Genomic DNA, 57,671 nt, shown 5'->3' with positions numbered 1-57,671 from the left:
TCTGGATTTTGTTGTGCGTTTGGCTCCTAGTCCGTTTGAAGGGAATCCTCCCCTTTTTGAGAGATGGCCTAATGGAAACTCGGAGCTTGCCCAGCCTTTGCGTGCGTCCAACTCGCCAGTGGAGCATGTAATTGCACATGTTTTCAAAGTCGAAGTCGATCCTTACATGGGCAAAATAGCCTGTCTGCGCATTCTCCAAGGGACGATTACACCGGAGAGCCTGCTGTATGTCGGAGATGGACGAAAGCCTTTTAAGGTGACTCATCTATATCGGGTGCAGGGCAAGCAACTGCTTGCTATAGAAGAGGCAGGGCCGGGAGAAATCTGTGCCATTACCAAACTGGATGAGTTGTTCTTCGGTACGGTTTTGCATGATGCGCCTGAAGACGCATTAATTCACTTCAAGCCCTTACCTTTACCTCATGCTGTGTATGGACTTGCTGTGCGTGTGAAACGGCGAGGGGAAGAACAAAAACTGGCGGAGGTTCTGCATCGTCTTGCTGTTGAGGATCCCGGCTTGCAGGTCGAGAGTGATCCTACAACACATGAAGTTGTTATTCGCGGACTAGGCGAATTGCATCTTGGGAGGATGCTTGAACGTATGAATTCGCAATACAAGCTTGAGGTGGAGTCTCATCCCCCTACTATTCCGTATCGAGAAACGATTACCCGTATAGCCGAGGGACATCATCGGCACAAAAAACAAAGTGGCGGTGCCGGTCAGTTTGGTGAGGTATTCCTTCGAGTTCTGCCGCTAGGTCGTGGTGAAGGATTTCGTTTTAAAGACGAGGTTAAGGGGGGCGCGATTCCTGGGGCTTTCATTCCAGCCGTAGAGAAGGGGGTGCGTGCCGTCTTGGAGTCTGGGGCGATTGCTGGATTTCCGATTCAAGATATTGAAGTCACCGTTTATGACGGAAAAACTCACTCAGTGGACGGGAAGGAAATTGCCTTCGTGACAGCCGGTCGGAAGGCTTTTCTGGATGCAATGAAAAATGCACACCCCGTTGTGCTTGAGCCCTTGGTTAATCTGGAGATTCTCGCGCCGGATTACACCTATGGAGATGTTTCTGGAGAGATTTCCGCAAGGCGCGGACAGGTGACCAATACAGGAAACGCTCGTGCTGGAATGGTCGCCATCAACGCGCGAGCGCCACTTTCTGAGTTGTCGGATTTTCAGGGGCGGCTAAAGGCTCTCACAGGCGGGCAGGGGAGTTACACGCTGGCCATGTCCGATTATGAAACGGCACCACCAGCAGTGCAGCAACAACTGATGGCTGCGTTTAAGCCAGGAGAGGAGGACTGATTTTTGAGGGGGGGAGGTTGAAAAAAAACCGATTAAGAGTTGGGGCGTTCCAATCTTAGATCGGGCGTTGCGCACGCATCAGATAATTTACATCCGTATCTCTGCCTAGCGCATATATCTTGCTGAAAGGGTTGTAGGTCATCCCTATCAGTTCCTGTGCGTTAAGCCCGGCAGTGCGAAGATGCGCGGACAGCTCTGATGGTTTGATGAACTTTGCGTAATCGTGTGTGCCGCGTGGCAGCATGTTTAGAACGTATTCTGCGCCGATTACAGCGAACAGGTAGGCCTTGAGATTTCTGTTCAGCGTTGACAGAAAGACGTGCCCTCCTGGTTTGACCAGTTTTGCGCAAGCTCGCACGATACTCGCAGGATCTGGGACATGCTCCAGCATTTCCATGCAGGTGACTATATCGAAACTCTCTGGCTGTTCGGTTGCCAGTGCTTCGGCTGATACTTTACGGTAATCGACCTTTTGTCCGCTCTCGAACAGATGTAAGCGAGCTACTGACAGAGCCTTGTCTGACAGATCAATGCCAACAACTTTGGCGCCGTGTCCAGCCATGCTTTCGGCTAAAATCCCGCCGCCACAACCAATGTCCAGTACGCTCTTCCCTTCGAGCGAAGAGTTTTGGTCTATCCATTCTAGGCGCAGGGGATTGATTTCGTGCAGCGGGCGAAATTCGGAGTTCGGATCCCACCAGCGATGGGCGAGCTCGCTGAATTTGGCGAGTTCTTTTTCGTCGGCGTTAGGGCTCATGGTCTGTACTTTGGGCATTAAAGGACAATTCTGGATACTAACGAGAACGTCAGTGAGATGTGCTTGTTTTTCTGTTTTAAGCAAGTAAGGGTGTGAGAAGTTTGGCTTTTTGACATGGCGCTGAAAATAAAAAAGCCCAGCTTTAGCTGGGCTTTTTCAGGCGTTCCGCAAATTACTTGCTGCCGACAGCTTCCAGTTCGACGCGACGATCAGCGGCCAGGCAATCAACCAGCTTCTTGTTCTTGCCGTTTTCTGCGCCCAGTTTCTCGCAGGTCTTGCCGGTCACCGGTTGGGTTTCGCCCTTGCCTTCGGTGTAGACCTTGTTAGCGGGGATGCCTTGGCTAACCAAGAAGCCCTTCACTGCGGCGGCACGCTTTTCAGACAGTTTCTGGTTGTAAGCCGGGGAGCCGATGCGGTCAGCGTGACCTACAGCGATCACAACTTCCAGCTGGGTCAGAGTCTTGGCATCAGCCGCAAACTTGGCTAGGCCGCTCTTGCCTTGATCGGTCAGGTCTGCCTTGTCATAGGCGAATACTGCATCAGCCGGCAAGCTGACTTTCTGAGCCGCAGGAGCGGCGGCGGCGGGAGCAACTGGAGCAACCGGAGCTGCCGCAACCGGAGCAGCAGCCTTCGGCTCTTCCTTGATTTCACCACATTCGACGCCGACCGGGACGCCCTTCTCGGTCAGAACGCTCTTGATGAGGTCAGTGGAGTAGTTGCTGGAACGCAGGCAGTTACCGAGACCATCCTTCTCAACGATATTGCCGGAGCCGATGATGTACGGTTGAACCGGAGCGGACTTCACCACGATCTGGGCTTGGGCACCGGCGGTAAAACCTGCGATGGCGGCCAGAATGAACAGTTGCGATTTTTTCATATTCTCCTCGTTGCAAGGCTGGTTGCGAACTCAATTACTGGACATAGCGGCTTGCCGATGCCCCCGAATTACACTTCTCAAAACTTTGCTTCCTTAATGCACAGACTTTTTACTCTGCGCATTGAGCTTGACGGCGAGTGCCTATCAGCGCTTCGCGGCATTCTGCCACAGGCTGGAAACACGCAGCAATTCATTGTTGCTGACGTGCAACAGATTTCCGGCTTTGATGCGCGAATTGCCACCTGCCCAAACGTCTGTGTCTGCCGACCCTCTCACGACATGTACGAAGTGTGTAGCAATGTCATGCCAGTGGGAACCTGATTGATTTCAGATGGAATCGTACAAAGATCTGGGGTGCGCGGCCTCTTCGAAAGGCTTTGCGCTGAAGGTCGCCGTGTGTAGAACTTGATGTTCTGGCGTCGCTCAAGCGTTTTCTGGATGTTTTAGCCAGTCAAACTGACTAATGCAGTTTTTGAGTCGGGTCGAATCGGTCCTTGCTGGTGCCGTATTTGCCTTCTCAATCACATCGCGTCACGGCATAGCCGCGGTTAGTGTGGTGAGCGTTCCGCTGTTTGTGCCTAGAGCGCCTGTCTTTGCTTCGCCTTGATGCTTGCTGAAGGTGACGGTGCTGGGGTTGTGGGGAGAGGTTTGCAAGAAGCCTGTAATCCTGCCTTCATGCTGCGCCACGTTAGGTCTTCTCGCATGGTATTGGCTGCTTAGGCGGGAGGGAGTCGGTGCGCTTTGGAGTTCAAGCCTGCAAGCAGGGCGATTGATATGCTGAGAGTGGATGCAGGAGGGGTGGGGTGGGGCGCATGTTACAATCGCCAGCTTTTAGCGCCTTCAACCGGACCTCCTTTTAGCGCCTATGAACTCATTTGCCAAGGAAACGCTGCCGATCAGTCTAGAGGAAGAAATGCGCCACTCCTACCTAGATTACGCAATGAGCGTGATTGTGGGGCGTGCGCTACCGGATGTGCGCGACGGCTTGAAGCCGGTACATCGTCGGGTTCTGTATGCGATGCACGAGGCGAATAATGCTTGGAATCGCCCCTATGTGAAGTGTGCGCGCGTGGTCGGGGATGTGATGGGTAAGTTCCACCCTCACGGCGACTCGGCAATTTACGACACGCTGGTACGCATGGCGCAGGACTTTTCTCTGCGTTACACGCTGGTGGATGGGCAGGGTAACTTTGGTTCCATCGATGGCGATGCTGCAGCGGCCATGCGTTATACCGAGTGCCGTCTCGAGAAGGTCGCCGCCGATCTGTTGGCCGATATCGATAAGGAGACGGTCGACTTCCAGCCTAACTACGATGGCAAGGAACTTGAGCCCACGGTTCTGCCAACCCGTATCCCTAACCTGCTGATCAATGGTTCGGCCGGGATTGCGGTGGGCATGGCGACGAACATTCCGCCGCACAATCTTTCGGAAGTCATCGAGGCTTGTCTGACCCTGCTGGCGAATCCGGAAACGGATATCGAAGAGCTGATCCGTATCGTGCAGGCGCCTGACTTCCCTACGGCAGGTCTCATCTATGGTCTGCATGGCGTGCATGAGGGCTATCGCACCGGCCGCGGGCGAGTGGTGATGCGTGCGCGCACCCATTTCGAAGATATGGAAAAGGGTAATCGTCAGGCAATCATCGTTGACGAGATTCCTTACCAGGTAAACAAGAAGACCCTGCTCGAGAAAATCGCTGAGCTGGTTAATGAGAAGCGTATTGAAGGTATCTCCGATCTGCGTGACGAGTCTGACAAGTCCGGAATGCGCATCGTGATCGAACTCAAGCGTGGCGAAGTGGCTGAGGTGGTGTTGAACAATCTGTTCAAGCAGACCCAGTTGCAGGACACCTTTGGCATGAACATGGTGGCACTGGTCGATGGCAAACCGCGTCTGCTGAACCTGCAGCAGATGTTGGAATGTTTCCTGGCGCACCGCCGTGAGGTGGTGACACGGCGTACCGTGTTCGAGTTGCGCAAGGCGCGTGAGCGGGGGCACATCCTTGAAGGTCTGGCCGTCGCTTTGTCCAATGTTGATGAAATCATAGCCCTGATCAAGGCTGCGCCGACTCCAGCGGAAGCCAAGCGAGAGTTGATGGAGCGCATGTGGCGTTCTCCGCTGGTGGAGGAAATGCTGTCGCGAGCCATGTCTGACAGCTATCGCCCCGAGGGGCTGGCAGCTGATTTCGGTCTGTCGGCGCAGGGCTATCGTCTCTCCGAAACTCAGTCGCAACGCATTCTGGAAATGCAGCTGCAGCGCCTGACCAATATGGAGCAGGACAAGATCGTCGGCGAGTATCGCGATGTGATGGCTGAGATTGCCGATCTGTTGGACATCCTGGCCAAGCCGGCGCGCATTACCGCGATCATCGATACCGAGTTGCGCGCCATCCGCGAGCAGTTTGGTGATCCCCGCAAGTCCGAACTGGTGCTGAATACGGCAGATATCAATATCGAAGATCTGATCGCCCAGGAAGACATGGTGGTCACGCTATCGCATACAGGCTACTTCAAGCGCCAGCCGCTGGCCGACTATCGTTCGCAGAAGCGCGGCGGGCGTGGCAAGCAGGCAGCGGCAACCAAGGAAGATGACTGGATCGATCAGCTCTTCGTGGCGAATACCCATGATTACATCCTGTGCTTCTCGAATCGAGGGCGCTTGTATTGGCTGAAGGTGTATGAGGTGCCGGAGGGGCAGCGCAATGCGCGTGGCAAGCCCATCGTCAATCTGTTCCCGCTGGTTGAAGGCGAAAAGATCACCGCCGTTTTGCCGGTCAAGGAGTTCGATGAGGGCCATTTCGTCTTCATGGCAACTGCGCAGGGTACGGTGAAGAAAACGCCGCTGACTGATTTTTCCAATCCGCGCAAGGCCGGCATCATCGCCGTAGGCCTCGATGATGGTGACTATCTGATTGGCGTAGCGATCACTGATGGCGATTGCAATGTGATGCTCTTCTCGGATGCTGGCAAGGCTGTGCGTTTTGATGAGAAGGACGTGCGCCCGATGGGTCGTACTGCTCGTGGCGTGCGCGGCATGATGATCGAAGATGGTCAGAGCGTGCTGTCCATGCTGGTGGCGCATGGCGAAACGCAGAGCGTGCTGACTGCGACCGAAAACGGTTACGGCAAGCGCACCAATATCGGTGAATACACCCTGCATGGCCGTGGCACCAAGGGCATGATCGCAATCCAGTCTTCGGAGCGTAACGGCAAACTGGTGGCTGCTGTGCTGGTCGATCCGACCGATCATGTGATGCTGATTGCCGATAACGGCGTGTTAATCCGTACGCCGGTGAAGGATATCCGTGAGCTGGGCCGCTCGACTCAAGGCGTAACCCTGATCAATCTGGATGATGGCGCGCGTCTCTCTTCGATCGAAAAAATCGTTGAGACAGATGATGAAAACCTCGAAGGTGATGTGGACGGTGCTGATGGCGCAGAGGGCGCAACGGAATGAGTGATGCGATGGCCGATGAACTGCTGAAGCTGCGCGGCGAAATCGATCGCCTCGATGCTGAAATTCTTGAGCGTCTAGCTGCGCGTGCTCGTTGCGCGCAGCGTGTTGGCGAAGTGAAGCGTGGTCCGCTGTATCGCCCTGAGCGCGAGGCGCAGGTGCTGCGCAATATTGCCGCGCGTAATCCGGGGCCGCTGTCCGATGAAGCGGTGCAGCGGATCTTCCGCGAGATCATGTCTTGGTGTCTGGGGCTGGAGCAGCCTTTGCGCGTGGCGCACCTTGGGCCGCGCGGCACCTTTACCGAGGAGGCCGCCGGCAAGCATTTTGGGGGCTCTCCGGCTTTACAGCCGATGGCGACTATTGATGAAGTCTTCCACGCCGTCGAGGCCGGTGCGGTGCAATACGGTGTGGTGCCGGTGGAGAACTCCACCGAAGGTGCTGTGAGTCGTTCGCTGGATCTGCTGTTGTCGGGTAATGTCTCCGTGTGCGGAGAGGTGAGTCTGCGCATCCGCCAGAATCTCATGACGCGCGCCGGCAGCATGGCCGGGGTCAAGCGGATCTATTCACATTCCCAGTCGCTGGGGCAGTGTGCAGACTGGCTGGCCAATCATGCTCAGGGCATCGAGCGCTTGCCGGTGTCGAGCAATGCCGAGGCGGCGCGTCTGGCTTCTGAGGATCCGGAGGCCGCGGCGATCGCCGGTGAGCGTGCAGCGCAGCTCTATGAGTTGCCGGTTCTCTTTGCAAACATTGAAGATGATCCGAATAACACCACGCGTTTTCTGATCATCGGTCAGCATGATGCAGGCGTTTCCGGTAAGGACAAAACCTCGCTGATCTGCTCGGCACCGAACCGCCCTGGCGCAGTTTTCGGGCTGCTTCAGCCCTTTGCTGACAAAGGTGTGAGCATGACCAAGCTGGAGTCGCGCCCGTCGCGCACCGGATTGTGGGAATACGTGTTCTATGTCGATATCGAAGGCCATCGCGAGAGCCCTGCTGTGGCCGAGGCGCTCAATGCACTGGTTGATCGTGCCGCTTTCGTGAAAGTGCTTGGCTCCTACCCGGTTGCCGCTATCTGAACTGCTGGAGTCCGGAATGACTGTTGCGCAACGCGCTCCCGAACATATTCGCGCCATCTCCCCTTACGTCCCGGGCAAACCCATCGGCGAGCTGGCGCGAGAGATGGGGCTGGACGAAGCGAAAATTGTCAAACTGGCGTCCAATGAAAACCCTCTTGGCATGAGCCCGAAGGCCCGCGCTGCGATGGAAGCGGCATTGGATGGCCTGGCGTTGTATCCGGATGGCAATGGGTTCGCATTGAAGCAGGCTCTGGCGGCAAAGCTTGGTGTGAGTACGGATAACCTGGTGCTGGGAAATGGCTCCAATGATGTGCTTGAGCTTGCTGCCCGAGCCTTCATTCCGGCCGGAGCCAGTGCTGTCTTTGCTCAGCATGCGTTTGCGGTCTACCCATTGGCCGTTCAGGGGGTGGGCGGCCGTTGCATTGAAGTACCAGCTCGTTTTTTTGGCCACGATCTGGCCGCCATGGCGGATGCCATCGGTACTGATACGCGGATCGTGTTCATAGCGAATCCGAATAATCCGACTGGCACTTTCCTGCCGGGGCCGGTCATCGAAGACTTTCTCGCCCGTGTGCCTGCTGATGTACTGGTCTTACTGGATGAGGCCTATAACGAATACCTACCGTTCGAGCTTCGTTACGACAGCGTCAGCTGGATCAAGCGTTTTCCGAACCTGCTGATTTCGCGCACATTCTCCAAAATTTACGGTTTGGCCGGTCTGCGTATGGGATATGCGGTGGCTCATCCGACCGTGGCGGATCTGATAAATCGTGTGCGCCAGCCTTTTAACGCCAACAGCCTGGCGCTGGCGGCAGCTGAGGGCGCGCTGAGTGATGACGAGTTCCTGGCGCGCAGCTTTGAGACTAATCGTGCGGGTATGGCTCAACTGATCAGGGGTTTCGATGCCTTGAATCTGCAGCACATTCCTTCGGTGGCCAACTTCTTGACCTTCCGCGTGGGGGATGGTGCAGGGGTGAATCGGCGCCTTTTGCAGCGGGGGGTGATCGTGCGTCCGGTTGGCAACTATGGCATGCCTGAGTGGCTGCGCGTGACCATCGGCCTGCCGGTCGAGAACGAGCGCTTCCTTGAGGCCTTGGCTGAAGCATTGAAGGGCTGAGATGTTCAAGCGTGTGGTGATCTGTGGCGTGGGTCTGATCGGCGGATCTTTTGCGCTGGCCTTGCGTCAGGCTGGGCTTGTGGAAACGCTGGTTGGAGTGGGGCGCCGTAGCGAAACGCTGGAAGAGGCGCAGCAACTGGGGCTGATCGATGAAATCGCCACGGACTGGGCGGTGGCCCTGAAGGGCGCAGATCTGCTCCTGCTGGCCATGCCGGTGGGGCAGATGTCTGCCGTGATGGCAGCTGCCGCGCCACATCTTGAGCCGCAGACCCTGGTGACCGATGGTGGTAGCACCAAGGCTGATGTGTTTGAAGCGGTCTATAGCCATCTGAATCATTGTCTGGCCAACGTGGTGCCGGCCCATCCGATTGCTGGAGCTGAGAAAAGCGGCCCTTCAGCAGCCTTTGCAGAGCTTTATCGTGGCAAGCGTGTGGTGCTCACACCTTTGCCCGAAAATGCTCCAGAGTCGATCGAGCGTGTGCGGGCAGCCTGGGCTGCCTGCGGTGCGGTGGTCAGCCAGATGAGCCCGCAGGATCATGACCGTGTGTTTGCAGCGGTGAGCCATCTGCCGCATTTGCTGGCTTTCGGACTGGTGCACCAGATTCAGGGGCGTGGCAATGCCGAGCAGTTGTTCAGCTTTGCCGCATCAGGCTTCCGCGACTTTACGCGGATCGCTGGCAGTCACCCGGAAATGTGGCGCGATATCTGTGTGGCCAACCGTCAGGCCCTGCTTGCCGAGCTGGATGCCTATCTCACTGAGCTGGCCTATCTGCGTGCCTTGCTGATGCAAGGAGATGGGGGCGGACTGGAGTCTCTGTTTGCAGAAGCTTCTGTTGCGCGCAACGACTGGGCTGAAAAGTATTTGAAATAAGCTGCAGGGTTGATGGGGCGAAGTGGTCCGGTGCTGCGAATGGGCGCATCCGGCTGATTCGGTAGCGCTGCGTTTTTGGAGAAGTGGATACAGATGGAATTCCTTGACCTCAATCCTCTGGTAAGTGCCCGGGGTGTTGTGCGTTTGCCTGGTTCGAAGAGCATTTCCAATCGCACCCTGTTGTTGGCAGCGCTTTCGGAAGGCGTGACCGAGATCCGCGATTTGCTGGCCTCGGACGATACCGATCGCATGCTTGATGCCCTCATGACTCTGGGCGTGACAGTGACCCAGACGGGCGACAATGACTACCGTGTGCTTGGCGTGCCGCAAGGCTTCACTCACAAGGACGCGGATCTCTTTCTCGGTAATGCGGGAACGGCATTTCGCCCGCTGACGGCTGTGTTGGCGCTTGCTGGCGGTTCCTACAAACTGCATGGTGTGCCGCGCATGCATGAGCGGCCGATCGGTGATCTGGTGGATGGCTTGCGTCAGATTGGTGCGGACATCGAGTATCTCGGCAACGACGGGTTTCCGCCGCTGCAGATCCGTCCGGCCAGCATCAAGGCCGGTGGCGTGGTGCGGATCCGGGGTAATGTCTCCAGTCAGTTTTTGACCGCCTTGCTGATGGCCTTGCCGACCACTGGTGTCGAGACGACGATTGAAGTGATTGGTGATCTGATCTCCAAGCCCTATATCGAGATCACCCTGCGTTTGATGGCGCAGTTTGGCGTGAAGGTTGAGCGCGAGGGCTGGCAGCGCTTCGTGATCCCTGGCGGCCAGCGCTATGTATCGCCGGGCACGGTGTACGTTGAAGGTGATGCCTCGTCGGCCTCCTACTTCCTTGCCGCAGGTGCTATTGGTGGAGGCCCGGTGCGGGTTGAAGGTGTGGGGCGCAACAGCATCCAGGGTGATGTTGCCTTTGCCCAGGCGCTGGAGGCTATTGGTGCGCAGATCGAAATGGGCGAGAACTGGATCGAGGCCCGTGCGCCGGCAAGCGGAAAGCTGCGTGCGTTCGACATGGATTTCAACCACATCCCGGATGCGGCCATGACGCTGGCGGTGGCGGCACTCTTCTGTGATGGCCCGTGCCGCCTGACCAACATCGGCAGCTGGCGCGTCAAGGAAACCGACCGGATCGCGGCAATGGCGACCGAGCTGCGCAAGGTCGGCGCCACGGTGGAGGAAGGTGAGGACTGGCTGCGCGTGACGGCACCGGCTGCGCTCACGGCACAGGCCGCGATCGATACCTATGATGATCATCGCATGGCCATGTGTTTTTCGCTGGTGGCGCTGGGTGGTGTGCCGGTGAGGATCAATGATCCGAAATGTACAGCCAAGACTTTTCCTGAATATTTCGAGGTGTTCGCCTCGGTGACAAAATAAAGACATGAAGCAAACCCTGATTGAACTTCTTGATGCGCGCGTCTCCGCTGCGCTGGCAGCCGTCGGTTGTGAAGGTGTGCCAGCGGTGATTGCACCCGCGGGGCGCCCTGAATTTGGCGATTACCAGGCCAATGGAGTGATGGGCGCTGCCAAGGCGCGCAAGATGAATCCGCGCCAGCTGGCGACCGAGGTGCTTGAAAAGCTTGATCTGGCAGGTATTGCCAGCAAGGTCGAAATCGCCGGCCCGGGTTTCATCAATATCACGCTGGCCCCCGAGTTTCTGGCCGGTCTGGCGCTTGAAGCGCTGGCCGATGCAAAGCTGGGGGTGCCTAAGCCCGCGTCGCAGCGTGTGGTGGTGGATTACTCTTCGCCGAATCTGGCCAAGGAAATGCACGTCGGCCACCTGCGTTCGACCATCATCGGTGATGCGCTGGCGCGCGTGCTGGGTTTCCTCGGTCACGAGGTGATCGCGCAGAACCACGTCGGCGACTGGGGCACCCAGTTCGGCATGCTGACCGCCTATCTGATCGAGGCGGAGCAGGATGGAGAAGCCACGCTGGCGCTGAATGATCTGGAAGATTTCTATCGCCGCGCCAAGCAGCGCTTTGATGCCGATGAGGCGTTTGCTACCCGCTCGCGCGAATACGTGGTGAAGCTGCAGGGCGGGGATGCTCAGGTTAACGCCTTGTGGCAGAAGTTTCTCGACGTCTCCCTGCATCACTGCGAAGCGGTCTATGAGAAGCTGGGGGTGGGCCTGACGCGTGCCGACGTGCGCGGTGAGAGCGCCTACAACGACGATCTGCCGGTGGTGGTGGCTGACCTTAAGGCCAAGGGGCTGGCAGTCGAGAGCGAAGGCGCTCAGGTGGTCTTTCTGGAGGAATTCAGCAACAAGGAAGGCGAAGCGCAGGCCTACATTGTGCAGAAGCAGGACGGCGGTTATCTGTATGCCACGACCGATCTTGCTGCTGTGCGCTATCGTGCCGCCACGCTCAAGGCTGACCGCGTGCTTTATGTGGTGGATGCACGCCAAGGCTTGCACTTCCAGCAAATGTTTACCGTGAGCCGCAAGGCCGGCTACGCGCCGGAGGGCATGCGGCTGGAGCATGTAGGTTTTGGCGTGATGCTGGGGGAGGACGGTAAGCCCTTCAAGACTCGTACGGGTGGCACGGTCAAGCTTGCTGAGTTGCTTGAAGAGGCTGAACACCGCGCTTTTGCTCTGGTCAGTGAGAAGAACGCAGATATGCCCGAATCCGAACGCCGGACAATTGCAGCAGCGGTGGGTATCGGTGCCGTGAAGTATGCCGACCTCTCGAAGAACCGTAACAGCGATTATGTGTTCAGCTGGGACAGCATGTTGGCTTTCGAGGGCAATACAGCGCCCTATTTGCAATATGCCTACACCCGGATTGCCGGAGTATTCCGTCGGGTTGAGCACTTCGATGCAGTAGCGCCCATCGTGCTGGAGGAGGAAGCCGAGCGTCAGCTGGCCTTGGCTCTGGCTCGCTTCTCGGAGGCGTTGCATTCTGTGGCGCGCGAAACCATGCCCCACTTCCTGTGCGCCTACCTGTATGAGCTGTCTGGTCAGTTCATGCGTTTCTACGAAGCGTGTCCGGTGCTCAAGAGCGAGGGAGCGCTGCGTGATAGTCGCCTGCGTTTGTGTCGCCTGACCGCCGATACGCTCAAGACGGGTCTTGGCCTGCTGGGTATTGGTGTATTGGAGGCGATGTGATGGTTCCGGTGCTTGCGATTGACGGGCCGACCGCTTCAGGCAAAGGTACGGTGGCTGGGCTGGTGGCTGAGAGGCTGGGCTGGCATTTTCTGGACTCTGGCGCCATTTACCGCGTACTGGCTCTTGCCGCAATCAAGCGTGGCTTGAGTCTGACGGATGAAGCCACCCTGGCTGCGCAGGCCAGCGCGCTGGACGTGGCCTTCGTACATGGCGCGATCGTGCTTGAGGGAGAGGATGTGTCGCTCCAGGCCCGGCGTGAGGAAACCGGTAATTCGGCTTCCAAGATCGCAGCTCTGCCGGCGGTGCGTACCGCTCTACTGGCGCGCCAGCAGGCTTTCCGGGTGGCGCCGGGCTTGGTGGCTGACGGGCGTGACATGGGGTCGGTGGTTTTTCCCGGAGCCTTTCTCAAAATTTTCCTGACGGCGAGCGTTGAGTCGCGCGCCGAGAGACGTTATAAGCAGTTGATCGCAAAGGGTTTGACTGCTAGTATCGACGATCTTCTGCGCGACCTTAGGGAGCGTGACGCCCGTGATACCTCGCGGTTGGTCGCTCCCCTGAGGCCGTGTGAGGACGCGGTTTTGCTCGACACCACAACGCTTTCCATTGATGAGGCAGTGCACTTTGTACTGAACCTCGCCATGCAGCGCGGAGCAGGGCAAGCCGCTTGAGTTCCGGCGGTTTGCAGACAGGCCCGGTTTTCTCCGGCCTGATTCTGTAGGTCCCCCGGTTTTTTCACTTCTTTTTTCCGCCGTGCTTGCACGGTACCGAGTCCCTTTATGTCCAACATTGAAAGTTTTGCCGACCTCTTCGAGGAAAGCCTGAACCGCCAGGAAATGCGCGCTGGCGAAGTTATCACGGCTGAGGTTGTGCGTATCGACCAGAACTTCGTGGTTGTTAACGCCGGCCTGAAATCCGAGAGCTACATTCCCCTGGATGAATTCCGCAACGATCGCGGTGAGCTGGAAGCCACCCCGGGCGATTACGTCCAGGTTGCCATCGAGACCCTGGAAGACGGCTACGGCGAAACCCGCCTGTCGCGTGACAAGGCCAAGCGCATTGCCGCCTGGAACTTCCTCGACAAGGCTCTGAACGATGGCGCTCTGGTCAAGGGCGTCGTGACTGGCAAGGTCAAGGGCGGCCTGACCGTCATGACCAACGGCATCCGCGCTTTCCTGCCGGGTTCCCTGGTCGATATGCGCCCCGTCAAGGACACCACTCCTTACGAAGGCAAGGAATTCGAATTCAAGGTCATCAAGCTCGATCGCAAGCGCAACAACGTGGTTGTGTCGCGTCGCGCCGTGCTTGAAGTGACCATGGGTGAAGAGCGCCAGAAGCTGCTCGAAACCCTGGCCGAAGGCACCGTGGTCAAGGGCGTGGTCAAGAACATCACCGACTACGGCGCATTCGTCGACCTGGGCGGCATCGATGGTCTGCTGCACATCACCGATCTGGCCTGGCGCCGCGTTCGTCACCCGTCCGAAGTGCTGGCTGTGGGCGACGAAGTGACCGCCAAGGTCCTCAAGTTCGACCAAGAAAAGAACCGCGTTTCGCTGGGCATGAAGCAGCTGGGCGAAGATCCGTGGGTCGGCATCTCGCGTCGTTACCCGCAGAGCACCCGTCTGTTCGGCAAGGTCACCAACATCACCGACTACGGTGCATTTGTTGAAGTCGAGCAGGGCATCGAAGGTCTGGTGCACGTGTCCGAAATGGACTGGACCAACAAGAACATCCACCCGACCAAGGTTGTCCAGCTGGGCGACGAAGTCGAAGTGATGATCCTGGAAATCGACGAAGAGCGTCGCCGCATCTCGCTGGGCATGAAGCAGTGCCAGGCGAACCCGTGGGACGAGTTCGGCGAAAATCACAAGAAGGGTGACCGTGTGCGCGGCGCCATCAAGTCGATCACCGACTTCGGCGTGTTCATCGGCTTGCCGGGCGGCATCGACGGCTTGGTGCACCTGTCTGACCTCTCCTGGAGCCAGACTGGCGAAGAAGCTATCCGCAACTTCAAGAAGGGTGATGAGCTGGAAGCCGTCGTGCTGGCTATCGATATCGAGAAGGAGCGTATTTCCCTCGGCGTCAAGCAGCTGGATGGGGATCCCTTCACCTCCTACGTGGCAACCCACGACAAGAACACCCTTATCAAGGGCGTTGTGAGGTCGGTGGATGCCCGCGGTGCTGTGGTGGATCTGGGTGGTGATCAAGAGGGTTACCTGCGCGTTTCCGAGTTCTCCCGTGAGCGCGTGGAAGACCTGACGACCGTGGTGAAGGTGGGCGATGAGCTCGAAGCCATGATCATCAACGTGGATCGCAAGACCCGTTCGATCAACCTGTCAATCAAGGCCAAGGATCAAGCCGAGCAGAACGAAGTGATGCAGAAGTTCTCTGCTGATACCGGCTCTGCAGGTACGACCAACCTTGGTGCATTGCTCAAGGCGAAGCTCAATAGCGCTCAGCAGTAAGCATTGCCGTGCCTGATAACATGACCAAGTCTGAACTGATCGAGCGCTTGACGGCGCGCTTTCCGCAGCTTGGTGCGAAGGACGCTGATGTCGCGGTGAAGATGATTCTCGACGAGATGGCCGCCAGCCTGGCGCGCGGTCATCGCATCGAAATCCGCGGCTTCGGTAGCTTCGGGATCAATTACCGGCCGCCACGTGTGGGGCGCAACCCCAAGTCGGGTGATAAGGTGCTGGTGCCGGAAAAATATGTCCCGCATTTCAAGGCAGGCAAGGAACTGCGCGAGCGCGTAGATCGCATCGAGTGATTTGCTACTGTTCGCTGTAACAAAAAAGAAGGCGGCCCTAGGGTCGCCTTCTTTTTTGTGCTGGTCTGAAGGATAATTACGCCTTATGAAGATCTTCTCCCTGCTGCTTCGAGCGCTTGTCTTTCTGCTCCTGCTGGGCTTTGCCATCAAGAACGATGGCCTGGTCACGGTGCGTGCTTATTTTGATACGAGCTGGCAGATGCCCTTGGTCTTGCTGATCCTGGCGATGTTCGCGCTCGGGATGCTGGCAGGTGTGCTGGCCATGCTTGCCAGCAGTCTTGGGCCGCGACGCGAGCTTGAACGCCTGCGTAAATTGCTGCCGTCCTCTTCAACCCGTTCGCCCGTGCAGTCTGACGACGCGGACGCCTGACCTTTCGCTCAATACATGGATTTTGAACTCTGGTGGTTGCTTAGCTGGCCGCTGTTTTTTGGCGCTGGCTGGCTGGCGGCGCGGATCGATATTCGTCATCTGGTCAACGAGTCACGTGCCTTGCCGCGTTCGACGCTCTCTGGCCTGAATTTTTTGCTCAATGAGCAGCCGGATAAGGCGATCGACTCCTTTCTTGAAGCAGTTCAACTTGATCCGCAAACGGTTGAGTTGCATTTCGCTTTGGGCAATCTGTTCCGCAAGCGTGGTGAGCTAGATCGTGCCATTCGCATCCATCAGAGTCTGGTGGATCGCGAGGTCATCAGCGAGGAGCACCGTGAGCAGGCCCTGCAGGAACTGGGGGAGGATTACCTCAAGGCGGGGCTTCTTGATCGCGCCGAGGCTGTCTATCTGCAACTGCGCAGCACTAGCCGGAACGAAGTGGCTAATGATTCGCTGCTGCAGATCTACCAGCAGGAAAAGAACTGGCAGCGCGCGATCGATATCGCGCGTGACATGCCTCGCCGGGGCAGCCACCGCTGGGAAGTCGATATCGCCAATTACTATTGTGAAATTGCGGCGACGGCCATGGCACGCTCGGATTTCGAGGCTGCTCGTGTTCAGTTGCGTCTGGCGCTTGAGAGTAATCGGAAATGCGTACGTGCCAATTTGTTGCTTGGTGAGGTCCTTTCAGCACAGGGGGATGATGTATCCGCAGTTGAGGCATGGCAGGAAATTGCCCATCAGGATCCGATGTATCTCTCTCTGATTGCCGAGCGTTTGATGGATGCACATCGACGCCTCGGCCATGAAGAGAAAGGCGCTCAGTTTCTCAAGACTCACCTAGGCCAAACGCCTTCGCTGGATCTGCTGGAAACCGTCTTCAAGTGGGAGATTGAGCGCAACGGCGTCGATGCGGCCTATACCTTGGTGCGCGACGAAATCAAGCGCAACCCGACCCTGCTGGGTCTGGAGAAACTGCTTGAGGCGGCCGAGCACACCATTGCACCAGAGCGCAAGCCTGATCTGGATATGGTCAAGTCACTGATCCATAGCCATACCCGTCGCGTGGCGCGGTATTGCTGCAAGGATTGCGGCTTCAAGGCGCGTCAGTTTTACTGGCGCTGCCCGGCGTGTGGCGGCTGGGAAACCTATCCGCCCAAGCGCACCGAAGAATTCGATCTGGCCATCTGAGCCAGCTCCCAACTTCTTTTTCAGGAAGTCCTGAACGATGAAAATCACCGTAGTCGGTACCGGTTATGTAGGTCTGGTGTCGGGCGCCTGCCTGGCCGAAGTGGGTAATGACGTGCTTTGCCTGGACGTCAATCCGGAGAAGATCCGCGTCCTCAAGGACGGCGGCATCCCTATTCATGAGCCTGGCCTGGATCAGGTCGTGGCACGCAATGTGGCTGCAGGTCGTCTGCATTTCACGACTGATATTGAAGAGGCCGTGCGTTTTGGCACCATTCAGTTCATTGCCGTAGGGACGCCGCCCGATGAGGATGGCTCGGCTGACCTGCAGTACGTGTTGGCGGCTGCGCGCAATATCGGTCGTCTGATGAATGACTACAAAGTTGTGATCGACAAGAGCACTGTGCCCGTTGGTACTGCCGACAAGGTGCGTGCCGCGATTGCTGACGAACTGCAGAAGCGCGGTGTGGTTGTGCCTTACAGCGTCGTCTCCAACCCCGAGTTCCTCAAAGAAGGGGCGGCGGTGGACGACTTCATGCGCCCCGATCGCATCGTTGTGGGGGCAGAGGATGATCAGGCGATCAACCTGATGCGGGCGCTCTATGCACCGTTTCAGCGCAATCACGAGAAGCTGGTGATCATGGACGTGCGTTCGGCCGAGCTGACCAAATATGCTGCCAATGCCATGCTCGCCACGCGCATCTCCTTCATGAACGAACTAGCTGTGTTGGCGGAGAAGCTCGGCGCAGACATCGAGCAGGTGCGCCAGGGGATCGGCTCTGATCCGCGTATCGGCTGGCACTTCCTGTATGCCGGCTGTGGCTATGGTGGCTCCTGTTTTCCCAAGGATGTGAAAGCCTTGATTCAGACGGCGGCGGGGGCTGGGCAGGGCTTGAAAGTCCTACAGGCTGTGGAAGATGCTAATGACGCACAGAAGCTTGTGCTGGTCGACAAGATTGTGCGTCGCTTTGGCGAGGATTTGGCCGGCAAGCATTTTGCTTTGTGGGGGTTGGCTTTCAAGCCGAATACCGATGACATGCGCGAAGCGCCAAGCCGCGTGATCATTCATGAATTGTTCAAACGCGGCGCGACAGTGACCGCTTACGATCCGGTAGCCATGGATGAGACGCGGCGGATTTTTGGCGATGACTCCCGTCTGAGCTATGCCAGCCGCCCAATGCAGGCCTTGCAAGGGGCAGATGCGCTGGTGATCGTGACTGAGTGGAAGGAGTTCCGCAGTCCTGATTTCGAGGCTATCAAGGCAACCCTGAAGAGCCCGGCGATTTTTGACGGGCGCAACATGTACGACCCGGCGCTGCCCCGTGCGGCCGGACTGGAATATGAGGCGATCGGACGCAAATGAGCACTGTCAAGCCCCTGCCTGTGATTCCTGCCACCTCTGCCGCGCGCGTGCTGGTGGTCGGTGACGTAATGCTGGACCGTTACTGGTTTGGTGAAGTCAGCCGCATTTCGCCCGAAGCGCCTGTGCCGGTGGTACATGTGCAGCGGACCGAGGAGCGCCCTGGTGGAGCAGCTAACGTGGCGCGTAATGCAGCCGCGCTGGGCGCCAAGGTTTCCTTGCTATCCGTGGTCGGCAATGACGAACCGGCTCAGGCGCTAGAGAAGCTGCTCGCTACGGATGGCGTGCATACTCGTCTGCATCGTGACCCGGCTTTGGCCACCACGATCAAGCTGCGCGTCCTGGGACGCCAGCAGCAATTGCTGCGTATTGATTTCGAGAATCTTCCGACGCATGAAATCCTGCGCAACAAGCTGGCTGATTTTGCGACCCTACTGCCCGAACATGACGTGATTGTCTTGTCCGACTATGGCAAGGGCGGTCTGGCGCATATTGCCGAGATGATCGCGATGGCACGTGCTGCCGGCAAGACCGTGCTGGTCGACCCGAAGGGCGACGACTACAGCAAGTACAGCGGCGCCAGCCTGCTCACTCCGAATCGCTCCGAGTTGCGCCAGGTGGTTGGCCAATGGCGCAGTGAGGAAGACCTAGTGCACAAGGCTCAGGAGCTTCGTCAGTCGCTGGATCTGGATGCCCTGCTGGTCACGCGTTCGGAAGAAGGCATGAGCCTTTTCCGGGCTGACGGCATGGTGCATGAAGGCACTCGCGCTCAGGAAGTGTTCGATGTTTCGGGGGCCGGCGATACCGTGATTGCGACCCTGGCCGTGATGCTCGGAGCCGGTTGCAATCTGGTCGACGCCATGCGCCTTTCCAATCATGCGGCCGGTATCGTGGTGGCCAAGCTGGGTACGGCCACCGTCACCCTCGAAGAAATGCTCGCGGAGTAAGCCATGTCCCGTTACTACATCGTTACCGGCGCTGCCGGCATGATCGGTTCCAACATCATCGCGGGCCTCAATGCTCGTGGCATCCGGAACATCATCGCGGTCGACAACATGACCAAGGGCGACAAGTTCCGCAATCTGGTCGATCTCGAAGTGGCGGACTACTTCGATAAGCATGATTTTCGCGATGCACTGTTGGCCGGCCAGTTTGATGGCAAGGTCGAAGCCATCCTGCATCAGGGCGCCTGCTCCAACACCATGGAGCACAATGGCCAGTACATGATGGACAACAACTACCGCTACACGGTGGATGTTCTGGACTTCTGCATCGCGCAGAAAACTCCCTTGCTCTATGCCTCCTCTGCCGCGACCTATGGTGCGAGCAGCACTTTCCGCGAAGAGCCGGAGTTTGAAGGCCCGCTGAACGTGTATGGCTACTCCAAGGTGCTGTTTGATCGCGTGCTGCGAAGCCGCTGGAGCGAGCTGACCGCCCAGGTGGTGGGCTTCCGTTATTTCAACGTGTATGGCCCGCGCGAAGCGCACAAGGCAGGTGCGGGTTCGTCGGTGGCCTTCAATGCCTTCCATCAGTTCCGCAAGGAAGGGCGCGTCAAGCTCTTTGTGGGCTGCGACGGCTATCCGGATGGCGGGCAATTGCGCGATTTCATTTACGTTGAAGACGTGGTGGCGGCCAATCTGCATTTTCTTGAGCACCCTGAGCAGTCCGGCATCTTCAATCTCGGTACCGGACAGGCGCAGAGCTTCAACGATGTTGCTCTTGGCGTCATCAACGGGGTTCGTGCCCATGAAGGCAAGCCGGTCCTCAGCTTGGCGGAGATGGTGGCGCAAGGCCTGATCGAGTACGTGCCTTTCCCGGACATACTCAAGGGCAAGTACCAGAGCTTTACCCAAGCGGACATCTCCAGGCTGCGGGCTGCTGGCTACACTGCCGCCTTCCATGACGTCGCAGCTGGCGTCGGGAAATACTGCAGCAAGCTTCTGGAGAGCCAGTAAGTCCTGGGGCTCTCCTTCATTCATCACAAGGGAGAGTCCTCTATGTTGAAAAAGCTGTTTGTCGCCGTGCTGGCTTGGGTTGCATCCATCGGTTTTGCTATGGCCGCCGTGAATATCAACACGGCTACTGTCGAGCAACTTGAAAGCCTGGCCGAGATCGGCCCAACCAAGGCCCGCGCCATTGTTGATTACCGCAAGGCTAATGGCGGCTTCAAGACGCTCGAAGAGATCAAGCAGGTCAAGGGCATTGGTGACAAGACTTTTGACAAGATCAAGCCCCAGCTGAGCCTGACTGGCGAGACAAAGATTGAACCCCAGCCGGTCAAGGGCGATAAAAAAGCAGATAAAACGACAGCCAAGCCGGCCAAGGCTGAAACAGCTGCTGCTCAGCCAGTAGTAAGCGAGAAGAAGGGCAAGATCTAGTCTTCGGCCTTGCCACGTTTTACCCGCGCCCCGCTTGCCGGGGCGTTTTGTTATGCAGGTATTCCCGGCATGAGGGGCACGGCATGGCTACAATCGGCTATATTCGGCCCCGCGCTGTACTATCCGCCCCCGCGCTGTTTCCCACGATTGAAGAGAGTTCGCCATGACCTACGTAGTGACCGAAAACTGTATCAAGTGCAAATTCACCGATTGTGTGGATGTTTGCCCGGTTGATTGCTTCCGCGAAGGCCCGAACTTCCTCGTCATTGATCCGGACGAGTGTATCGACTGCACCCTGTGCGTCGCCGAGTGCCCGGCTGAAGCCATTTTCGCCGAGGATGACCTGCCGGCCGATCAAGAGCACTTCACCGAGCTGAACGCTACGCTCGCCAAGGTCTGGCCGGCGATTGTCGAGCGCAAGGATCCGCTGCCGGATGCCGAAGAGTGGAACAAGGTCGCGGACAAGCTCCAGCACCTCGAAAAGTAAGCCGCTGCGCCTTGCGCGCATGCGACAGAACAGGGCGCAGTGCCGCAAAGGCCTGCGCCTTTTTCTTTGCGCTTCTGGCAGCATTGCGGGATGACTTGCACCCGGCATTCCATTGCACCCGATGCGCACTTTCTTCCTCAGTGCGCGGCGCAAATTCTCAGCTTTCTGAACCCGGCTAGCGGGCCGGCGGATCTCTCGGCTGCGAGCCTGCTACTGCCCAACCTCAAGCTCGCGCCAGCCCTGAACGAAGCCCTGCGAGATGCCGCAGGCGGGCCGTTGCTCCTGCCGCGCATCGGCACACTCTCCAGCCTTGTCGAGCCCTGGCTCGCGCAGCATCCGGTGATGCCGGACGCGCGCCGCCAGTTGATCCTGCACAGCCTATTGAGGCGCCAGAACTGGCTGGACGAAGGCATGCTGTGGGACGTGGTCGCCGAGCTGACCCAGCTCTTCGATACGCTCACCGAATACTCGGTCAAACTGCCGGCGAATGAAGCTGAATTGCTGGACAAGCTCGAACGCGGCTTCGCCTTGAAAGACAGCCTGCCGCTGAACTTCGAGGCGCGCCTGGTGAACACTTTGTGGCGGGCCGAGGCTGAGGGCGAACTCTCCCGCGCGGCTGCCCGCCTGCTCGCTGCGGCGGACTGGGTGGCGAGCCTCACCGGCCCCTTGGTCGTGATGCTCGAAGCCCCGCCCAGCGCGCCGCTGCAGGCCCTGATCGAGCAGGCCGCTGCGCGCGTGCCGGTGCTGGTGCTGGAACCCACGCGGGCGGTTGCCGACGGCGCCTTGGCCGAGCTGCTGGCCCGCGCCTGGCCCGCGAAGCACGATGCGCCACCGTTGCGCGCTCGCATGGAAGGCTTCTCTGCCGATCAACTCAAAGCTGCGCGCGAACGCCTGCGCCTCGTCGAAGCCGAGAGCCTCGAAGACCTCGGTGCGGCTGTGGCCCAGCAGGTCATCGACTGGCTCATCGCGGGCAAAGAGAATATCGCCCTGATCGCCTGCGACCGCCTCGCCGCCCGCCGCGCCCGTGCGCTGCTGGAGCGCGAAGGCGTGCTGGTGCAGGACGAAACCGGCTGGAAGCTCGTCACCACCCGCGTCGCCGCGGTCGTCGATGCCTGGCTGGAGGTGATTGCCTCGGATGCCTGGCATCGCGCGCTGATCGATCTCTTGCGCGCGCCGCTGCTGTTTGCCGATCTCGATCCGCTCGCGCGCGGGCAGGGCGCGGATGCGGTCGAGCGTCTGATCCGCGAGAGCAGCATCGCCAGCGGGCTGGACCGCCTGCGCGCCGAGGCCGTCGAGCGCAAGCTGAATGATGCCTTGCCGCTGCTCGACCGCCTCATCGAAGCGCGCGCCGCACTGCGCCCTAACTCCGCCGGCACCCTGGCGGACTGGCTGCGCCGCCTGCACAAGAGCCTCGATCTGCTCGGCGCCTTGCCGCACTTCAATGATGATCAAGCTGGCCTGCACTGGCTGGAGTGGCTGGAGACCCGCGCGGCCGAGCTCACCGACCCGGCCGATGGCGAAGAAGCCCGCGAGCGTAGCTTCCGTTTCGCCGCCTGGCGCACCTGGTTCAACCGCCAGATGGACGCCGAGCTTTACCGCGACGAGAGCATCGCCAGTCCGGTGATCATGACTCACCTCGCCGCCACGCGCTTGCGGCCATTTGACGCCGCCATCGTCATCGGCGCGGATGCCGAACACCTCGCGCCGCCCGCTGCGCCCGGCTGGCTCACCCACGCCGGCGTGCGCCGCGAGCTGGGCCTGCCAGCGCTGGAACTGGACCGCGCCCAGCTGCGCGAAGACCTCGCTGGCCTCCTGCTCGCCAGCGACGCGGTGGTGATCGCCTGGCAGAGCCTGCGCCGCGACGAAGCCCTGATGCCGGCTGCCGAGGTGGCCGTGCTGGAAGCCGCGCTGCGTCTCGCTGTTGGAAGTGGCATCGTGGACAAGGCCGCCCCGCGCGCCTCTCCGGCCAGTGTCGATGTGGAACTCACCGCTCCCGCTGCGCCCAGCGCGCCGCCCGCGCGGGTGCCGACGCGCGTCTCGGCGAGCAGCCTGCAGACCCTGATCAATTGCCCCTACCGCTACTTCGCGCGCTACGTGCTGCGCCTCGCCGAACTCGACGAACTCACCGAAGGCATGGAGAAGAAGGACTTCGGCGAACTGCTCCACCGCATCCTGCGCGAATTCCATGAGGAGTACCGCACGCTCGCGGGCTATAGCGACGAGGCGCTGCTCTCCGCGCTCGAAGCCCATACCGAGGCCGCTTTCGCCGGCGTGGTGGCGCGCAACTTTCAGGACCACGCTTGGCGCCTGCGCTGGCGAGGTCGGCTCGCCGACTACATCGCCTGGCAGCGCGAACGCGAGAATGCAGGCTGGCGCTGGCAGGGCGGCGAAGTCGAGGCCAGCCGCGAACACGAGATCGGCCCCGGCCGCAGCCTCACCCTGCAAGGCCGCATCGACCGCGTCGATACCGACGCCGCAGGCCAGCAGGCGCTGCTCGACTACAAATCCCGCGCGATCAAACCCCTGCGCGATCAGGTGCAGGACCCGGACGACGTCCAGCTCGCCTTCTACGCGCTGCTCACCGGGCAGCGTGTGAGCGAGGCCGCCTACGTTGCGCTCGATGGCGACGAACTCGCCGCCGCGCCGCTCACCGAGCCGGAAGAGCGCGCCGGCAGCCTGCAGGACCTGATCGATGCCAGCTTCAACGCCATGCTCGATGGCGCATCCATGCCCGCGCAGGGCACGGCGGGGGCTTGTCAGTATTGCGAGATGCGGGGGCTGTGCCGCAATGAGTGGGTGGGCTGAGCTTGTGAAAAATCTACTGCGCAACGCAATCTCGAAACTCCGGTGCTCAAGGTATTCCCATACGTTTCCGCGCCTCGTTTCGACCTTGCGCCGCTCGCGACGTTTTTTTCCACAAGCCCGGATGCGTAGCCCGGATGCAGCGCAGCGGAATCCGGGAGTGGGGGTGACGGGCAGGCCCCGGATTTCGGCGTGCCGCCTGCATCCGGGCTACTCGTTGAAGAAGCCCGCCCCGGGCGGCTGGGCGGGCAGGCTGCCGCTGGCCCGACCGCGCCTCAATCGATTTCCTGATCAAGGAGTTCCGTGCATGAACGCTCGTTCTCATCGCTTCCCCTTGCGCGGCCTCGTGCTTGCCACGCTGGCCCTGCCACTGCTGGCGGCCTGCGCCGTGCTGCCCAGCCCCGGCCTGCAGCGCGTCAAGGCGGGCGAAGCCCTGTTTGAAGCCCGCTGCAAGAACGAGCCCGGCATCAAGATCTACAAGACGGTGGCGGACGTGGAGGGGATCGTGTTGTTGAAGGTGCGGCCCACGGCCGGGGAGCGTGAATGGTCCGACCCGATGTGGCCGGGGGCCGCGTTTGCGAGGGACGCCACCGGCGACAGCTACATCAATTCCTTCTTGTGGTTCGAGATTCCAAGTGGCATCGGTGGTAGCCCCATGCCGATCACTCCTTCGATGCGTGGCTCTCTCGGCCCGACACCCACTGACCATCCCGGCTACCGCTACGTGGATGTGGTGGAGGAAGGGACGGGGGCTAGATGGAGGTATTCGGGTTACTACGACCGGCCATGGGAACGCGACCCGAACCGGTACTCGTCTAAAAATCCGTATTCATTCTGGAAGTTGAAACGTGAGCCGGCGCCGGCGGAAGGGCCGCGCTACGGGGTGATGTATGAGGATCACGTGATTCCCGAGGAGCGGGCGCTGGGGCTGGCGAGCAGCACGGTGAAGGTGCTGGATCTGAAGACCAATGATGTGCTCGGCGAGATGACCATGTATGCATGGACGCCTGCGAGACCGAATCCAGCAAATCCGTCGCCGTGGCTGACGGCGTATCGGTGTGGAGGCGGTCCTTCTAGTAGTACCCACCAAACCCGCTTCTTTGTTGATCAAGTACTTCTGCCGCGCAAGGACAAGTAAGCCGAGTAGGGTGCGCTCCGCACACGCGGATTCGGTTCGCTGTTCCTGGCAATGGTGCGCATTGCGCACCCTACCCAAATCCTGAATACACATGACCCCCGAACACCGCCAAACCCAACGCTTTCTCGCTCTCGACCCCACCCGCAGCGTGGTGGTCGAGGCCTGTGCCGGCAGCGGCAAGACCTGGCTGCTCTCTGGCCGCCTGCTGCGTCTGCTGCTGGCTGGCGTGAAGCCCGGCGAAATCCTCGCGATCACCTACACGCGCAAGGCGGCGCGCGAGATCGAGGCGCGCTTGCGCGGTCTGTTGGCCGAACTGGCGCGGGCCGATGACGACGCGGCGCTGAAGATTCTGAGCGAGCGTGGCCTGTCGCCGGCGGAGGCCTCGGCGGCGCTGCCGCGTGCGCGCGGGCTGTTCGAGGCGGTGCTGGCGGCCGAGCCGCCGATCACGATCACCACCTTCCACGGCTGGTTTGCTCGCCTGCTAAGCGGTGCGCCGCTGCAGAGCGGCGTGGCCGGGCGCACGCTGGACGAAGCCGCCGGCAGCCTGCTCGACGAGGCCTGGGCGCAACTCGCGGCCGATTGCGCGCGCGCGCCGGACGGCCCGGTGGCGAGCGCGCTGCTGTGGCTCTACGCCGAGGTGGGCCGCGCGATGAGCGAGAAGCTGCTGCGTGCCTTCGTGGACCGGCGCGCCGAGTGGCGCGTGTGGCTGGAGGCGCAGGGCGGCGTGGAAGCGGCGCTGGCCGCGCTCGACGCGGCCTTCGGCGCGGGCAGCGACCCGTTCGCCGATTGCTTTACGCCGGTGCGGCTGGCAGAGCTGGAAGACTTCGCGCGCCTGCTCGGGCAGAACACGGCTGGCGATCAGGCGCTGGGCAATGCGCTGGCGCAGGCGGTGGTGGATCTGCGTGAGGCCTTCGATAAAGATGTAGGGCCGGCTTCAGCCGGCGATGTGCGGCTGAAGCCGCACCTACAGGATGATCCGGGCCCCGCATTCGCGGCGATCCGCGCGGCCTTCCTGACCAAGGAAAACAAGTCGCGCGGCACGCGCAAGTCCGGGAAGGAGCAAATCAAGCGCTTGGGGGCGGACGGTGATGAGAGATTCATGCGTCTGCACGTCGAGTGGAGCGCGCGCCTGATCGCGGCTATCGAGGCGCAGCAGGATCAGCGCAACGCGCTCTTCAACCGCCAGGCACTGGTGGTGGGCGAAGCCCTGCTGGCGAAGCTGGAGGAACTCAAGCGCTCACGCCGGGTGATGGACTTTGGCGATCTGGAGGCGGAGATTGATCACTTACTGCATGCAGAAGGCACGGCGGCGTGGCTGCAGGCGCGGCTGGATGCTCGCTACCGCCACATCCTGCTCGACGAGTTTCAGGACACCAACCCGCTGCAGTGGCGCATTCTGCGCGCCTGGCTGGACGGCTATGCAGGAACGGGCGTAGCCAGGCCCGGCGTGTTTCTGGTGGGCGATCCGAAGCAGTCGATCTACCGCTTCCGTCGTGCGGAGCCGAAGCTCTTTGCGGCGGCGGGGGAATACTTTCAGCGCGAGTTCGGCGCGGAGTATGTGAACAACGCCCACACCTTCCGCAATGCGGCCGGCGTCGTCGATCTGGTGAATGCGGTGTTCGACGGCGTGCCGGGCTTCTCGGCGCAGACCACCGAGCAGGCGACGCTGCCGGCGCGCGTGGAGTTGCTGCCGCTGATTCCAGTGCCGGAGGCGGCGGAAGAGGAAGCCGGCGAGGGCTGGCGCCTGCCGCTGGAGGCGCCGCGCGTGGAGGCGGAAGACTTGCGCCGTGCTGAGGAGGCCGCGCAGCTCGCCCGGCGCATCAATGAAATGGTGGGCAGCTGGCAGATTGGCTCGGGCGCCAAGGCGCGGCCCGCGCGCTATGCCGACGTGCTGATCCTGACCCGCGCCAAGACGCGCCTCGCCACCTACGAGGCGGCGCTGCGCGAGGCCGGCATTCCCTTTGTGAGTCCGGGGCAGGGCGGGCTGCTGGCCACACTGGAAGCGCAGGATCTGCTCGCCGTGCTGCGTTTTCTGGCCGACCCGGCCGACAACCTGCGCCTCGCGCACAGCCTGCGCACGCCGGCCTTCGGCTTCACGGATGACGACCTGCTGGCCCTCTCGGTCGAACGCGGGCCGTGGTGGCCGGTGCTGCGGCGGCTCGGGCAGGCCGGCGAGTGCCCGGCGATGCGCCGCGCGGCAGACTTGCTCAGCGGCTGGCTGGAAGCCTCGGCCCACCTGCCGGCGCATGACCTGATCGACCGCATCTTCCACGAGGCGGACTGGTTCGCGCGTACTCGCGCGGCCCTGCCGCCTGCGCTATGGCCCGGCGTGCATGCCAACCTCGAAGCCCTGCTGGAGTTGGCGCTCAACGTGGATGCGGGGCGCTACCCGAGCCTCACGCGCTTCGTCGATGAGCTGGCACGCCTGTCGGCGGCCGACGAGGAAGCGCCGGATGAAGGCTTGGTCGCGTCCGCCGGAGAAGGCCTGGGCCGCGTGCGCATCATGACCATCCACGGTTCCAAAGGTTTGGAGGCTCCCATCGTGTGGCTGATCGACGCGAACGCCACGCCGCGCAATGCCGAAGGCTATGGCGTAGTGATGGACTGGCCGGCGGAGGCCGACCTGCCGCAGCACTTCTCGCTGCTCGGCCGCGTGAGCGAAGTCGGCCCGGCGCGGCGCGCCTTCCTGGAAGCCGAGAAGCTGGCGGCCGAGCGCGAAGAGCTGAACTTGCTCTACGTGGCGATCACCCGCGCCGAGCAGGTGCTGATCGTTTCCGGCATCGCGCAAGCGCGCAAGTCCAGCGTGCCGACGGCGTACAGCCGCATCGGGGAGGCGATGCTGAAGATGGGCGCGGAGCAGGGCGTGAGGGGTGAATTACCCGCCGTGCCGCGTCCGGCTGAATTCTTCGGGCAGGTCGAGCGGGGCGATGCGGCGGCTGCGCAGCAGCCGGCTGTGCCGAAAGTGGGCGAACAGCGGAGCCGCGCGCCGCAGACAGTTCTGGATGCGAATGCACAGGGCATGGCTTTTGGCAGCGCACTGCATGCCTGGCTGGAGGCGTACTGCGCGGGCTGGCCGCTGCCGAAGGCGGAGGCGGCGGTGGAGCAGGCTGCGCGCAAGTTGCTGGGCCGCCCGACGCTGACGCGCTTCTTCGATCCCGCGCAATACCGGCGCGCTGGTAACGAGACGAGTTTTGTCGGGCATGACGGCAAGCCCGGCCGCATCGACCGCTGGGTGGAATGCGAGGATGCGATCTGGGTGCTCGACTACAAGAGCGGCCATGCGCCAGCGGATGCGCTGCTGGCGGATTACCGGCTGCAGATTGCAGGCTATCGCGCGCTGCTGACTTCGGTTTTTGTGGGCAAACCAGTGAAGGCCTTGCTGGTCTTCACTGAGGGCGGGGAAGTGGTGGTGGACTGAGGGCTGGACTGGCTGCCTTTGTAGCTCTCTCCTGGCCCGGTGGTCTTACATGCCCAGATCATCCAGCAGCTTGTCGTGCCGGCCTTCTCCGCTGGGGCGAGTTTCCACTTCTGTTTGTGCATCGGCCTGGGTGCGGGAGAGCAGCTCATCCGGATCCTGGGCGGCCTGAGGCTCGAAGTCGTAGAGCTGGATGAACTCGGTCCGGTCGATGGCCATTTCCAGATAGAAGATGTTGTTGCGGCCGGTGTGGAAGGTCACCCGGCGGGCTTCCGGCGTATCAATATTGGTATCCACGCTCAGCATCACCTGCTTGTTGATGACCAGCATCTTGGGCTGACTCTGGGTAATGTGCGTCTGCAGTTCGTTCGCCATGGTGGCCACGAACTCTCCCACGATCTGATTCATCAGCTCGCCCATGACGTTGGCCACATCGTCAGAGGTATGTGCCGCGGCGAGATCGGTTTTGCTCATGCCCATGTTGAGCATGTACTGCTCATACAGCTCCATGGCAGCAGGGGCTGAAAAATTGAGCACCACCAGACCGGAGAACCCGCCATCAAACAGCACAAAGCAACCGATATCCGGCTTCAGGCAGGTCTTGCTGATCCGCTGAACCATGCCTGAGTAGCGGATTTCGCTATGACTTGCCGATGTGAGCACTTGTTTGACGGCGTTGCATAGACGGATCAGTACATCTTCAGTACCGAAAACGGCGTGTGGCGCGGTGTGTGTCATGGCGAGATTTGTCCGGTAAGGCGGCATTGGCCGCGAAAGTTCTGCCTTGCGGGCTCATTCGCCCAATCTACGAAGAACGCCCGGCATGTATTGCTAACGGCTTTAAGCCTTGAAATCTGAAGAGGCCTTGCAGAGCTTGGCTACGGCAAACCGGGGCCCTTTGTCTGGTTCATGCCCCTGATAGGGCAGAAAGAAGAAAGCCACGCTTGGGGCGTGGCTTTCATGTGCTGCAAAAGCGATGATCTGCGAGGAATGCTAAGCGGATAGTTGCTTCAAACAGTTCCGCACTTTGTTGACGCGCTCTGCGAACGTATCTGCGGTGATGCTGATGGTGAGCTTGTCCTGCCCGGCGAGTTTCCAGTTCCGGTTGTTCTGGATCAGCTTGATGATCTTGATCGGCTCGATCGGCGGATTGGGCTCAAAGTGCAGATGGATGCGGCCTTCAGACGCGTCGATCTTGATGATGCCCAGGGGTTTTGCGGCGATGCGCAGGCGGTGGGTTTCGAGCAGCGCCTGGCCTTGTGCGGGCAGCTCGCCGAAGCGGTCGATGAGCTCTTCCTGGATGGCTTGCAGTTCGTCCACGTCCTCGCAGTTGGCCATGCGCTTGTAAAGCGTGAGGCGCTCCTGCACATCCGGGCAATAGGCGTTGGGCAGCAGGGCCGGGGCATGCAGATTGATTTCGGAAGTCACGTCCAGCGGCTGGGCCAGATCGACTTCCTTGCCGTTCTGCAGCGCCTTCACTGCGCGGTTGAGCATCTGCGAATACATCGCGAAGCCGACCTGCTGGATCTCGCCGGACTGGTTGTCGCCTAGCACCTCGCCGGCGCCGCGGATTTCCAGATCGTGCATGGCGAGGAAGAAGCCGGAGCCGAGGTCTTCCATCATGGTGATGGCCTCCAGGCGCTTCTGCGCATTGGCGCTGGGCTTGGCGTTGGCATCGGTCAGGAGATAGGCATAGGCCTGGTGGTGCGAGCGCCCCACACGTCCGCGCAGCTGGTGCAATTGCGCGAGGCCGAAGCGGTCCGCGCGGTTGATGACGATGGTGTTCGCTGTCGGGATGTTGATGCCGGTTTCGATGATGGTGGTGCACAGCAGGAGGTTGGCGCGCTGGGCGGTGAAGTCCTTCATCACGCGTTCCAGCTCGCGCTCGTTCATTTGGCCATGGCCGACCACGATGCGCGCTTCGGGCAGCAGCTCGGTGAGCGTGTTGCGCATGTTCTCGATGGTGTCGACTTCGTTGTGCAGGAAGTAGACCTGACCGCCGCGCTTGAACTCGCGCAGTACGGCCTCGCGCACGATGCCCTTGCTCCAGCCCTGCACGAAGGTCTTGATGGCGAGGCGCTTCTGCGGCGCGGTGGCGATGACCGAGAATTCGCGCAGGCCTTCCATGGCCATGCCCAGGGTGCGCGGGATCGGCGTGGCGGTGAGGGTGAGGATGTCGACCTCAGAGCGCAGGTTCTTCAGGGCCTCTTTCTGGCGTACGCCGAAACGGTGCTCTTCGTCGATGATCACGAGGCCCAGGCGCTTGAATTCAACGTCTTTCTGCAGCAGGCGGTGGGTGCCGATCAGGATATCTACCTTGCCCTGCGCCAGCATCTCGATGGCTTCGGCTTGCTCCTTGGCGGTCTTGAAGCGCGAAATCTCGGCGACTTTGATCGGCCAGTCGGCGAAGCGGTCGGCGAAGGTCTGGTAGTGCTGCTCGGCCAGCAGCGTGGTGGGGCACAGCACGGCGACCTGCTTGCCGTCGGCCACCGCGATGAAGGTGGCACGCAAGGCCACCTCGGTCTTGCCGAAGCCCACGTCGCCGCACACCAGGCGGTCCATCGGCCGGCCTGAGCGCATGTCGTCCACCACGGCGTTGATGGCGGCGAGCTGATCTGGCGTTTCCTCAAAGCCGAAGCCCTCGGCGAAAGCTTCCAGGTCGTGCTGCTTGAAATCGAACTTGTGACCTGGGCGCGCGGCGCGCTTGGCATACAGCACCAGCAGTTCGGCTGCGGTGTCGCGCACCTGCTGGGCAGCTTTGCGCTTGGCTTTTTCCCACTGCCCTGAACCGAGCTTGTGCAGCGCGATGTTCTCGGGGTCGGCGCCGGCGTAGCGGGTGATGACGTGTAGTTGCGACACCGGCACATAGAGCTTGGTGTCCTCCGCGTATTCCAGATGCAGAAATTCGGTGTCACCTTCGCCCATGTCCATGTGCACCAGGCCCAGATAGCGGCCAATGCCGTGGCTTTGGTGCACCACAGGGTCGCCGATCTTGAGCTCCGACAGATCCTTGAGCCAGCCTTCGACCGTGCTCTTGCGGGCATCCCGGCCGCGTCCGCGCGGGCGGGCCTGGGCGGCGTAGAGCTCGTTTTCGGTGAGGATCGCGATGTTGGCGCCGGGCAGCACGAAGCCAGCCGAGAGCGGTCCACTGGCCAGCCCGAGGCGGGCGTCGGTGGCGAGGAAGCCGGCCAGATCGGCACTGGCGGCGGGTTTCAGATCGTATTCGTGAAAATACTCGGTGATGGTCTGGGCACGGCCGGCTGACTCGGCCAGCACCAACACCCGCCAGGGGAAGTTGGCGAGGTAGTGCTTGAGTTTGTGCAGCGGGTCGCTGGCTTTGCGCTCTACGCCAAGATCCGGCAGCGCCGAGCTGAGCGCGTGGCCCTCATTCTTCTCGCCCATGGCGACGCGTGGCAGCCCTTTGGCGGCAAGCCAGAAAGCCTCGGCCGGCAGGAAGAGTTGTTCGGGGGGCAGCAGGGGCCGCGCTCGGTCACCGGCCATCAGGCGGTAGCGGCTATTAGCCTCGACCCAGAAGGCTTCGATGGCGGCAGGCACATCCTGATGGGTGACCAGCAGCACATTCTTCGGCAGATAGTCGAAGAGGCTGGCGGTGGCATCGAAGAACAGGGGCAGGTAGTACTCGATACCGGCGGAGGCGACGCCGTTGGACACGTCCTTGTAGATCGGGCTCTTGGTCGGATCGCCCTCGAAGGCTTCACGGAAGGCTGCACGGAAATGGCTGCGCCCCTTGTCGTCCATCGGGAATTCGCGTGCCGGCAGCAGGCGGATTTCCGGCACTGGATAAACGGTGCGCTGGGTGTCTGGATCGAAGGTGCGGATGGTGTCGATTTCGTCATCGAAGAGATCGATCCGGTAAGGCAGCTTCACGCCCATCGGGAAGAGGTCGATCAAGCCGCCGCGCACCGAGAATTCGCCGGGGCGCACCACCTGGGTCACATGCTCGTAACCGGCCAGGGCCATCTGCAGTTTGAAGGCCTCCACATCCAGTACCTGCTTGGCCTTCATGAAGAAGGTGTGGCCGGCGAGATACTGGGGCGGTGCCATGCGGTACAAGGCAGTCGTGGCTGGCAGCAGGGTGATGTCCGACTCGCCCTTGTGGATCGCGTAGAGCGTGGCGAGGCGCTCGGAGATCAGATCCTGATGCGGCGAGAAATTGTCGTAGGGCAGGGTTTCCCAGTCCGGTAGCAAATGCACGCGCAGGCCCTGGGCGAACCAGGCGATCTCTTCGACGAGGCGCTGCGCATCAAGCGGATTGGCGGTGATGACGATCAGCTTCTGCCCACTGGCCGCGAGCTGGGCGAGTGCGGCGGCATCCGCCGAGCCGTGCAGGCGCGGCAGGTCGAAACGCTGGCCGGGCTTGGGCAGGCTAAAGGCGGCGAGGGGCTGGAGCGGGGGCAGGGCTGGGGAGCTCATCGTGGTGTGCAGCAATGGAAAACGCCGCGCAAAAGCCCTTGCGGGCTGCGCGGCCGGTGTGGCGGGGCAGGTTCTGGTGCGCCGGCCGTGCTAGCTGGCCAAGCGCTGACAGGAGCGGATTATAAGGCGTCCGGGCGCGGCCGATGCTGCGCGGTGATTTTCGGCCTCGTCTGCAGGCATGGGTTTCCGTTCGACGGAGCTATCCGCACTCTGGAGGAAAAGACTTGATTGCAGTATTGAACAATCCTCAAGCTTCGCCTACCGGATCCGATTGACATGCCGCAGAGCAAGGGAGAGCGCCCACAGGGAGCGCAGGGATCCGCAACATTATTGGAGAAATAGATGAAGCTGAACCCTCTGTTTGTCGGGCTGCTCGCGGCATTGCTGGCGAGTGGGGCCCAGGCCGCCAACCGGCCGTCAGGCTATACAACCATCTGCAAGGAAGGGGCTGCCTGTAACGTGGCGAGCTCGACCAAAGTCGCTTTTGGTCGTGCCAATACTTTCTTCTACCGGCAACTTACAGGTGCCTTTACCTGTAGCCAGGCAACCTTCGGTGCGCGAATTCCCGGGGGTGTGAATGAATGTTCGGTGCCGTTGGCAGGATCGAGCAGCAGTTCGTCGGCCGCGTCGTCGAGCGCGCTGAGCAGTTCGAGTGCCGCGAGTTCTTCGGTTGCGAAATCCTCTGTTGCCAGTTCTGTCTCCAGCAGCGTGACTTCCTCGCGGGCCGCATCGTCGGTGGCTGTTTCGAGTGCCGCAGCTTCTTCCGTGGCTTCCTCGGCAGCTTCGTCCAGCAGCAGTTCGGCCGCGCAATGCAGCGCCTATACCTGGCCGAAGTACACGCCCGATCTGAACTACGACATGAAGACCGATAGCACCAATGCCACGGTGAATCCGGCCAACTTCAAACTTTATCTGGGTTGCAACGCCAGCCTCGTAGCTGGCTACAAGACCTCCGGGCGCTTTGCCTTCATCTGGGGCAAGAACCGCAACCCGGCCATTACCGATGCCCACATCGATGCCTTGCTCGCACACATGAACAAGGACGCCGACTACATCCACAACGTGATGGGCTGGCCGGTGGACAAGCTGCAGCAGCAAGGCTACTTCAGCAACATCTATCTCTTTGGCTCGGGTCTGTGCACCGACAGCGCCAGCAATACCGAGAAGGGGGGCTGGCAGAGCGGTATCAATGGCTATCCGATGGTGTTGCTGTCCTACTACCCGGTGGTGACCGCCAGCGAGTACAACGGCGTCACGCATGAATACATTCACGCCATCATGGCCAGCATGGGCAACAAGGCGGCCTGGTTCAACGAAGGCTCCAACACCTGGCTGCAGATGACCATGACGGGCAATCGCACCGGCTCGCGTGGCGTGGGCTTCCTGGATGGCGCACCTTTCCTGGCTCCGCACATGCCGATCGAGAACTACAGCGGCTGGCTGCAGGATGGCACTTTCGGCGGCCCGAACGCTGAAGGCGTGCACATGGAAACTGCGAGCGGACAGCAGATCGGCACCTGGCGGGAATACCTTGGCGGCAACCAGTACAACGCGGCCTTCTCCCACTTCATCGCGCTTTATCTGTCTCAGGGTTCGAACGCCTGGATCTGGAAGAAAGGTACGCAGAACAACATCCTGGCTTCGCTTTCCGAAGGTCTGGGTGATGCGCAGACCCGCCGCCTGATCACTGAATACCGTGCCCGCCAGGCCATGGTCGACTTCGGTGTCTGGACGGATGGTTTCAAGGTGCCCATCAATGACAACTGGGCCCGCACCATCGTCTCGGAGGGGTCGGCTGGAGGCTACTTCAAGCAGACCAGCCACAAGCTGAGTTTCTACGCGGCCACCACTCAGAGCAGCACGACCCTGATCCCGGCGACCGATACCTTGCCGGGCTGGAGTGGTGCCAACCAGATCCCGTTGAAGGTCAGTGGTAACAAGGTGCGGGTCAACTTCCAGCCGCTGGGCAACAACATGCGCTTCCAGCTGGCCTACCGTGCAGCCGATGGCACGGCGGTCTATAGCCAGCCGGTGGAAAGCGGTGAGTCGTGTCTGGATCTGAGCAAGGCGCCGAAGAACGGCGTCGTGGTCGGCATCGCCACCAGCACCGATTATCTCTACAGCGGCGAGGCTACGCGCAAGGCCAAGTATGACTACCGCGTCCACCTGCTTGAAGGGGTGAGCGGTACGGCTCCGCTCTACGACAAGTATTACCAGTAATTCAAGTTCTTGAGTCCTGGCCGTTCTCCCGCTTTGGCGGGGAACGGCCTTTTTTTCGGATTCAGCGCCGGTAAAGCCGGCACAGGCTGGCGAGCAGTTCGCCATGGCGCGGCTGCAACTGCGCCCATTCGAAGCGCCACTGCCAGTAGCCCTCAGCCTTGCCGGGGAAGTTCATGCGCGCTTCCGAACCTAGCCCGAGCACATCCTGCAGCGGGTGAATGGTGGTGTCGGCCACGCTTGCGCAGGCCGCTCGGATCAGGCTCCAGTGGATTTCGTCGCCGCTGCAGGCGAGGTAGTCGCGCACATGCTGGCGTTCGGCCTCGCTGATTTCGGCCCACCAGCCGCGCGTGGTGTCGTTGTCGTGGGTGCCGGTGTAGACCACGGTGTCCGGGCTGTAGTTGTGCGGCAGGTAGGCGTTTGCGCTGCGTTCCTCCCCCTGACTGCCAAATGCGAAATGCAGGATGCGCATGCCGGGCAGGCCTAGTTGCTGGCGCAGCGCGTCGACCGCCGGAGTCAGGATGCCCAGATCCTCGGCGATGATCGGGAGCGGGCCCAGCGCTGCGCTGATGGCCTCGAACAGCGCAGCGCCCGGGCCGGGCAGCCAGCGTCCCTTGATCGCATTGGGCTCGCTGGCCGGAATCTCCCAGTAGTCGACGAAACCACGAAAGTGATCGATGCGCACGATGTCGACCAGCTCGAAAGTGCGACGGATGCGGGTGATCCACCAGGCGTAGTGCTCGGCTGCGTGGGCGCTCCAGCGATACAGCGGATTGCCCCAGCGCTGGCCCTCTGCGGTGAAAGCATCCGGCGGCACGCCGGCCACTACCTGCGGCTTGCCATCCGTATCAAGCTCGAACAGATCGGGCCGAGCCCACACTTCGGCGCTCTGATAGGCGATGAAGATCGGTGCGTCGCCAATGATCTGGATGCCTTTTGAATGAGCATAGGTTTTGAGTGCATGCCACTGGCGGAAGAAGGCGCACTGACAGAATTTCCAGAAATTGATGCGCTCGGCATGCTGCTGGCGTGCTTCATTCAGCGCGGCGGGCTCTCGCCGGGCCAGCGGCGCAGGCCAGTCGCACCAGTCCTGCCAGCCATAGTGGTCGGCGAGCGCCATGAACAGTGCGTAGTCGTCCAGCCATCCGGCCTGCGCGGCACAGAAATTGGCGTAGTTCTGGCGGGCCTGACTGCTGGCGGAGAGGAAGAAACAACTGGCGGCTTCCTGCAGGCGGGCCATGCGCCAGGGGACGACAGCGGAGAAGTGGATGGCCGTGCCGCTGAACGCCGGATCGGGCGTGAGCGTGGCGGGCAACCAGCCTTGCGCCTGCAACTCGGCCAGATCGATCAGCAGCACATTGCCGGCAAAGGCCGAGCTGCTCATATAGGGCGAGTTGCCGGGGCCAATGCCGCCGAGTGGCAGGATCTGCCACAGCGACTGGCCGCTGGCGGCGAGCCAATCGATGAAGTGGCGCGCTTCGATGCCCAGATCGCCAGAACCATGCGGGCCGGGGAGCGAGGTGGGGTGGAGGAGGATGCCGCTGGCTCGGGGGAAGCGCATGGGGTGAGTCCTTTTTGCTGCAGATACAGAAGATATTTGTAGCCCGGATGGAGGCTGAAGGCCCAAATCCGGGGGCTGCTTCCCGGATTCCGCTGCGCTGCATCCGGGCTACGGGTGTTGCAAGCTGCGGTCTCTGGTCGCGTTTTGTTGTAGGTGCGGCTTCAGCCGCACGCCAAGCGTGAACGCCGACTGAAGTCGGCCCTACAGATTCAGTTTCGCTGCTCCCGCCGCGAGCAGCACCATGCTGTGCGCGCCGAGGGTGAAGGGCGTGGTGCTGGAGCCGTGCCAGTCGCGTTCGCCGGTGCTGGCCGTGGTGTCGAACCAGCAGCGCCATTCACCGGCAGGCAGCGTGAAGTGGCAGTCGGTGGGTTCGGCATTCACGAGCAGCAGCAGGGGTACGCTGGCGCGGCCAGGGTGATTGATCAGGCAGCCCAGCGTGCGGGCGCCAGTATCGCGCCATTCGTGGCTGTGCAGAGCTTCACCATCCTTGCGTAGCCACACCAGGTCGCTTGGCCCGCGCCGGTACCAGTGCGTGGCGAAAAGCATGGCCTGGCGGCGCAGTGACAGCAGCCTGGCAGTGAAGGCAATCAGATCCTGATCCGCTTCGGCCCAGGCAATCCAGGTGCCCGGATTGTCCTGACAATAGGGGTTGTTGTTGCCGCCCTGCGAATGCCCCAGCTCATCACCGGCCGCCAGCATCGGCGTGCCTTGTGAGAACAGGGCACTGGCCAGCAGTACGCGCTGCATGCGGCCGCGCAAGGCGAGCACGGCCGGGTCGGTGCTGGGGCCTTCCTCGCCGCAGTTGTTGCTGAGGTTGTGATTGTGACCGTCGCGATTGTCTTCACCGTTGGCCTGGTTGCGGCGGGCGACATAGCTCACCAGATCACGCAAGGTGTAGCCATCGTGCGAGACGATGTAATTGACCGAGGCCAGTGGTTCGCGCCGGTTGGCCTGGAACAGATCGGATGAGCCACACAGGCGCATCGCGAAATCGCCGCGCGTGCAGGGGTGACCCAGCCAGAAGGCACGCAGGGTATCGCGGAAGCGATCATTCCATTCGTGCCATCCGCGCGGGAAGCCGCCCAGCTGGTAGCCGCCAGGGCCGATATCCCAGGGCTCGGCGATCATCGTTACGTGCGAGAGCACCGGATCTTGCGCTACGGCTGCGAAGAAGGCCGCACGCGGGTTGAAGCCGCTGTCGTCCCGTCCGAGGATGGGCGCCAGGTCGAAGCGGAAACCATCGACATGCATTTCGCTGACCCAGTAGCGCAGGCTGTCCAGCACCAGTCGCAAGACATTGGGCTGACGGATATCCAGCGTGTTGCCGCAGCCGGTGTCGTTGATGAAGGTGCGCTTGTTGTTGGCGTCCAGGCGGTAATAGCTGGCGTTGTCCAGCCCGCGGAAGCTGATGGAGGGGCCGGTGGCGTCGCCTTCTGCGGTGTGGTTGTAGACCACGTCGAGCAATACCTTGATGCCTGCCGCATGTAGCGCACGGACCATCGTGCGGAACTCGTCGCCTACCGAAAGGCCATCCGCGCCGCTGGCGTAGCGTGGGTCCGGCGTGAAGAAATTGATGCTGTTGTAGCCCCAGTAATTGACGAGGCCCATCTGCGTGAGGCGCAACTCGTCAAGGTGGTAATGCACCGGCAGGATGCTCAGGGCGGTGACGCCCAGTCGTTTCAGATGAGCGAGGGAGGCTGGGTGGGCGAGGCCGGCGTAGGTGCCACGCAAGGCCTCCGGAATGGCCGGATTTGATTTCGAGAAGCCCTTCACGTGCAGTTCGTAGATCACCGTGTCGGCAGGGCTGATCTCGGGCGGGGCGTCGTCGCCCCAGTCAAAGTCATCCGGGGCGGGCACGCGTGCCTTGAGGGCGTGGCGGCCGTTGTCTTCGGGGCAGGGCTGTTCGTGACTCTCAGGAATCGCGCAGAAGTGGGCGTCGTTCCAGTTGAACTGGCCGACAATCTCGCGCGCGTAGGGATCCAGCAGGAGCTTTTCCGGGTTGAAGTAATGCCCTTCCTGCGGGGCCCAAGGGCCTTCGCAGCGCAGGCCATAGATCAGGCCTGGCACCGCTTCGGGCAGATAGCCATGCCACACGTCCAGGGTGTGGCCGCGTAGCGGCAGGCGCGCTAGCTCGGTCTGGCCGTCGAGGTCGAACAGGCACAGGAAGACGGCCGTGGCGTTGGCTGAGAAGATCGCGAAATTCACGCCCCCTGCGTCAGCATGGGCGCCGAGCGGCCAGGGCTTGCCGGGGAGCAGGGTGTGCAGTTCCATCAGGTCTCTCTCAGGTTTGCCACTCGAAAATCACGGTCGCCAGTGGCGGCAGGTCGATCTGGATCGAGTCCGGTTTGTCTTGCCAGGCGAGGCCCTGGCTGCGCGCTGAAGGCGTGCCGACATTGCTGCCGCCGTAGAACTCGGAATCCGTATTGATGCGCTCGACGTAGTTGCCTTCACGCGGCACGCCCAGGCGCCAGGCGTGATGCACGGTGGGCGTGAAGTTGCAGACCACCACCACCGGCGGTGTATCGCCGTGGCCGTAGCGGACGAAGCTGTAGATTGAATGCTCGGCATCGCTGTGGGCGATCCATTCGAAGCCTCCGCCTTCCACATCGCGCTGGTGCAGGGCCGGGCAATCGCGATAGACGTGGTTCAGATCCCGCACCAGATGCTGAACACCGGCGTGCAGGGCGTCATCGGTGAGGTGCCAGTCCAGACTCTGGTCGTGATTCCATTCGCGCTCCTGGGCGAACTCGCCGCCCATGAAGAGCAGTTTCTTGCCGGGATGGCCCCACATGAAGCCGTAGTAGGCGCGCAGATTGGCGAATTTCTGCCAGCGGTCGCCCGGCATCTTGCCGAGCAGCGAGCCCTTGCCATGCACCACTTCGTCGTGCGAGAGCGGCAGCACAAAGTTTTCGCTGAAGGCATACACCAGCCCGAAGCTCATCTCGTTGTGATGATGCTTGCGGTGGATCGGGTCGCGCGCCATGTACTGCAGGGTGTCGTGCATCCAGCCCATGTTCCACTTGTAGTGAAAGCCCAGCCCACCTGCGAAGGTGGGGCGCGAAACGGCCGGGTAGGAGGTGGATTCCTCGGCCAGCGTGATGGCCTGTGGACGCTCTGCGCCGACGATCTCGTTCATGCGCTTGAGGAAATCAATGGCTTCGAGGTTTTCGCGCCCGCCCTGCGCATTCGGAATCCACTCGCCTTCCTTGCGCGAGTAGTCGCGATAGAGCATGGAGGCCACGGCGTCCACGCGCAGGCCGTCGACGTTGTAGCGCTCCAGCCAGTACAAGGCATTGGCGATCAGGAAGTTGCGCACCTCGGTGCGGCCGAAGTTGTAGATCAGGGTGTTCCAGTCCTGATGGAAGCCTTCGCGCGGATCAGCGTACTCATACAGGTGTGTGCCGTCGAAGTTCGCCAGCCCGTGCGCATCGGTCGGGAAATGTGCCGGCACCCAGTCGAGCAGCACGCCGATGCCTGCGGCATGAGCGCGTTCGACAAAACGGGTGAAGCCGACGGTATCCCCAAAGCGCGCAGTGGGCGAATACAGGCCGATGCTCTGATAGCCCCAGGAGCCATCGAAGGGGTGCTCGCTGATCGGCATCAGCTCCAGATGAGTGAAGCCCATCCATTGGGCGTAGGGCAGCAGTTGCTCGGCGAGTTCATCCCAGTTGAGCCAGTCCTGTCCGTCGTTTTTCTTCCGCCATGAAGCCAGATGGACTTCGTAGATGCTCACTGGCTGATCCAGCGCGTTGGCACGCTGGCGCTCAGGGGAGGGGGCAACAGCTGGCGGCAGATGGCTGACCACGCTGGCGGTGGAGGGGCGCAGCTCACATTGCAGCGCGTAGGGGTCGGCCTTCAGCGGCAGGGTGTGGCCGTTGCTGGCGCGCACTTCGTACTTGTAGCAGGCGCCTTCCGGCACCGCCGGCAGGAAGATTTCCCACACGCCGCATTCGCGGCGCAGGCGCATTGGATGGCGGCGGTTGTCCCAGCCGTTGAAGTCGCCCAGCACGGCGACGCGCGAAGCGTTCGGTGCCCACACCGCGAAGCTCGTGCCGGCCACGCCATCTATCTCGCGATGGCGTGCACCGAGGATTTCATAGGGGCGCAGATGGGTGCCTTCGCCGAGCCACCACACATCCTGCTCGCCGAGCACCGGCGGAAAGCGATAGGGGTCTTCGAGGGTAAGGACGCTGCCATCCTGCCAAGTGACGCGCAGGCGGTAATGAAAACCCCTTTTTGTGTCGATCAGGCCTTCGAAGAACCCGGCCGGGTGGCGCTGGCTGAGCGTGCCGCGGCGTTTGCGTGCCCGGTCCACTACGTCGACGCTGGCGGCGCCGGGCACAAAGCAGCGCAGCCAGAAGCCACCGTCCGCAGTGGCATGCAGGCCCATGATGGAAAACGGATCGCCGTGGCGAGCCTCGCAGAAAGCCTGGATGTCGGATTCGTTCAGCATACGGCCAGAGTAATCCAATTCCTGTTGCAGGGTGGGGGCAGCTCGGCAGGTGCGACCTGTATGTTGCAAGCCATGCAGGTGTAGGGCCGGCTTCAGCCGGCTTGCCAGATGTAGTGTGTGACTGAAGTCGCACCTACGGGCGCACCTGCAGGGCTCGTTCTTGCAGCTCAGGGCGCTACCGGGATATTCCAGATCTCCTTCGCGTACTGGGCGATGGTGCGGTCCGACGAGAATGTGCCCATGTTGGCCATGTTGATGATGGCCTTGCTGGCCCACTCGTCCGGCTTCGCGTAGAGCGCGTCCACTCTGGCCTGGGTGTCGATGTAGGACTGATAGTCTGCCAGCAGCATGTAGTGATCGCCTCCCCACAGCAGCGCATCGACCAGCCCGCGATAGCGGCCCGGTTCGTTGGGCGAGAACTGGCCACCGGCAATTGCATCGAGCACCGCCTTGAGGCCCGGGCTGCTCTCGTAGATGCGCATCGGCTGATAGCCGCCTTGCTTCATGGCCAGCACCTCGGGGGTGCGCAGGCCGAAGATGAAGATGTTGTCGTCGCCCACGTTTTCGCGGATTTCGATGTTGGCGCCATCATCCGTGCCGATGGTCAGCGCGCCATTCAGAGCGAGCTTCATGTTGCCGGTGCCCGAGGCTTCGGTGCCGGCGGTGGAGATCTGCTCGGAGAGATCGGCGCCGGGCATGATCACCTCGGCAACCGATACGCCGTAGTTGGGGATGAAGACGAGTTTTAACTTGTCGCCGATGCGCGGGTCGTTGTTGATGACGTTGCCCACATCGTGGATCAGATGAATGATCGATTTGGCGGCGGTGTAGCTGGAGGCGGCCTTGCCGGCGAAGATCGTGACGCGCGGTGTCCAGTCTGCCGCCGGGTTGGCGAGGATGGCCTGGTAGCGCCAGATTACGTGCAGTACGTTGAGCAACTGGCGCTTGTACTCGTGGATACGCTTGATCTGCACATCGAAGAGGCTGTCCGGATTGACCTTGATGCCGGTGCTGCGGGCGATCAGGGCGGCGAGGCGGGCCTTGTTCTGGCGCTTGACGGCCATGAAATCGGCACGGAACGCGGCATCGTCCTTGAGGGCTTCAAGCTGTTTGAGCTGATCCAGATGGTTGCGCCAGTCGGGCCCGATGTTCTTGTCAATCAGGGCGGCGAGCCCTGGATTGGCCTGCGAAAGCCAGCGCCGGGGCGTGATGCCGTTGGTCATGTTGGTGAAGCGCTCCGGCCACAGGCTGGCGAAGTCTGCGAACAGGGTTTTGACCAGCAGATCCGAGTGCAGGGCCGACACGCCATTGATCATGTGGCTGCCCACCACCGACAGGTTGGCCATGCGCACGCGGCGCTCGCCGGTTTCGTCGATCAGGGACAGGCGGGCGAGGAAACCGTTGTCTCCCGGCCGATGCTTGGCGGCTTCAGCGAGGAATTCGGCATTGATGCGGAAGATGATTTCCAGATGGCGTGGCAGTACATGCTGCATCAGGGCCACCGGCCAGGTTTCCAGTGCTTCCGGCATCAAGGTGTGGTTGGTGTAGGAGAAGGTCTTCTGGCAGATGCTCCAGGCCTTGGCCCAGGGCATGCTGTGCTCGTCACAGAGCACATGCATCAGCTCGGCGACCGCGATGGCCGGGTGGGTGTCATTCAGATGCATGGCAACCTGCTCATGCAGGTTATCGAGCGTGCCATGTTCCATCATGTGGCGCAGCAGGATGTCGCGTACCGAAGCGGCAACGAAGAAGTACTCCTGGCGCAGGCGCAGTTCGCGGCCAGCCGGCGTGCTGTCGTTCGGATACAGCACCCAGGAAATGTTCTCGTACTCGTTCTTCACCTGGGCGGCGCGCCCATAGTCGCCGGTGTTGAAGGCCTGAAGATCGAGGTCGGCCGGGGCAACGGCTTTCCACAATCGGAGGGTGCTGACTTTGCGGGTGCCGTAACCGGGAATCACCATGTCATAAGCCTTCGCCACCACCTCGCCGGCGTGGCGCCATACCGCGCGATCACCGATGTGCTCGACCCAGCCACCGAAGCGCACCGGGAAGCTGATGTCGGCACGCGGAAATTCCCAGGGCGTGCCATCGGCCAGCCAGGGATCGGGCAACTCGGTTTGCGCACCGCCGACGATCTTCTGCTTGAACATGCCGTATTCGTAACGGATGCCATAGCCGAAGGACGGTAGGCCCAGGTTGGCCATCGAGTCGAGAAAACAGGCGGCGAGACGCCCCAGGCCGCCATTGCCCAGCGCTGCATCCGGCTCCTGATCGGCGATTTCTTCAAGGGTATGGGCGTGGTCCAGCATGCCCTGGGCGCCGGCATTGCTCAGGCGCAGCGCGCCGAGCGCGTTGGAGAGCGTACGACCGATCAGAAACTCCATCGACAGGTAGTACACGCGGCGCGCCTTGCCGCCGCGGTCCGCTGCCTGGGTTTCAACCCAGCGCTGCGAGAGCTCTTCGCGAGCCACTTGCGACAGGGCCTTCATCAGATCGGTGCTGGTGGCGTCCTGGCGGGCTACGCCCACGGTGCGCAGAAGCTGTTCATCGATGGCCGCGTTCAGGGCCGGAATGGAGTCTGGGGTCGGTGAATTCACGGCATCTCCTTGTATCGATCTGGCTGGGGTCGGGTTTATTGTCTTGCGCGGCAGACAGGCTGGAATGATTCGTGCCACGTCCTCGTATGTCTGCCTTGTTTCGGTGCATCGAGCGCAATAGACTCATCACCACGCAAGTAGCGGGCCTTGTTGCATTGCGTAGCGCTCGTAGCGCTTCCGTCAGTGGCATTTATAGCGCGGTTTGGGTGTAGGTATTGCAAGTGGTGGTGGTTTCAGCCTGTTTTTCCGAATAACTGGATGAGGATGAATACATGGTCTCCCCCGATCTGGCGCAGAGCCTGGATCTGCCGAAACGTACCGTAGCACTGGTTCTTGCGGGTGGGCGCGGCAGTCGCCTGAAGAACCTGACTGACCGCCGCGCCAAGCCTGCGGTGTATTTCGGTGGCAAATTTCGCATCGTGGATTTCGCGCTCTCCAACTGCCTCAATTCCGGTATCCGCCGTATCGGCGTGATCACCCAGTACAAGTCCCACAGCCTCTTGCGCCACCTGCAGCGGGGCTGGGCTTTTCTCAAGCCGGAGATGAACGAGTTCATTGATCTCCTGCCGGCTCAGCAGCGCACTGAAGATGAGCGCTGGTATCAGGGTACGGCCGACGCGGTGTACCAGAACCAGGACATCATTGCGGCTTACCGCGCCGACTACATCCTGGTGCTCGCGGGTGACCATATCTACAAGCAGAACTATGCGCTGATGATCGCCGATCACGTAGCGAAAGGCCGCGAATGCACGGTGGGCTGCATCGCTGTGCCGCGCAAGGAAGCCTGTGATTTCGGTGTGATGGCGGTCGATGAAAGCGACAACATCATCGAGTTCGTCGAGAAACCGGCCGATCCGCCGGCGATGCCGGGCAACCCGGAGATGTCGCTGGCCAGCATGGGCATCTATGTGTTCAACGCGCGCTATCTCTACAAGGAGTTGGAGCGCGATCTGGCCGATCCCACCTCCAGCCATGATTTCGGCAAGGACATCATCCCGCGTGCAGTGCGCAATGCCCAGGCTGCGGCTCATCCGTTTGCACTCAGTTGTGTGCGCAACCGCTCCGGCGAGGCACCATATTGGCGCGACGTGGGCACCATTGATGCGTATTGGGATGCCAACATCGACCTCACCGCCACCGAGCCTCAACTGAATCTGTACGACACCCGCTGGCCGATCTGGAGCTATCAGGCCCAGCTGCCGCCGGCCAAGTTCGTGCATAACGAGCCGGGTCGGCGCGGCGCGGCCATCGAGTCGGTCGTGTCCGGCGGTTGCATCATTTCCGGCGAAGTCGTGCGCACCATGCTCTTCAACAATGTGCGGGTGCACTCGCATGCCCATGTGCGCTGGTCGGTATTGCTGCCCGGAGTACAGGTCGGGCGCCATGTGCGCCTGAACAAAACCGTGGTGGACCGCGACTGCGTGATTCCTGATGGCATGGTGATTGGCGAGGATCCTGAGCTGGATGCCAAACGCTTCTATCGCACCGAAGGTGGGGTGACCCTGGTGACGCGCGACATGCTGGCGGCCTTGCAGTCATGAGGGTGCTGCATGTCGCTGCTGAAATCTTCCCGCTGGTGAAAACCGGCGGGCTCGCCGATGTGCTCGGCGCCTTGCCCCAGGCCCTGATTGGCCAGGGCGCGGATGTACGCCTGCTGCTGCCGGGCCTGCCGCAGATCATCGATGCCGTGCTGGCCCCCGAAACAGTGTGCGAGATCGGCCCGGTGTTCGGCGCAGCGCGGGTGCGCCTCATCAAGGGCCAGATGCCCTTCAGCCACGTGCCGGCGTATGTGGTGGATGCGCCGTATTTCTATCGCCGCGATGGTGGGCCTTATCAGAATAGTGCCGGCCTTGAATGGCCGGACAATCTTCAGCGCTTCGCTTTGCTGGGCTGGGTGGCGGCGCAACTGGCGGCCGGCGAGCTGGATGCAGACTGGCTGCCGGATGTGGTGCATGCGCATGACTGGCATGCCGCGATGGCCTGTGCCTACATCGTGCAGCATCTGCCGACCCAGGCCGCAACCGTATTCACCGTGCACAACCTGGCTTACCAGGGCCTGTTTTCGCTGGCGGATTTTCATCTGCTGGGCCTGCCCAGCCGTTTCGCCGTGCCCAGTGCGCTGGAGTATCACGGCCAGCTCTCCTTCATGAAGTCCGGCCTCAAGTTCGCCGATGCCGTCACCACGGTGAGTGGCAACTATGCCCGTGAGATCGCCACACCGGAGTTCGGCTGCGGTCTCGAAGGCGTGATCCAGAGCCGAGCCGGCAACGTCTTCGGGGTGCTCAACGGAGTCGACTACGCGGTCTGGAACCCGGAGAAGGATGCCGGCATCGTGGCGCCTTACAGTGCCGGGCAGCTCGCGGGCAAAGCGTTGTGCAAAGCCGGCCTGCAAGCAGAAATGGGCCTGGCGGCGGCGCCGGGCGCGCCGCTCTTCGGTGTGGTGAGCCGCCTCACCGCGCAGAAGGGGCTAGACCTGGTGCTGGCCGTGTTGCCAGGCCTGCTCGCAGCGGGGGCGCAACTGGTGGTGCAGGGCAGTGGCGACCGGGCGCTGGAAGCCGCCTTCCTGGAGGCCGCCCGCAGCCATCCGCAGCAGGTAGCCGTGCGCACGGTGTATGACGAAGCCTTGGCGCACCGCGTGATCAGTGGTGCCGACAGCCTCTTCATGCCCTCGCGCTTCGAGCCCTGTGGCCTGACCCAGCTGTATGCCTTGCGCTATGGCTGCCTGCCGCTGGTGCACCATGTGGGAGGGCTGGCCGACACCGTTGTGGATGCCAGCGAGCGTGCGCTCAAGGCAGATCAGGCCACCGGCTTCAGCTTCGACGAGGCCAGCCCGCACGGCCTCGGGCTGGCCATGCAGCGCGCCCTTGATCTCTACCACCAGCCAGCGCAGTGGCAGCAAGTGATGCAGTGCGCGATGCGCCAGGAATTTTCCTGGGATGTGGCGGCGCGCAGCTATCTGGAGCTTTATCGCCGGCTGGTTGCGGCGGCAGCTTGAGTGCGTGGGGCGGCTGCAATAAGCGAAGGGCATTGCACCGAATGCTTACGGAAGACATACTTCCGCGCCGGTAATCGTGCCAAGAATCGGTGCAATGCGCTGACGCTTATTGCACCCTGCGTGCTGCCGGCCAGGGGCGGGTATTTACGGCAAGTGCCGAAAGTGGTCATGTGTAGTGATGCGTAGGGTGGGCACAGAGTGCCCACGCAGCATACGATCAGATGCCATCGACAAAGGTGTGGGCTTGCCGAGCCCACTCTACCTGGCTAACTGCGGCTATTCAAAACCATACCAACAGTTAGATTCTTCGTTATGCAATACACGACTGTATTTCTCACACTTATTGTTTCAGTCCTCTTGACCGGTTGCGGAGGCGGAGGCGGAGGCGGAGGCGGAGGCGGCGGCGGAGGCGGCGGCGGAGGTGAAGCTACCCGCACCGTATCTTCTGGCCCAAAAATTTTCGTTACGAAAGAGGCTCATAGTGGCGACTTCGCCAACGACCAGACGTTGCCAGGTAGTACGGCGATACAAAAGGCAGATGCGTTCTGTAATTTATCTGCGTCAAAGCCCAGCAACCACATCTACAAAGCACTGCTTGTCGACGGAGTCAACCGTGATGCGGTTGGACCGATTGATTGGGTACTGCGACCAAACACTTCGTACTATCAAGCGTATGACGATGTCTTGATTGATGTAACGACGGCCAGTGCCAACTTTGCTTCTTCTTTCAGGAACATGCCGAATCCAGTTCAGTGCGTAGGTTGCTCGTCAAACGGTCTTTGGGGGTGGACGTGGACAGGGATTGGCAACGGAGGAACGTTCGCGGTGTCGGAAGCCAATTGCTCAAGGTGGGGACAAACAGGCTCCATCGTCGGAAAATTAGCGACATTCGGATCGTCGTCTAACAACGGCGTCTTCGCTTTCACTTCTGGCGGCAGCACTGCTGATTGCGTGTCGATACAAGCCGCTCTTTACTGCGTCCAGCAATAAGCCCACCGCGACGAGTGACACCGCCCCCCTCCATCGGGAGTGGCCATTCGGCACGTCGGGCGCGGACTCTCATGTCAAACGTCGAACGTCTGTTTTCCGAGAAGATGGCGGTCGCCGCGTAAGGCGGAGTTGGCACTCCGCCTTACCCACAGCCAAGTAGGGCGCGCATCTCGCACGCTGACCCTTTCGTGGCAATGGATCGACGCTTGAAACGGTGCGCAATGCGCACCGTACAAATTCTGCAAGTACGAAACGAAAAGCCCCGCCGACAATCGCCAGCGGGGCTTTTGCTTGTTGCTGCCTTACGCGTAAGCCGGCGCGAAAGCCTGGTCGGCCGGACAGTTCTTGACCGGATTCCAGCAAGTAGCCCGGATGAAGGCTACGCCGGAATCCGGGGCTTTTCCTCGCCGCTCTCCCGGATTCCGCTTTGCTGCATCCGGGCTACAGTGTGCGCAATGCCCATCGGTTATGGTCGCCTACTGACGCAAGCCAAGTAGGGTGCGCATCGCGCACGCGGGCCCTTTCTTGGCAATGGATTGACGCTTGAAACGGTGCGCATTGCGCACCCTACAAATCCCGCAGTCACGAAACGAAAAGCCCCGCCGACAATCGCCAGCGGGGCTTTTGCTTGTTGCTGCCTTACGCGTAAGCCGGCGCGAAAGCCTGGTCGGCCGGACAGTTCTTGACCGGATTCCAGTAGGGCGAAATCTGGCGCAGCTGGGCGATGATCGGTGGCACTGCGGCGATCACGCGCTCGACTTCTTCCAGCGTGTTGTAGCGTGAGAGCGAGAAGCGGATCGTGCCGTGGGCGGCCGTGTAGGGAATGCCCATGGCGCGCATCACATGCGAAGGCTCCAGCGAGCCCGAGGTGCAGGCCGAGCCGGAAGACGCGGCAATGCCCAGCTTGTTCAACAGCAGCAGGATGGCTTCGCCTTCCACGTACTCGAAGGCGATGCTGCTGGTGTTGGGCAGGCGGCAGGAAAGATCGCCGGTGGGGAAGGCATTCGGTATCTGGGCGAGGATGCCGCGCTCAAGCTTGTCGCGCAGGTAGCGCACATCGCTGTTCTCGGTGTCGATGTGTTGAAGGGCGAGTTCGGCGGCCTTGCCGAAGCCGATGATGGCTGGCGCATTCTCGGTGCCGGGGCGGCGGCCGCGCTCTTGCTGGCCGCCGCGCATCAGCGGGCGGTAGCGTGTGCCACGGCGCAGGTAGAGCACGCCGATGCCCTTGGGCGCATGCAGCTTGTGGCCCGAAACGGATAGCATGTCGATCTTCGTGCGTTTCAGATCAATCGGGATCTTGCCGACGGCCTGCACCGCATCGGTATGAAACTGCACCCCCATGGCATGTGCGTATTCGGCCATTTCCTCGACCGGGAAAATGGTGCCCGATTCGTTGTTGGCCCACATGGCGGAAACAATGGCGACGCGATCCGAGAGCAGGGCCTTGTACTCGTCCATGTCGATGCGGCCGCGCTTGTCGACGCGCAGCTTGTGCACCACGTAGCCATCCTTTTCGAGCTGCTCACACAACGTCAGGATGGCGTGGTGTTCGACCACCGTGGTGATGATCTGGTTACGCTCGGGCTGGGCTTTCAGTGCGGAGAGGATGGCGGTGTTGTCAGACTCGGTGCCGCCGGCAGTGAAGATGATCTCGCTGTCATGCTCGGCGCCCAGCAGCTGCTGGATCTGGCTGCGGGCGGCCTTGATCGCGAGGCCGACTTGATTGCCGAAGCTGTGAATCGAGGAGGCATTGCCGAACTGCTCGGTGAAGAAGGGCAGCATGGCTTCCACCACGGCGGGATCGCAGGCGGTGGTGGCGTTGTTGTCGAAATAGATCGGTTTCATGATTGGATCCTCTCTGGAGGTGCAGGGCGGGGCGGCGACGCGCGCATCTTAGGGCTGACTTCAGTCGGCCTTTTGACCGTTGTCGTGCGACTGAAGTCGCACCTACATTCAGATCAGCGGGCCATTTCGAGTTGCGAGGCAGGCAGGAGGCGCACGTATTCGCCCAGTTCTTCAAACAGCTTCTGCTGGATCGAACCAAGCGTGGCGGCTTCCAGTGCGCAGCCCATGCAGGCGCCCTTGAGATTGACGTAGATGTTCTTGCCGACGATGTCGACGATCTCGATATCGCCGTGGTCGCGCTGCAGCATCGGGCGCACGGATTCGATGATTTCTTCGATCTTGCGCATGCGCTGGATGTTGGTGAGCTTGGGCTTCTCGCCCGCGGCGAGCGGCGCCACGGCTTCTTCAGCGGGCTTGCTGATGGCGGGGGCTTCACACTGGCTGGCCAGGATCTTTTCCAGTACGCCTTCGATCTTCTCGTGACAGGAGGCGCAGGCACCCCCGGCCTTGGTGTAGTGGGTGACCTGCTCAAGCGTGGTGAGCTTGTTTTCGCGCACCACGGATTCAATGAGGGCGGAATCGATGGCGTAGCACTTGCAGATCAGCTCGCCTTCCTCGTGATCATCAACCCATTCTTCACCGCGATAGTTGGCAATCGCGGCTTGCAGTGCTTCGCGGCCCATTACCGAGCAGTGCATTTTCTCGGGCGGCAGGCCGTCGAGAAAATCGGCGATGTTCTGGTTGCTGACCTTGAGCGCCTCATCCAGCGTCATGCCCTTGATGATTTCGGTCAGCGCCGAGCTGGAGGCAATTGCGGAGCCGCAGCCGAAGGTCTGGAAGCTGGCGTCGAGGATGATTTCGGTTTCCGGCTCCACCTTGAGCATCAGGCGCAGGGCGTCGCCGCACTGGATCGAACCAACATCACCGCTGGCGTTCGCGCCTTCGAGCGGGCCGGCGTTGCGCGGGTTGAAGAAGTGTTCTTTGACTTTCTCGGTGTAATCCCACATGACTTGATCTCCGTTGGTCGTGCGATTGAGGCATGCCTATGCTTTTGCAACACCCGTGCCATGCGGGTTTCGGGGTGTTTTGAGGTGGTTTTTGTCGGCTTTGGCTGTCGGGTTTGCAACAGCCGGAAGTGCCGAACCTGGCGTGGCTATGCGATCTGGCTAGCCGAGGATGTGGGTATAGGCCCGTCGCAGCAGTTCGCGTTCCAGTGCGGGGCGCCTGCGCGCTTCGAGCAGGCTGATGAAACGGGCGTGTAGGGTTTCTGCCAGAGCAAAAGGTGGATCAATGCTGGTGAAACGTGCCAGCAGCACCGGATATGCACTGCCCTCGTGCAGCACTTCTTCAAGGAAGTCGTGATCGGCCTCGATGGCGTCGTGCGGCAGCTCCAGACGTCGGCAGGCCTCGGCACTCCAGGCGGCCGGCATCGGGCGCACTGTGTGGGGCGTGTGAGCGTTGTCACGTAGGGTCAGCGGGTGAGGCAGAGGGCCGAAGGCGAGAACGCCCTCCGCCAGGCACAGGAAGCGCAGGCGGGCGCTGGTGGCCTGGGCGTGGTACAGGATCAGGAAGGGCGCCGGGCTGGCATCGCTGAGGGGGGGCATGATCAGGCGTAGCCCGGATGAGGACTGCAGGTGGGGATCCGGGAGTGCGGCACTCCCCGGATTCCGCTGCGCTGCATCCGGGCTACGGTGCTCACGCTCAGGCGGCCAGGGGCATCGGCGTGTTGGTGAAGCAGGCTTTCGGACACACGCGCGAGCAGGCGCCGCAGCCGGTGCAGTCATCCGGATTGGCCAGCGACATGATTGAGGAGATGCTTTCGCTATCGTCTTCGTCGTCCTCAGAGATGTCGTCCTCGCTGCGGTCGATCAATTCGAGCACGTCGCGGGTGCACACCTTGTAGCAGCGGCCGCAGCCGATGCAGGTCTTGGCGTTCAGCGCAGTGGCGAACTCGGGGGTCCAGGGCTTGCCGCCGCGGGTGATACCGGTGATGGGGTCCATGGTGAAACTCCTAGGCTGGTGGTATGAAAATGGCTGATTCAGGGTGTCTCGGTTGGTCGTGCGTCCTGTTGGGCCGCAAGCAGACGCGCGTTGGCGTCTGCCCAGGCCTGGCAGGCTTCGTAGGTGCTGTTTGAGATGCCGGGAATCTCGGCATAGGCGGCGGGCAGGCGATCTTCGACCAGATCGTGGAGCTGACCGGCCCATTCGGAAGCGATGCGCTTGAGGCGGCGCACTTCCTTGTCCAGTTCGCGCAGCGCGGTGTCGTCCATGACCGGCTCCTCAGAATCCGGCGACTTCGGGGAAGCGGCCGGCCAGTTCGAGGGCCACGGAGAGCTGCTTGTCTGCCTCGGTCTTCATCTTCGAGAAGCTCTCGAAGCCGAAGCGGTGGGCGTCGCGCAGGGCGCGGTCCAGCACCAGCAGCTTGCCCACCGTGATGATCACGCGGCCGAAACCTTCGTGCGACAGGTGCACCAGCGGCACGGCCATCTGCCCGCATTCCTTTTCGATCAGTACCGCAATCGCGTTGTAGAAGGCGCGGACGCGGGAGAGCGTGACCGGATCCGGATCGCCCAGGATGGGAATCGCGCTGCGGGCTTCCTTGCTCAGCACAAAGGGAGCGAGAAGTTGTTCGACACTCTTGCCGTCATGCACGCCATAGCTATCGAGCGCGCGGACCTGGCGCAGCATTTCGCGCATGAAGTCGGTTTCAAAGATGGGGTCGGTGGTGCTCATGAAGTGCTCCCGGTGGGGGTCTGGAAACAGGGTTGGATGCAGGGTTGCATCTGATCGTCGGCGTAGCGCCGGGCGAGCTGGCGGGCGATCAGCAGGCCGCCGGCGAGGCCCCCGAGCGCGGCGAGAATGGCGGCCAGATCGCTGCCGAACAGGGCTTGGCCAAGCATTGCGCCGAGCAGCAGGGCGAGCGCCGGCATCAGCCAGGCAAGCAGGGCGGCGAGCGTCAGCGTGCGGCTTTCGATGCCAAGCAGAATTTCGTCGCCAGCAGAGAATCCGGCCTGCACAGGCAGTTGCAGGCTGTGTTCTGGATTCTCTCCATGGCAGGCCTTTTTGCTGCCACAGCTGCCACAGGCAGAGGCCGGGTCAAACGCCACCTGCATATGATCAGCATGGATCGCGATGACGCGGGCGGGGCGCTGAATCATTCCTGCCATCCTTCCTCGGCCATGCGCTCGAAGCGGCTGGCGTCGCCATCCTGCCGCAAGGCCTTGGCAATCCAGGGCACACCGCCATCACGGATGGCTTCCGAGAGCGCCAGCAGCAGGCCATCGATGGGCGCGGCTTCGTCGAGCTTCATCGGCTGGATGCCGGCGGCGAGCAACTGGCGCACCGCCGAGCCACCCACGGCGAGGCAGTACATGGCGGCGCAGCCGGAGAGCGCGTCGATCTTCTCGGCCAGCTTGTTTTCGTTGCCATCCATGGCTTCGGCCGCGAACTCCATGACGCCCGCCAGCCGGGCACGCTCGGCATCGACCGTGTAGAGGACGAAGCCCTCGGCAGCACCGAAGTGCTGGTCGACATGCAGGCGATCGCGGCTCGCGAACGCGATGCGCAGCGTGCCCGGCTCGGGGTCAGTGGCGGACCAGGCCAGGGTGAGCTTGCGAAGCGGGGAGGGAGACTTCGCGCTCGCGGGGTCCGCCAGACCAGAACACGGAGCGATAGGCGGGAGTGTCATGGTGGTGCTCCAGGACGAGATTGGCGATATCGAAGAGGGCCTGACGCGTGGCGCGGTAGCCCACCCAGGGGCGGGCGAATTCGCCCAGCCGGTCATACACGGGAAAGCCGGCACGCAGCAGTGGCAGGGCGAGGCGCTGGGCGCTCTGTACCGCGTGCGCACTGCCGATCACGAGCTGGGCGTGATGGGCGCGCGCTTCGCGTTCCAGATCCTGCAGGTCGCCCAGATGGACTTGGGCTAGTGGCAGACGCTTGAGGATCTCGGCATTCACCGGGCATACGGCCGCGACGACTTCGGCGCCCGCGCCGGCCAGCAAGGCGTGCAGGCCAGCGAGCAGATCCGGCTCGGCGGCCACGGCGACCCGCAGAAAGCCCGTCATGAAGTGGGAGTCGACCATCGCATCCTGCAGTTGCGCGCGTTGGCGCTCGAAACGCGGCGGCACTGCCTGGCCTGAGAGTTCGGCAAGGGCTTCGGTGAACAGATCGCAACTATCCAGCCCCATCAGATGATCGAAACGATAGTCCGGCACGCCGCTGCGGCTGCGCAGGAGGTCGGCGGCCTTGCTCAGGGAACTGCCGATGACCAGGGTAGCGATGGATTCGCCCATGCTGGCGATCTCGTCGCGCGGCGTGCCGCCCAGCGTTAATGGCGTGGTCTCGGCTTCGATCAGGTGGCCGTCGAGCGAGTCGCCCAGATCCGGCAGGATCACCGCGCGCAGGCCGAAGGCCTCGATCCAGTCGCGGATCACTTCGATGTCGCCCGGCGTGAGGGCGGCGCCGGCCAGCACATTCACCTGGCGCCGGCGCCGCCCGACACTGCTCGAGACCGGAACCAGTGCGTCGATGATGGCCTCCACGGCCTGTGCGAAACCGCTCTCCAGGCTGCCGGCATAGTCCGGGGTATTCACTGGCACGATGGCGATGTGCTCGAACTGCGAATATTGCTGGCGGAACTGGCGCAGCAGACGCTGCACATCGCTGCCCTGGGTCTCCGCAAGCCCTGTTGTCGGCAGGCCAATGACATCCGGGTTGCTCTTCTCGCACAGGGTGCGCAGACCTTCGATCACGTTTTCATCGGAGTTCATCACCGTGGCGATGTGATCCATGGCGGTGGTCTGCAGCGGGATCGGCTCGCGGAAGTGGCGCACGAAGAACACTTTGCCGAAGGCGGTGCAGCCCTGCGAGCCGTGCATCATCGGGATCGCCCGGCGCAGGCCCAGGAAAGCCAGCGAGGCGCCCAGCGTGGAGCTGGCCTTGAGCGGATTGACCGACAGCGGCTTGCTGCGTTTGATGATTTCGCTCATGGTGCGACCTCAAGTGAATCTTGCTCGTGTAGCCCGGATGAAGGCCGCAGGCCGGAATCCGGGGGCTCGGGCGTGAGCGGTGTTCCCGGACTCCACTGCGCTGCATCCGGGCTACGCAGCCCCAGAGGCGTGCCGGCTGCCTTGCTCCTGGCCCACGGCGCGGGCTTGCGCACGGCAGCCCACACCGGGCTTTCGATGGTCAGCGCGAGCTGTTTCGCCAGCTCCAGCATGCCGCGATAGCCGGCGTAGCCGAATTCGCGCTCCTGATTGATGTCGAGGAAGGGGATGCGGGCCTTCAGCGCGGTGTAGAGGTTGCGGCCACCGGCGATCAGGATGTCGGCGCGCAAATCCTTGTAGGCATTCAGCAAGGCCTTCGGGCTGCCTTCGTCGATCATCACCGCGTCTTCGCCCATCAAGTCCTTGATGCGGGCCTTGTCTTCCTCGGTGGATTTCTTGGTGCCGCTGGCGACTACTGTCATGCCCAGGTCCTGCAGCGCCGAGACGATAGACCAGGACTTCACGCCGCCGGTGTAGAGCAGTACGCGCTTGCCCGCAAGGCGCTCACGCCAGGGCTGGAGGGCCGCGTTGATCCAGGCTTCCTCGCGCTCGATCAGCGCTTCGGTGCGGGCCGTGAGATCCGCATCGCGCAGCAGGCGGGCGAATTCGCGCAGGGCTTGAGAGGTGTCGGCTACGCCGTAGAAGCTGCCCTCGAAGAAGGGCACCTGCCAGCGCTCCTGCAGCTTGCGCGCCACGTTCAGCAAGGCCTTGGCACACACCACCATGCTGGCTTCGGCCCGGTGCAGGGTCTGCACTTCGTGGTAGCGCGCATCGCCCGAGAGCGTGCCGAGGATGCGCAGACCCAGTTCGTCGAAGAGCGGGGCCACGTTCCAGAATTCGCCGGCGATGTTGTATTCGCCGATCAGGCTCACGTCATGGATTTTTACATCGGGCATGCCTGGCACGTAGGGTGCGGGCTCCGGCTCGCGGGTGCCGATTACATGCTTGAGCATGGTTTCACCGGCGATGCGGTTGCCGAGGTTCTTGCTGCCATAGAAACCGGCCGAATCCACCGGTACTACCGGCACACCCCAGCGCGTTTCAGCAGCTTTGCAGACGGCGGCCACGTCATCGCCGATCACGGCGGTCACGCAGGTGGTGTAGACGAAAACGGCGGCCGGCGCATATTCGTCGATGGCCTGCTTGATGGCGTGGAACAGGCGCTTCTCGCCGCGGCCCATGATCACGTCCTGCTCGGTCAGATCGGTGGTCATGCCGATGCTGTACAGGGTCGGGCCGGAAGAGCGGGTGCCGCGGTTGTCCCAGGAGTTGCCGGAGCAACCGATCGGGCCGTGCACGATGTGGGCCACATCGGCAATCGGCAGTAGCGCGATCTGTGCCCCGTCGAACACGCAGCCACCTGCTGTGGCGCCCGGCTTGGGACGCGCACAGCCGGCCTTTTCCTCCGCCTTGTTGTGGGCGCAGGCCGGTTCGTCTTTCAGCGCAGCAATGTCGGAGGCTTTCATGGCGGCAGTCCGGTGATGAGGGATGCAACTCGCGCCGCAGCGCTGCAAACTCCCCTCTCCCGCCCCGAGGAGAAGAGGCGGGGGAGAGGGCCGAACGAGGATGGGCCACGACCGGCGGGCTTAGCTTCGCAAAGCTTGTGCCTGGCTGGAAGGCCTTGATTTGGCTGGGTTTGTGGGCTGTGGCTGGCTGTGGTGAAGCTTACAAAATGTAGGGATTGGTACCGGGGAGGCGGGGGCGGAGCACCGAACTCATGCGCTCGCGCAGTCGCTGGAGGCCTGTCGCCTCTTCCGGCGCCCTGCCTTGTAGGATGGCTGGCGCAATCCTTGCTGCATGTCTTGCGGAGGACATCGCCATGAACGCTGTTGCTACAGATCTGATCCGCCTGATCGACCAGAGCCCCTCGCTCGAAGTGCTGGTACTGCGCTGCGTGCTGGCTGAATCGCAGCGCGCAGGTGAGCGCCCGCTGATCCGCGGCATCGGTCCGGCTTCCTTCGCCGTGCTGCGCGAGACCTGTCTGCCCGGCGTCGAGCTGGATAATGCAGATCAGCCGGCCGCGCGCTTTGATGAGTTCGAAGAGCTGTTCGAGCTGTTGCTGGACTACGCTGCGCCACTGGACCCGATGAGCATCTGGCTGGCCGCCGCGATTGCCACGGCCGCCCAGCGTGACAATCACCTGTGGCAGGACATGGGCCTGCCTTCTCGGCGTGAGCTCAACGCCCTCCTGCGCCAGCGCTTCCCCTCGCTGGCAGCGCTCAATGTGGGCGATATGAAGTGGAAGAAATTCTTCTATCGCCAACTGTGCGAGCGTGCCGGCGTGCCGATCTGCAAGTCGCCCAGTTGCGGGGTCTGCGTGGATCATCCCGTCTGCTTCGGCCCGGAGGTCTGAGCGCATGGAACGCTGCGTGCCGGATAGGGTGCTGGAAGCCATGCTGGCGGAGGACGCGCCCTTTGGTGACCTGACGACCCGCGCGCTGGGCATCGGTGCGCAGGCTGCTGGCATGAACTTTTGCGCACGCGCTGCAATGCGCCTGGCCGGAAGCGAGGAGGCTGCCCGCCTGATCGAGCTGGCTGGTGGTGAGGTGCTGGCGTGCGTGTCTTCGGGTTGTGCCTTGAGTGCAGGGGACGTGATCCTGCAGGCCGAAGGCCCGGTCGCCGCGCTCCATCTGGCCTGGAAAACTGCCCAGACCCTGATTGAGTACCTCTCGGGCATGGCTTCGGCTGCCGCCGAAATTCTTGAACTGCTGCATGCGGCCGGCTTTGATCTGCCGCTGGCCTGTACACGCAAGAATTTTCCCGGCAATCGCCCGCTCGCCGCCAAGGCGGTGCGGGCGGGCGGCGCGGTGGCGCACCGCCTGGGTTTGTCGGAAACCCTGCTGGTGTTTCCCGACCATCGTGTCTTTGTCGACAATGTCACCTTGCCGCAGCTGTTTGCACGGATGCGGCAGCAGCATCCGGAGAAAAAACTGGTGGCTGAGGCGGGTGATCTGGCTGAGGCCCTGTGGCTGGCGCAATGTGGTGCAGAGGTCTTGCAACTGGAGCGCTTCAGTCCGGATGCACTGGCCGAATGCCGGGCTGCTCTGGTTGCCCAGGGC

At 61.6% G+C, this 57,671-nt stretch carries 43 protein-coding genes and 1 pseudogene (2 of these 44 running past the window's edge); 26 read left to right on the top strand and 18 right to left on the bottom strand.

The features are described from left to right. Positions 1 to 1,303, top strand: the 3' portion of a protein-coding gene (gene fusA, locus C0V76_RS13625) for an elongation factor G (RefSeq protein WP_101943088.1). Its footprint begins 746 nt before the window's first position; only the last 1,303 of its 2,049 coding nucleotides appear in the window; its start codon lies off the left edge, out of view; its stop codon occupies positions 1,301 to 1,303. 55 nt (positions 1,304 to 1,358) lie between these two features. Here the strand turns inward: fusA and ubiG are convergent, their stop codons facing one another. Both ubiG and C0V76_RS13615 read right to left on the bottom strand, forming a co-directional pair. After that, positions 1,359 to 2,060 carry a bifunctional 2-polyprenyl-6-hydroxyphenol methylase/3-demethylubiquinol 3-O-methyltransferase UbiG gene (gene ubiG, locus C0V76_RS13620; RefSeq protein ID WP_101943210.1) on the bottom strand — a complete coding sequence of 234 codons (702 nt, stop codon included), beginning with the start codon at positions 2,058 to 2,060 and terminating at the stop codon, positions 1,359 to 1,361. A gap of 172 nt (positions 2,061 to 2,232) precedes the next feature. Beyond that, on the bottom strand, positions 2,233 to 2,937 hold the full coding sequence (locus C0V76_RS13615; protein ID WP_101943086.1) for an OmpA family protein: 705 nt from the start codon (positions 2,935 to 2,937) through the stop codon (positions 2,233 to 2,235). Between the two features lie 865 nt (positions 2,938 to 3,802). Here C0V76_RS13615 and gyrA point away from each other — a divergent pair. From gyrA to C0V76_RS13520, 19 genes and pseudogenes are all read left to right on the top strand, one after another. Next, positions 3,803 to 6,394: a DNA gyrase subunit A gene (gyrA, locus tag C0V76_RS13610; protein WP_101943085.1), complete on the top strand. Its 2,592-nt coding sequence runs from the start codon at positions 3,803 to 3,805 to the stop codon at positions 6,392 to 6,394. An 8-nt stretch (positions 6,395 to 6,402) separates the two neighbouring features. Beyond that, positions 6,403 to 7,467: a prephenate dehydratase gene (pheA, locus tag C0V76_RS13605; protein ID WP_101943083.1), complete on the top strand. Its 1,065-nt coding sequence runs from the start codon at positions 6,403 to 6,405 to the stop codon at positions 7,465 to 7,467. A 16-nt stretch (positions 7,468 to 7,483) separates the two neighbouring features. Beyond that, the gene (hisC, locus tag C0V76_RS13600; protein ID WP_101943082.1) at positions 7,484 to 8,584 is read left to right on the top strand and encodes a histidinol-phosphate transaminase; all 1,101 of its coding nucleotides are present in this window, start codon (positions 7,484 to 7,486) and stop codon (positions 8,582 to 8,584) included. Position 8,585: 1 nt separating this feature from the next. Next, a complete protein-coding gene (locus C0V76_RS13595) occupies positions 8,586 to 9,455 on the top strand; it encodes a prephenate dehydrogenase/arogenate dehydrogenase family protein (protein WP_101943080.1) in 870 nt (289 codons plus the stop codon). Between the two features lie 93 nt (positions 9,456 to 9,548). Further along, positions 9,549 to 10,835 (top strand): annotated as a pseudogene (gene aroA, locus C0V76_RS13590) (3-phosphoshikimate 1-carboxyvinyltransferase); the annotation flags it as partial. Between the two features lie 7 nt (positions 10,836 to 10,842). Further along, positions 10,843 to 12,567 carry an arginine--tRNA ligase gene (gene argS, locus C0V76_RS13585; RefSeq protein WP_101943077.1) on the top strand — a complete coding sequence of 575 codons (1,725 nt, stop codon included), beginning with the start codon at positions 10,843 to 10,845 and terminating at the stop codon, positions 12,565 to 12,567. Next, complete coding sequence (cmk, locus tag C0V76_RS13580) at positions 12,567 to 13,235, top strand: (d)CMP kinase (protein WP_101943075.1); 669 nt, start codon at positions 12,567 to 12,569, stop codon at positions 13,233 to 13,235. The genes argS and cmk overlap by 1 nt, the downstream gene beginning before the upstream one ends. Before the next feature lie 108 nt (positions 13,236 to 13,343). Next, positions 13,344 to 15,029, top strand: a complete 1,686-nt coding sequence (gene rpsA / locus C0V76_RS13575) for a 30S ribosomal protein S1 (protein WP_101943074.1) — start codon at positions 13,344 to 13,346, stop codon at positions 15,027 to 15,029. Between the two features lie 20 nt (positions 15,030 to 15,049). After that, complete coding sequence (locus C0V76_RS13570) at positions 15,050 to 15,334, top strand: integration host factor subunit beta (RefSeq protein WP_101943072.1); 285 nt, start codon at positions 15,050 to 15,052, stop codon at positions 15,332 to 15,334. An 85-nt stretch (positions 15,335 to 15,419) separates the two neighbouring features. After that, positions 15,420 to 15,704: a lipopolysaccharide assembly LapA domain-containing protein gene (locus C0V76_RS13565; protein WP_101943071.1), complete on the top strand. Its 285-nt coding sequence runs from the start codon at positions 15,420 to 15,422 to the stop codon at positions 15,702 to 15,704. A 15-nt stretch (positions 15,705 to 15,719) separates the two neighbouring features. After that, positions 15,720 to 16,895, top strand: a complete 1,176-nt coding sequence (lapB, locus tag C0V76_RS13560; RefSeq protein WP_101943069.1) for a lipopolysaccharide assembly protein LapB — start codon at positions 15,720 to 15,722, stop codon at positions 16,893 to 16,895. 37 nt (positions 16,896 to 16,932) lie between these two features. Further along, the gene (locus C0V76_RS13555; RefSeq protein WP_101943067.1) at positions 16,933 to 18,255 is read left to right on the top strand and encodes a UDP-glucose/GDP-mannose dehydrogenase family protein; all 1,323 of its coding nucleotides are present in this window, start codon (positions 16,933 to 16,935) and stop codon (positions 18,253 to 18,255) included. Then, entirely contained in the window at positions 18,252 to 19,199 is a 948-nt protein-coding gene (rfaE1, locus tag C0V76_RS13550) for a D-glycero-beta-D-manno-heptose-7-phosphate kinase (protein WP_101943066.1), read from the top strand. Before C0V76_RS13555 ends, rfaE1 begins: the two co-directional genes overlap by 4 nt. A 3-nt stretch (positions 19,200 to 19,202) precedes the next feature. Beyond that, entirely contained in the window at positions 19,203 to 20,207 is a 1,005-nt protein-coding gene (gene rfaD / locus C0V76_RS13545) for an ADP-glyceromanno-heptose 6-epimerase (protein WP_101943064.1), read from the top strand. A 42-nt stretch (positions 20,208 to 20,249) separates the two neighbouring features. Further along, the gene (locus tag C0V76_RS13540; protein ID WP_101943063.1) at positions 20,250 to 20,630 is read left to right on the top strand and encodes a helix-hairpin-helix domain-containing protein; all 381 of its coding nucleotides are present in this window, start codon (positions 20,250 to 20,252) and stop codon (positions 20,628 to 20,630) included. A 163-nt stretch (positions 20,631 to 20,793) separates the two neighbouring features. After that, positions 20,794 to 21,117, top strand: coding sequence for a ferredoxin FdxA (fdxA, locus tag C0V76_RS13535; RefSeq protein WP_101943061.1), 324 nt, complete (start codon positions 20,794 to 20,796; stop codon positions 21,115 to 21,117). 90 nt (positions 21,118 to 21,207) lie between these two features. Next, complete coding sequence (locus C0V76_RS13530) at positions 21,208 to 23,922, top strand: PD-(D/E)XK nuclease family protein (protein ID WP_101943059.1); 2,715 nt, start codon at positions 21,208 to 21,210, stop codon at positions 23,920 to 23,922. Positions 23,923 to 24,226: 304 nt separating this feature from the next. Next, the gene (locus tag C0V76_RS13525; protein WP_101943057.1) at positions 24,227 to 25,057 is read left to right on the top strand and encodes a hypothetical protein; all 831 of its coding nucleotides are present in this window, start codon (positions 24,227 to 24,229) and stop codon (positions 25,055 to 25,057) included. Between the two features lie 91 nt (positions 25,058 to 25,148). After that, entirely contained in the window at positions 25,149 to 28,475 is a 3,327-nt protein-coding gene (locus C0V76_RS13520; RefSeq protein ID WP_101943055.1) for an exodeoxyribonuclease V subunit beta, read from the top strand. Positions 28,476 to 28,520: 45 nt separating this feature from the next. Here C0V76_RS13520 and C0V76_RS13515 read toward each other — a convergent pair whose 3' ends face one another. After that, the gene (locus C0V76_RS13515; RefSeq protein ID WP_101943054.1) at positions 28,521 to 29,210 is read right to left on the bottom strand and encodes a DUF3334 family protein; all 690 of its coding nucleotides are present in this window, start codon (positions 29,208 to 29,210) and stop codon (positions 28,521 to 28,523) included. A gap of 255 nt (positions 29,211 to 29,465) precedes the next feature. Further along, a complete protein-coding gene (gene mfd, locus C0V76_RS13510; RefSeq protein ID WP_101943209.1) occupies positions 29,466 to 32,906 on the bottom strand; it encodes a transcription-repair coupling factor in 3,441 nt (1,146 codons plus the stop codon). A gap of 342 nt (positions 32,907 to 33,248) precedes the next feature. Between mfd and C0V76_RS13505 the strand changes: the two genes are divergently transcribed. Beyond that, complete coding sequence (locus tag C0V76_RS13505) at positions 33,249 to 35,126, top strand: hypothetical protein (RefSeq protein ID WP_216821738.1); 1,878 nt, start codon at positions 33,249 to 33,251, stop codon at positions 35,124 to 35,126. Between the two features lie 61 nt (positions 35,127 to 35,187). Here C0V76_RS13505 and malQ read toward each other — a convergent pair whose 3' ends face one another. From malQ to C0V76_RS13485, 4 genes are all read right to left on the bottom strand, one after another. Further along, a complete protein-coding gene (malQ, locus tag C0V76_RS13500; RefSeq protein WP_101943052.1) occupies positions 35,188 to 36,684 on the bottom strand; it encodes a 4-alpha-glucanotransferase in 1,497 nt (498 codons plus the stop codon). Between the two features lie 201 nt (positions 36,685 to 36,885). Beyond that, positions 36,886 to 38,955 carry a glycogen debranching protein GlgX gene (glgX, locus tag C0V76_RS13495; protein WP_101943050.1) on the bottom strand — a complete coding sequence of 690 codons (2,070 nt, stop codon included), beginning with the start codon at positions 38,953 to 38,955 and terminating at the stop codon, positions 36,886 to 36,888. A 10-nt stretch (positions 38,956 to 38,965) separates the two neighbouring features. Then, positions 38,966 to 41,137, bottom strand: a complete 2,172-nt coding sequence (glgB, locus tag C0V76_RS13490) for a 1,4-alpha-glucan branching protein GlgB (protein WP_101943049.1) — start codon at positions 41,135 to 41,137, stop codon at positions 38,966 to 38,968. 167 nt (positions 41,138 to 41,304) lie between these two features. Next, positions 41,305 to 43,734: a glycogen/starch/alpha-glucan phosphorylase gene (locus C0V76_RS13485; protein WP_254048245.1), complete on the bottom strand. Its 2,430-nt coding sequence runs from the start codon at positions 43,732 to 43,734 to the stop codon at positions 41,305 to 41,307. Between the two features lie 272 nt (positions 43,735 to 44,006). Between C0V76_RS13485 and glgC the strand changes: the two genes are divergently transcribed. From glgC to C0V76_RS20460, 3 genes are all read left to right on the top strand, one after another. Continuing rightward, positions 44,007 to 45,275, top strand: a complete 1,269-nt coding sequence (glgC, locus tag C0V76_RS13480) for a glucose-1-phosphate adenylyltransferase (RefSeq protein WP_101943047.1) — start codon at positions 44,007 to 44,009, stop codon at positions 45,273 to 45,275. Beyond that, a complete protein-coding gene (gene glgA, locus C0V76_RS13475) occupies positions 45,272 to 46,729 on the top strand; it encodes a glycogen synthase GlgA (RefSeq protein ID WP_101943046.1) in 1,458 nt (485 codons plus the stop codon). The genes glgC and glgA overlap by 4 nt, the downstream gene beginning before the upstream one ends. A 312-nt stretch (positions 46,730 to 47,041) precedes the next feature. After that, positions 47,042 to 47,719, top strand: a complete 678-nt coding sequence (locus C0V76_RS20460; RefSeq protein ID WP_101943044.1) for a DUF1554 domain-containing protein — start codon at positions 47,042 to 47,044, stop codon at positions 47,717 to 47,719. Positions 47,720 to 48,358: 639 nt separating this feature from the next. Here the strand turns inward: C0V76_RS20460 and nifS are convergent. From nifS to nifE, 10 genes are all read right to left on the bottom strand, one after another. Further along, positions 48,359 to 49,564, bottom strand: a complete 1,206-nt coding sequence (nifS, locus tag C0V76_RS13465) for a cysteine desulfurase NifS (RefSeq protein WP_101943043.1) — start codon at positions 49,562 to 49,564, stop codon at positions 48,359 to 48,361. Between the two features lie 113 nt (positions 49,565 to 49,677). Beyond that, positions 49,678 to 50,571, bottom strand: a complete 894-nt coding sequence (nifU, locus tag C0V76_RS13460; protein ID WP_101943042.1) for a Fe-S cluster assembly protein NifU — start codon at positions 50,569 to 50,571, stop codon at positions 49,678 to 49,680. Positions 50,572 to 50,730: 159 nt separating this feature from the next. After that, the gene (locus tag C0V76_RS13455; protein WP_101943040.1) at positions 50,731 to 51,168 is read right to left on the bottom strand and encodes a hypothetical protein; all 438 of its coding nucleotides are present in this window, start codon (positions 51,166 to 51,168) and stop codon (positions 50,731 to 50,733) included. 97 nt (positions 51,169 to 51,265) lie between these two features. After that, the gene (gene fdxB, locus C0V76_RS13450; RefSeq protein WP_101943039.1) at positions 51,266 to 51,565 is read right to left on the bottom strand and encodes a ferredoxin III, nif-specific; all 300 of its coding nucleotides are present in this window, start codon (positions 51,563 to 51,565) and stop codon (positions 51,266 to 51,268) included. Between the two features lie 38 nt (positions 51,566 to 51,603). Continuing rightward, positions 51,604 to 51,834: a CCE_0567 family metalloprotein gene (locus C0V76_RS13445; RefSeq protein WP_101943037.1), complete on the bottom strand. Its 231-nt coding sequence runs from the start codon at positions 51,832 to 51,834 to the stop codon at positions 51,604 to 51,606. Positions 51,835 to 51,844: 10 nt separating this feature from the next. After that, entirely contained in the window at positions 51,845 to 52,297 is a 453-nt protein-coding gene (locus C0V76_RS13440; RefSeq protein ID WP_101943036.1) for a NifX-associated nitrogen fixation protein, read from the bottom strand. Then, positions 52,294 to 52,722: a SoxR reducing system RseC family protein gene (locus C0V76_RS13435; protein ID WP_158239244.1), complete on the bottom strand. Its 429-nt coding sequence runs from the start codon at positions 52,720 to 52,722 to the stop codon at positions 52,294 to 52,296. The genes C0V76_RS13440 and C0V76_RS13435 overlap by 4 nt, the downstream gene beginning before the upstream one ends. Next, positions 52,719 to 53,252, bottom strand: coding sequence for a NifB/NifX family molybdenum-iron cluster-binding protein (locus C0V76_RS13430; RefSeq protein WP_101943032.1), 534 nt, complete (start codon positions 53,250 to 53,252; stop codon positions 52,719 to 52,721). Before C0V76_RS13430 ends, C0V76_RS13435 begins: the two co-directional genes overlap by 4 nt. Further along, on the bottom strand, positions 53,149 to 54,555 hold the full coding sequence (nifN, locus tag C0V76_RS13425; protein WP_101943031.1) for a nitrogenase iron-molybdenum cofactor biosynthesis protein NifN: 1,407 nt from the start codon (positions 54,553 to 54,555) through the stop codon (positions 53,149 to 53,151). The genes C0V76_RS13430 and nifN overlap by 104 nt, the downstream gene beginning before the upstream one ends. Beyond that, a complete protein-coding gene (nifE, locus tag C0V76_RS13420) occupies positions 54,552 to 56,078 on the bottom strand; it encodes a nitrogenase iron-molybdenum cofactor biosynthesis protein NifE (RefSeq protein WP_101943029.1) in 1,527 nt (508 codons plus the stop codon). Before nifE ends, nifN begins: the two co-directional genes overlap by 4 nt. A gap of 353 nt (positions 56,079 to 56,431) precedes the next feature. On the opposite strand from nifE, the gene C0V76_RS13415 reads away from it, so the two are divergent. After that, on the top strand, positions 56,432 to 56,965 hold the full coding sequence (locus C0V76_RS13415; RefSeq protein WP_101943205.1) for a nitrogen fixation protein NifQ: 534 nt from the start codon (positions 56,432 to 56,434) through the stop codon (positions 56,963 to 56,965). A 4-nt stretch (positions 56,966 to 56,969) separates the two neighbouring features. Then, a protein-coding gene (gene modD / locus C0V76_RS13410; RefSeq protein ID WP_101943028.1) for a ModD protein crosses the window boundary here: on the top strand, positions 56,970 to 57,671 show its 5' portion. The gene runs 144 nt beyond the window's last position; only the first 702 of its 846 coding nucleotides appear in the window; its start codon is at positions 56,970 to 56,972; its stop codon lies beyond the right edge, outside the window.

The sequence above is a fragment of the Uliginosibacterium sp. TH139 genome (assembly GCF_002855595.1).
GTDB classification, from domain to species: Bacteria; Pseudomonadota; Gammaproteobacteria; order Burkholderiales; family Rhodocyclaceae; genus Uliginosibacterium; species Uliginosibacterium aquaticum.
Note: the sequence above shows the minus strand (reverse complement) of the source record. Positions and strands in the feature narration are given on the sequence as shown.

Excerpts from the sequence above, each read along its gene's own strand:
- pheA (WP_101943083.1), top strand. The coding sequence starts at position 6,403 with ATGGCCGATGAACTGCTGAAGCTGCGCGGCGAAATCGATCGCCTCGAT.
- C0V76_RS13445 (WP_101943037.1), bottom strand. The coding sequence starts at position 51,834 with ATGGACGACACCGCGCTGCGCGAACTGGACAAGGAAGTGCGCCGCCTC.
- lapB (WP_101943069.1), top strand. The coding sequence starts at position 15,720 with ATGGATTTTGAACTCTGGTGGTTGCTTAGCTGGCCGCTGTTTTTTGGC.
- rfaD (WP_101943064.1), top strand. The coding sequence starts at position 19,203 with ATGTCCCGTTACTACATCGTTACCGGCGCTGCCGGCATGATCGGTTCC.
- nifS (WP_101943043.1), bottom strand. The coding sequence starts at position 49,564 with ATGAAACCGATCTATTTCGACAACAACGCCACCACCGCCTGCGATCCC.
- C0V76_RS13415 (WP_101943205.1), top strand. The coding sequence starts at position 56,432 with ATGAACGCTGTTGCTACAGATCTGATCCGCCTGATCGACCAGAGCCCC.
- C0V76_RS13505 (WP_216821738.1), top strand. The coding sequence starts at position 33,249 with ATGAAGCTGAACCCTCTGTTTGTCGGGCTGCTCGCGGCATTGCTGGCG.
- nifN (WP_101943031.1), bottom strand. The coding sequence starts at position 54,555 with ATGAGCGAAATCATCAAACGCAGCAAGCCGCTGTCGGTCAATCCGCTC.
- argS (WP_101943077.1), top strand. The coding sequence starts at position 10,843 with ATGAAGCAAACCCTGATTGAACTTCTTGATGCGCGCGTCTCCGCTGCG.
- rpsA (WP_101943074.1), top strand. The coding sequence starts at position 13,344 with ATGTCCAACATTGAAAGTTTTGCCGACCTCTTCGAGGAAAGCCTGAAC.
- malQ (WP_101943052.1), bottom strand. The coding sequence starts at position 36,684 with ATGCGCTTCCCCCGAGCCAGCGGCATCCTCCTCCACCCCACCTCGCTC.
- C0V76_RS13525 (WP_101943057.1), top strand. The coding sequence starts at position 24,227 with ATGAACGCTCGTTCTCATCGCTTCCCCTTGCGCGGCCTCGTGCTTGCC.
- nifU (WP_101943042.1), bottom strand. The coding sequence starts at position 50,571 with ATGTGGGATTACACCGAGAAAGTCAAAGAACACTTCTTCAACCCGCGC.
- cmk (WP_101943075.1), top strand. The coding sequence starts at position 12,567 with ATGGTTCCGGTGCTTGCGATTGACGGGCCGACCGCTTCAGGCAAAGGT.
- glgX (WP_101943050.1), bottom strand. The coding sequence starts at position 38,955 with ATGGAACTGCACACCCTGCTCCCCGGCAAGCCCTGGCCGCTCGGCGCC.
- fdxA (WP_101943061.1), top strand. The coding sequence starts at position 20,794 with ATGACCTACGTAGTGACCGAAAACTGTATCAAGTGCAAATTCACCGAT.
- glgC (WP_101943047.1), top strand. The coding sequence starts at position 44,007 with ATGGTCTCCCCCGATCTGGCGCAGAGCCTGGATCTGCCGAAACGTACC.
- C0V76_RS13540 (WP_101943063.1), top strand. The coding sequence starts at position 20,250 with ATGTTGAAAAAGCTGTTTGTCGCCGTGCTGGCTTGGGTTGCATCCATC.
- hisC (WP_101943082.1), top strand. The coding sequence starts at position 7,484 with ATGACTGTTGCGCAACGCGCTCCCGAACATATTCGCGCCATCTCCCCT.
- C0V76_RS13435 (WP_158239244.1), bottom strand. The coding sequence starts at position 52,722 with ATGATTCAGCGCCCCGCCCGCGTCATCGCGATCCATGCTGATCATATG.
- rfaE1 (WP_101943066.1), top strand. The coding sequence starts at position 18,252 with ATGAGCACTGTCAAGCCCCTGCCTGTGATTCCTGCCACCTCTGCCGCG.
- C0V76_RS13520 (WP_101943055.1), top strand. The coding sequence starts at position 25,149 with ATGACCCCCGAACACCGCCAAACCCAACGCTTTCTCGCTCTCGACCCC.
- glgA (WP_101943046.1), top strand. The coding sequence starts at position 45,272 with ATGAGGGTGCTGCATGTCGCTGCTGAAATCTTCCCGCTGGTGAAAACC.
- C0V76_RS13430 (WP_101943032.1), bottom strand. The coding sequence starts at position 53,252 with ATGACACTCCCGCCTATCGCTCCGTGTTCTGGTCTGGCGGACCCCGCG.
- C0V76_RS13530 (WP_101943059.1), top strand. The coding sequence starts at position 21,208 with ATGACTTGCACCCGGCATTCCATTGCACCCGATGCGCACTTTCTTCCT.
- C0V76_RS13555 (WP_101943067.1), top strand. The coding sequence starts at position 16,933 with ATGAAAATCACCGTAGTCGGTACCGGTTATGTAGGTCTGGTGTCGGGC.
- nifE (WP_101943029.1), bottom strand. The coding sequence starts at position 56,078 with ATGAAAGCCTCCGACATTGCTGCGCTGAAAGACGAACCGGCCTGCGCC.
- C0V76_RS13565 (WP_101943071.1), top strand. The coding sequence starts at position 15,420 with ATGAAGATCTTCTCCCTGCTGCTTCGAGCGCTTGTCTTTCTGCTCCTG.
- C0V76_RS13455 (WP_101943040.1), bottom strand. The coding sequence starts at position 51,168 with ATGCCCCCCCTCAGCGATGCCAGCCCGGCGCCCTTCCTGATCCTGTAC.
- C0V76_RS13440 (WP_101943036.1), bottom strand. The coding sequence starts at position 52,297 with ATGAGCACCACCGACCCCATCTTTGAAACCGACTTCATGCGCGAAATG.
- ubiG (WP_101943210.1), bottom strand. The coding sequence starts at position 2,060 with ATGAGCCCTAACGCCGACGAAAAAGAACTCGCCAAATTCAGCGAGCTC.
- C0V76_RS13570 (WP_101943072.1), top strand. The coding sequence starts at position 15,050 with ATGACCAAGTCTGAACTGATCGAGCGCTTGACGGCGCGCTTTCCGCAG.
- mfd (WP_101943209.1), bottom strand. The coding sequence starts at position 32,906 with ATGAGCTCCCCAGCCCTGCCCCCGCTCCAGCCCCTCGCCGCCTTTAGC.
- fdxB (WP_101943039.1), bottom strand. The coding sequence starts at position 51,565 with ATGGACCCCATCACCGGTATCACCCGCGGCGGCAAGCCCTGGACCCCC.
- C0V76_RS13595 (WP_101943080.1), top strand. The coding sequence starts at position 8,586 with ATGTTCAAGCGTGTGGTGATCTGTGGCGTGGGTCTGATCGGCGGATCT.
- gyrA (WP_101943085.1), top strand. The coding sequence starts at position 3,803 with ATGAACTCATTTGCCAAGGAAACGCTGCCGATCAGTCTAGAGGAAGAA.
- C0V76_RS13515 (WP_101943054.1), bottom strand. The coding sequence starts at position 29,210 with ATGACACACACCGCGCCACACGCCGTTTTCGGTACTGAAGATGTACTG.
- glgB (WP_101943049.1), bottom strand. The coding sequence starts at position 41,137 with ATGCTGAACGAATCCGACATCCAGGCTTTCTGCGAGGCTCGCCACGGC.
- C0V76_RS20460 (WP_101943044.1), top strand. The coding sequence starts at position 47,042 with ATGCAATACACGACTGTATTTCTCACACTTATTGTTTCAGTCCTCTTG.
- C0V76_RS13615 (WP_101943086.1), bottom strand. The coding sequence starts at position 2,937 with ATGAAAAAATCGCAACTGTTCATTCTGGCCGCCATCGCAGGTTTTACC.